Raw genomic sequence first — 52,314 nt, 5'->3', positions numbered from 1 at the left:
GTCAGGGCAGTGGTGTTGCCGATGTCGATAAAGCCCGAGCCTTTTTGATTGAGGTTGCGTACTTTGACGTCGCCCTCAAAGATTAAGCCGTGGTCGTTTTGTTTTGCCATGTGGCAGCTCCTTTAGTTTGCCGCCTGCACGGTGTCGCAGGCGAATGAAATGGGGTAAAAAGCAAAGCCGTCGTTGTATTCGATGGATGGCGAGGCGATGCGGCGGAAAGGGGTAACGGCATATTCGTCGCCCGCATCCCAGCCTGAAAACGCCCGTTGGATTGCCGTCAGAGTCTCGCCGACCTCGTACAGCGTGGATTTGCCGTTGGCGGTATAGCTTCGTGCGAGGACGAAGGTAAAGTGCAGCGTCGATTTGAGGAATTTGCCGTTTTTCGCTTCGTCGGCAAAGGTCGAGCCGCCGTAAACGACATAGACCGCGCCGTCCAGCGGGGCGGCTTTGCGCTTCGCCATGCCTTGGGCGAGCAGCTCGGCAAGTTCGCCGATCTCCTTGACCGCCTTAATGCCTTTGACGGTTTTCAGACGACCTAGGATTTCGGGATAGACCGCCAATAAGTTTTCATGCTGTTTTAAAGCCATATCAGACAATCAATCCTTCCAGCCAATCGGACATTAAATCGTCAATGTCCTGATAATCTTGCGAAGACAAGCCCAAAAACGGACGCGCCGGCATGGTTTTCGTGCCTTCCTGCACATAAACCGAGTAGCCCATTACCGAGCCGGTAATCACGCTGTTTGCCGATGCCTCGTGCGTAATGCTTGCCAATAGGTTGCCGTGGTCCACCAAAATCCCGCCGCGTCCGTTTTTGGCTTCTGCCGTAGCGGGGCTGACATCCTGCCAGCGTTTGCCGTCAGGCGCAGTTTTGGTTTCGGCGATACGGCGGCGGGTCGAAGATTCGAGGATGCCGCCGATAGCGCGCAAAGGCTCTTCAAGACTGCCGTTCAACCTGCCAGACAGGCGGTTCAGGCTTTGGGCGATACGCGACAAGTCGTGCGATACCGTAATCCGCATTGCCTACTCCTTCAGCCATTCCCGCAAATCGGGTTCGGCATTCACATAAACGGCACACGTTGACGGTCTGCGGTCATCCGATACGCGGCTTTCGTCCAGCATATTCGGATTTTTGACGACCATCTTCAGCCAAGCGATTGCCGACTGATAACGCTCTTCGACAATACCTGTTACCGCATCGTCGTAGAGGTAGTAGCGGGCGATGTCGCAGACTTTAATTTTCAAAACCTGCGGCGCGGTGTCGTTGGTAAAAAACAGTTTCGCCGCCCGAAGGTAGCTTGCCGCTTCTTCTTCCGCGTCAGCGATTGCCGCTGCCATTACTGCTTCGTCTATGGTTTCGTAGTTCTCATGATTCGACCGTTCCGCCATTTCCTGCTCGCCGAAACGCGTAATCATGTCTTGGATGGTAATCATGCCGTCCTCCGTTTTCAGACGACCTTTAAAACTGCCTTAAAGGCCGTCTGAAATCCGTTTAAGACATGGTCAGCGTTGCCAACAACTCGGGGCGCAGCGCAATCGGCAATGGATTGGATTGCATATGCAGGCTCCAGCCTTTGTCGTGCTGCAACTTCTCGCGGCTTGCGTAATACGGCAGGGCGCGGGTGTTGACGGTCGCATTCATGTCGGCAGGCGCGAAATACTCTTTGTAGAGATTGCGGCCAACCGGCAGCAGAATGGCTTTGTCCGCATCGATGTCGGCGTCGCTGCCGAAATGGTTGGCATACTCGATAAAGCGGATGCCTTTGTGGACGAACTCGGTCGGATTGAGCGTATCGCCTTCACGGTAGGCGCGTGCTTCGTCAAAACGTTTGTACACTTCGAAGATGGACTTATGCTCTTTGAGCGCACTCAAAAACTCCATGCCGCAATAGACAACCCAGCCGCGCACTTGCGCACCGTTGAATTTTTGGCGTTGTTCGGACAAGAGTTTGTCCAATACCGCGCCGACTTTGGTCGTGTCTTTCGAAAATTCGATGTCTTGTGTTTTGCGCTGCACTTTGAAATCGGTATTGATGTCCAAAATCACGCTGCCGTCCGCATCCAAAATCTTGCCTTGCAACGCGCCGAGCATCAGGTGCTCACGGGTGTATTCAAGGTCGGATTTGCCGCCGGCCAGCTTTTCGTTGACCTTGTCCATGACGGTCGCGGCTTGGGTTGTGCCGAAAGCACGCAGGTTCTGCACGTCGTCCGCGCGGATGACGTCATGAATCGGCAGGTGTGGGATTTTGACGGTACGCACGGTGCGTTTCGGACTTTCGACCGCCTGGCCGGCCGTACCGCGCTCTTTGCTGGCTACCAAGTGGACTTTGCCGTCTTGGAACTCAATGTCGGCGTAGGTGGTGGTCAGATATTCGGGTTCGAAAATACCCAGTTCGCGGATTTGGCTTGCGCCCGGGTCGATTTTGTTGACGGCGGTGGTCAAAGCCTGCACGCCAAATTTGCTGTTGTCAGATAAAGGCATATTTTTTCCTTATTTCAAATAATTAAGCATCAGATGCACCGAATTTCTGCAGGTTTACGTAAACAATTCCATACGCGTCACCTTCTTTTTTCATAACCGCGTCGGACTGAAATGCAGCTTTAGCCTGGATAAAAATATCCTTACACTCAATGATGCAATTGAGAGGCTGAACAATAACTTTCCCATCAGCTTCATCTGTTAAAGCAACAAGTTTTTTATTACGTAGCGGATACGTCACAAAACTACCCGCTTTAGTACCGGCATCGGCAGCAACAGCCACACGTGTTAACGGCGTCGCTTCATATTTCAAAAAGTCGGAAATGGCAGGGCCTAAGATTTCGGTTTTGGCTTTAGACATAAGAGCCTCCCAATAAGCCTTTGCGGCTGGCTACGGAGAACTTGCCCTCCGCCTCGCCGGTGTGTTCGGATTCGTCTTTGCCTGCGCCTTCACTCAACAGTGCGGGTGGTACGGCAGACTGGGGGGCTTTCGGCGTCAAATCGGCAATCATGGCTTCTGCCGCTTCGATGTCGGCAGACAAAAGCACGGTCATGGTAGCGTCGGACAAGCCTTCAAACTTGCCGTCTTCGCCTTCCTTAAAGCCGGCGGCGGACAATTTCGCCTTGACTTGGTTTTTCTTGGCAGCCGCTTCGGCTTCTTTCAGCTTTTTCTCGGCTTCGGCTTTTTCAGCCTTGAGCGTATCGACTTCCGCTTTCAGGTTGTCAAACGCTTGCTTTTCTTCGGGTGTCATAGATAACTCCAAAGGTTGTTTAAAAATATCCGGCAAGGGGCTGCCGTCCGACAACACCACCGCCTCCGTCTCGCCATCTACGCCGACGGCGGTAAACGATACTTCGCGTATCGCACAACGGCGCAGAATGACGGCCGGCCCGGTTACCTCGTTGCCGTTGACGGACAATACTGCACCCGCCGCCAGCTCCTCGTAGGATTCCGCCTGCGCATAAACAGACATCTCCCACGGGAAGCCTTGGTCGGCGGCTTCGGCGATCTGCGTGCCAAACTCGTTGGATAACAGGCTGCCTTCCGCAATAAGGCCGTCCGCCGTTACCGACAGGCTGCACACGCCCGCCATTTTTAGCGGCGAATGCTCCAGCAGGACGGGGACGGACGCTTTGTGCGATAGCTGGGCCAAATCGACGACCGTCTGACAACCGCCGTAGCCGAACGGCTTGCCCGAATTGGCAACGCCTTTAAAAGTACGCACCTTGTCGGCACCGGTCGCCAAGGCAACCGGCAGCGCGGCGGACAATTTGATTTTGAGGGGGGTGTTGTTCGTATCCATTGCTCCATTTTGCCTTGCCAAGTTCAAAAAGACGGACGGCAGGATTTCACTTCCCAATCCAAATGCAAAAGCCGCCTAAAACCCGAATATCAGGTTTCAGACGGCCTTGCGCAGTTCATCTATTTAAAATTCGATTCAGGGGCGTTTTAGAAGCCTCTAGGATTGATTTTAAAATGCTGGATATATCTTTGCTTGCCCCAAGTATTTAAACGCGCTAAAACGCGAAATTTGAGCGGTTATGAAAAAAGGCCGTCTGAATCGGTTTCAGACGGCCTTTGGATTATATAGACTTGAATCTTGGATCGGCTTCCAGGGCGGCTTTTAAATCGGACTTGTACGGCTTAATCCACTCGGACTTTTCAGCCGCCTCAAGTATCCATCCGCATACACGGGCAAATGCCGCAGCGGACAAATCCGCAATCGAAAATACGCAGCCCGAAAACTCGCCCTGCATTTGCTCGGCGGCCTCCTTGTCGATTTCGGCAAGACGCGGGTACAGATAGTCCAACAATTCGGACGGGGCGGTTTTCCCGCCTAAAAATACTTTTACTTCGCAGCTGACATACAGTTCAGACGGCATGACTTACTCCGATATTTTTACCAATAAGCGGACTTTATCCCGCTGTTCTTTTGGCAATGATAACACATACTGCAACAATTTATGCCGGTTTGCCGCATTCAGATGGCGTAAATCAAGCGGGACGACATCGGCTTTGTTGAAATGCTCTTGAATATTGTCAACCTTCCCTTTCCATGCGTCGGCGGTGTGTGCAAAATAACGGTTCATCAATTCCGCACGTTCGGGATTTTCGGTAAACATAAAATCCAGTTTTACCCATTTCTCACGGGGCAGGTCGTCTGAAACAATCAGATAATCGGCTTGTCCTTTGCCTTTTTCTACCGCCAAATCGAACACTTCCAGCCTGTCGCCCGTTTCAGCCTGCCACGCTGCCGCAGCTCTCGCTTCGTGATCTTTGGTATTGTTGGCAGACTGCTCTTTTGTCAGCCTACGCACTTCTTTTTCCGACACCTTGTCTGACAAAGCCAACACCGCCACTTTATCAGACGGCACGCTATACCGCTTGTCCAGCCACGCCTCACGCTCGGCAATCATGGCGGCTAGTGCCTCTTCGCCGTTTTCCTCGCCAAACAGCGCGTCCATTGCGCCCAATCGGTCGCCGTGATTGTGCGCAAAGCTTGGCGTGATGTCGTCGGGTATCAATACCGTTTGACCTGTGCGCGGATTGGTAAACTCGACCATATCCACATCAGGCTCGCCGCTGATGCCCTCGCGCTCCGCCTGCCGACGGGTCAGGGCGGACACCGAACATTTACAACCGTAGCCGTTGGGTGGGAAGATGACTTTCCAAATGTCGTGATCGACCGGCAGGACTAGGCCGTAGTAGCGTTTATGGCTGTCGCGCGGATGCCCGGCGGCGGAATGGTTGTAGCGCAAATACGGCAAGGCTTTTTTGTTTGCCTGTATCCGCTGCCACTGCCCCGCCGCAAAGGCGGTTTGCATATTGGTGTTGAAGATGGTTTTCAGACGGCGCGTACTGCCGAGCTGTACCAATTTCGGTTCGCCATCCAGCGGGTCGGTCATCACTTGCTCGCCCCACCAGCCTTTAGCCATCAAATACGGTTTTAAACGCTTTTTAAAATCGGCAAACGCCGTGCCGTTTTGTTGCGCGGATTCAATGGCGTCTTTGACTTCGGCAAGCATATCCGCGTCCATCATCTTGGCGACGGTAAAGGCAAGGCTGTGTTGATACAGCCAAACATCGTAATGACTGAATCCGGGCAGGATTTTCTTAGCCTTGAAATGCTCGAAAGCAGCTTTATCGACTAAGCCGGCGAAGTTGTATTCAATCCCGTCCATCGCCCGCTCCGTCGGCCCAAGCCGAAAGGCCGTCTGAAACCAAACGCTGGATCAAGAGATTATCGCCCTGGCTCAAATCAAGTTTGGACAGCTTCACCTCAAATTCGGCGTAGTCTTTGCAGCTTTCCAGTAAACCCAACACCGCCTCCATCTTCGGTCGGGCGATTGCCTGCTCCGCCGTATCAGGCGCATTGCGGGCAAGGCCGTCAGACAGGCGCAGGCTGAATTTGGCGGGCGCAGGGTTTTCAGACGACGCTTTCGGGTCGCGCAGCTCGAAATGTTCCGGCTCAAAGCCCAAGATGTCGCGATAGTAGGTTTCGGTCAACACGAGCTGCCCCGTATCCATATACATCTTGTCGCGTTCGGCTCGGGTTTTATCAACCTTGATTTCGTCTTCAAACTCAAACCATACGCCTTTGGGCGCATTAATCGGCTTGCCGTAGGCGTTGTTGACCATCACAAGCGCGTCGATAAAGTGCTGTGCAGCGCGGGAGAGCAGAGCGAGATACGCGCCGATACGCTCGTCGCGGTTGTTTTCTTCGGTTTCCTGACTGGCGCGGCTGGCGGTCTCAAGGTCGCTGGTTTTGACCTTGCCCAACAGCGTTTTTTGGATGCGCGCATTGGCGAGGTTTTCCAATCGGCGGAATGCCTGACCGTCCGCGCTGTTTTGCAGCATCATCACATCGTCTTCGCGTTCGATGCTCAATGCGCCGCCGCTCACAAAACGGTAAAAACGGCTCATGAAACTGTCGTGGTCGTCGTTGCTGTTGGCTTGGATTTTGGCAATCAAATACGGCTGGGCGTAGCGCGTGATGAATTGTGCCGCATAAATAAAGCCTTTTTTACGCAACGCAACCGGCGCATACAGCCGCGCCGCCGCCATTTCGCCCGCAGGATTGGTTGAAGTGGCGCGGTGGGTAATAAAGAGATACAGCACGTCCGTATTGCAGGCTTCCTCACCGCCGCTGCCGCGATACACCAGCGAACCGTCGCGGTAGGGAACGTATTTCGCCAATTCGCCGCTTTTGTTGCTGATATGCTTAATCGTCAAAAAGCCGTCGGGTTCGGGCTGATAAACGTACCGACCGACACCATAGCCGCCCAGACGCGCCGTCAGGACGATTTCGGCAAGCGCGGGCAGGTGGCGTTTAAGCGTTTTCCATAGACGGTCTTTGTCTTCGTCGCTCAAGTCCTCGCCATAAATGCGCCACGCCTTGTTCTGCATGGCGGAATGCAAATCCTCCAAACAGGCGGCGACCTCATCGTCGCCCGACACCGCATCCAACGCCTGCTGTCTGTCCACGCCGAGACGCGAAAGCAGCGCGTCCGTGCCCTCCATATTGGAAAACAGGCTTTCCAGCGCATCTTCGGTCGCGCTCGTCAATGTCTTGATGGCGGTTTTCCGCGTTGCGCTTTTAATCAATCCGAACATATTTCTTACTCCGAAAGGCCGTCTGAAAACGGTTTCAGACGACCTTAAAATCACATTTCCAACATCGGCGCAGGTAAATCAATCGCACGTGCTCTGTTTGACACATTGCCCGTTGTTGCCGCCATCCACAGCATATGAAGCGCATCGGGTCCATCGTCGTGGTCGGCTTTTGGGAAGTGGCGCAACTGGCTGATTAAGGTCTTTTGGTCGGGTTTGAGCAAAATCAACCCGTTTGCCATGTGTGGCTGCAAAGTCTCAATCCGCAACATCTTGTCCGATGACGGCTTGATACCGCGCACGGGGATATGCACACCCGACCGCGCCCCGCGCTTAATCAGCTCATCCTTGAGAAACTCTTGGAATTGCACCGTCTCCACCACCCACAAAACAGGCTTGACCCGCGCCTCTTTTTGGATGCGGATCACGTCCTCAATAATCAAATCGGGCAGGCGTTTTTTTACTTGGGCAACGGTTACGAACAGACGGCCTGTTGATTTCTGATAACCGCCGACCAAAATCGCCGACGGATCGCGCCCCGCGCCCGCCTTACCCAATGACGGGTCGAGTGCGCCGTAGTACACCAAATCGTCGGGCAACTCCGACCAGTATTTGATGTTTTCCGCAAACGGCGCATCTTCGCCACTGACCGGGTCGTTTTGGTATTCCGAATCAAATGTTGCATGACCGTCGCGGGCACGGATTTTCATCAGTGCCAACACGCCACGAGCCGCCCAGCTTGTTTGCGCGCCGCGCTCCATCTCGTCTTTGTTTGCCTGATAAAACGCCTCGGCCACCGTCTCGCCGTCGTTTCGGAAAAGTTCCTCCCAGCGGTCCCACAAATCCATGCGGTCGGGCCAGCGTTTCATCGCCTTAAACTTAATACCGTGCCAAAACGGGTTATTCAAAGTGCGGTTAAGTACGCTGTCGTAATGCAAAATCGTGCCGATATAAATCACATCGTATTTCTGACCGACACCGCCCAAAGGCAATACAGTCTTAGTCAGCCACGCATTGAGCTTGTCGCGCTGTTCGGGGTTGCGGACTTGCTCGTCATTCTCAATATCGTCCAATATGGTCAGGTCAGGACGGTAAGGGCCGTGACGCAAACCGCGCAGCTTTTTACCGCTACCGGCCACTTGGACTTTAACGTCATTGGCCGTCACAATCGTACCGGCCTGCCATACACGGCCTTGCCCGCATACTTCCGGAAAGTCGGTTTTCAGGCGCGGGTTAAACTCCAATTCCGCCTTGATGGCTTCGAGCATTGGATACGCCTGGTCGATACTGTCCATCACGATGACCGCATAATGTTTTTGGCCGGTCACAATACACCACAGCGTAAACAACTGAGTAACCTGCGTCGACTTACCCTCGCCACGCGGCGCACCCACCGCCTCATTTTCCCCTTTAGGGGAGCGGATAATCTCCGGTAGACGGCTGAATAAAAACTCATGCAGTTCGGATTTTTCAGGGGAGCGGATATAATGCGGAAAGTAGGTGTTGACGAAATACTCGTAACCGCCTACCGGGTCAAATACCTTGGCACGGCGTGCAGTAATAGCCTTTGGCGACGCATCAAAGCCGTCCACTTCCGCTTCGATGACTTGGCGCAAACTGGCGGCCAGTTCGGCAAGGGATTTGAGGAATTCTTTAGTTTTCATAAGGAAAAAATGAATGAGTAATTGGTTGAAACGAGATATTCAAAAAGCGATTTTAGAAGATTTATATCAGGTATATCCCAGTGCAAAAAGGATTGAAGACATTGCTAAGTCGATAGCGCAATCCGAAGGTATAGTGACCACAAACATCCAGTACCTAATCGAGCATGGGTTAATCAATATGTGGTATGGCACTTTGAATACTGACCGACACTCAAGTTCAACAGGATCATTCCCGAAGCTTAATGCAAAAGGTATAGACTTTCTTGCCGATGATGGTGGTCTATCCGCCATTCTTGGTGTCATCACGGTCAAGTTGCACAGCGAATCTATTCAGGCTTTAATTGCGGCAAAAATAGACCAAGCGGATATTTCTGATCCAGAAAAAAGCTGGTTGAAAAAAGAATTAGGGAAAATCAAAGACACTGCATTAAGTACGCTTACGGAAAATGCAATTAATGCCATCCCTGCCACCACCCTCATTACTCTTTTAAAAAAATTTGTCGGCCTCTAACCAAACTTCTTCTCCACTTCCGCCCCAAACGGCTCCAATACCTCGACAAAGGCAGGTAAATGTTTGGGGTGTTTTTCTTGCACAAACGCCATCAAGAACTCAATCAATTCCAAAGCCGTCGCCAGTTTTGACGTTTCCGGCATCACACGGGCATTGGCGGATACTGTTTTGGTAAACGCATCGGCAAGGCTGGCCAACAGCTTGGCACGGTCGGACGGCGGCAAATCTTCGGTACTCGAATCCTGCAGCATCGTCATCGTGCTGTTGTACTGCACCATAAAACCGGCCAACATCGCACGGCTCAAATCCTCAATACCGCCGCCGGCCAAAGTGTAGGCGGCGCGCATCTTATCCCAGTCGTCGCCTTTTTCCTTATCCGCACGTTTCCACGCACGCGCAGTGGCCTGCGGGATTTCGCACATCAAGGCCGCCGTTTCCAAAGTTTGCTCGCCGCTCACATAGAGCCGGCGTAACTTTTCACGGATTTCTTGCGGGTGAGCCATAATTACAGTCCCATTTTCGCTTTAAGCAATTCCCAGCCGACCGTAATCACGCCGCCGCCCAGTGCGCCGAATGTAATGGCCGTGCGTTTCGTGTCTTGGCGGATTTGTGCAATTTCCGCCTGCATTTCCTTCTGATTTTTCAGAGTTTGATCAGTCTTGTTTTCAATACGCGCCAAGGCTTCCAAAATCGGGTCGCTCATGATTTGTCCGCTTTCCTGTCCAGTTTTTCGTTTACTTTTTCCAACTTGTTTTCGATGCGTCCCAACGAAGCCGCAATATTGTCGCGGTCTGCCTTGGCATCTTGCTTGGTGTGATAAGAGAGCTTGACCGCGTGCAGCTCCTCTTTAAGGTCGTCGATACGCTTGTCAGCCTCTTTCAGACGGCCTGAAATGCCGTTGACCCAAAACCAAAACGCCGCCGTTGCAATCGGCCACAGGGTTTTAAACCCAAATTCAAAGTCCATTTAAAACCCCTAAACCGGCACGTCGCCAAATACGATACGGACCGCGTAGCCTTCGGGATGACGACTCGCCGCCTCGACCTTTTGGCCGTCAAAAAAGACTGAGTAATATTTCCGCAAAATACCAATCACATCAGCAGGAGCGGTCGCGGAAAACTCCACACAAAAGGTCGTCTGAAAATCCTTATCCATGCGTACCGCGTAATCGATACCGGCCTTATCCAACAGTTCGGAAACATGAATGACAAACGGCTCTTGTTCGCGTGCACGGCTTAAGCCCAATTCCAAGTCCGCATGGCGGCAGGCGACCGTGCGTTGTACCAACTCACGATAAGTCGTCATCGCGCGCCCTCCGAACCGTCAACTTCCGCTTGACTGTTGACCCAGTCGCGCCAAGCCTGATTTTGATTTTCCAGTTCGGCAACATAGCCGCCAAACTCAGCGGCGTGTTCCAACAGCGTGGCCGTCTTGCCGTCTTTCGGCGGATTCGGGCGTACCGGCGCGACCATCAGCGCGGCAGGCGGTGTCGGCATGACCGCCTTTTCGACAACCTTAATTTCCGTAGCCAAGGGCGCGGTTGTAGAGCTGCAGGCCGTGAGAGCCAAAGCCGTCAATACAACTGCCGCCTGCTTTTTGGCGGTCTTGAGTAAGCGCATTTTCGATTTCCTTTTTATTTTCCGTTTTCAGACGGCTGACTTCCGCCTGTTTTTTCGCCAAAGCCATGCCGACGGCGTGCGCCTTAACTTCATATTTTTTAGCTTCCGCGCGTGCCTGTTCCAGCTCGCGCGCATAGTTTTGAGCCGACAACAGCAGGGCTTGCGCCTTGTCGCGCTCCATTTTCTCAATGACCGCTTGCTGCTTCGCAAATGCCGACTTGTAGCCTTGATGGTGCGACACCGCCAAGCCCGTGCCGACAAGCGCGATGATGGCAATCGGTTGCCAGTTATTCGCCAGCAGTTTCACGAGATTCATTCTCGACCTCCTGACGTTTCACGCTGACAAACGAGCGCGCCACCGCATAGCCGCCCACAATGCCCAAATACACCGCCCAAATCTCCGCCGAAGGGTCGGGCAACATTACAAATTTAAACGTCCCCGCCGCGCAGGCAACGTTTGCCCACAGTTTCGAGTGCGACACATTGCCTGTCGCCGGGTTTTTAAAAATATCCAAAATACGCATTGCTATTCCACACTTTTGGTTTGCAGGTACCGTTTCAGCATTTCCTGATAATTGGCCAGTTCGCCCTCCGCAAATTCGAACGCAGCCAAGTTTGCCTGTTCGCTTGCCTCGCGGCTTTTGGCCGACCACAGCTCAATCATCTTTTCGTAAAACTCAACCTGTCCCATGATTAACGACGATTCTTGCGTTTACGCGCCGCACGTTTCGCAGCCGCCACACCCGACTTACCCAAGCGCATAGACGGATGTTGTTTCAAATAGCCAATACTGGCAGGCTTAATCTCAAATTCAGGCAGCTGCGGTTTCAAGACAGACAGAGCCAAAGCAATCAAAGACTTTTTCATACCTTCGCCGCTCCCAATTCCATCGCAATCGCGTCCGCAATCGCGCGGCAGATGCCCCATTTAGTAGTCTTAAACAAGGCCAAATCAGTGTCGTTACTGATAAAAAACGGCTCAAACACAATGCCGCCGGCTTGTGCATAAGCCAGGCGCGAATGCTGGCCCGCATTGTCGGGTTTAAAGCCGTCTTCGCCGCGCAGTTTCCAGCCGGTTTTCTTGGCAACAGCTTTGCTCAACACCTGACACCAGCGTTTGTTTTTGACGGTACTCAACGCCTCAATGCCCGTAGCTGCTTTACTGGCCGCCGCGTTGGTATGGAACTCAATCGCCACATCCGAGCCGCGAATCAGCTTTACAGCTTCGCGCAGCGGCATATTGCCTTTGCCCGTGCCGTCGGTTTTAACGGTCAAGCCGTAGTCATCGCGCAATATAGACGCCACGATGTTGCGCATATCCTGCGCCAAGTCCGCCTCACGGTCGCTTCCGTTGACCGCGCCCGGGTCGGTGTTGCTGTGTCCGGCGGTTAAAGTTACAGTTTTGCCCATAAACATCTCCGAAAATCAAATCACAATTTATTTTCAAAACCTTATTTAACCTTTTCAGACGGCATAAGACGGTCGGCACAAATGCACTTACTGTTCCGCAGACAAAAAAAAGCCCTGCAAAAAGCAGGGCAAAGGTCCACTCACAAGAAACACACAACACAATCAAGCTACAAATAAATCCGGCTGCGCTCTTGCCGCCGCCTCGCGGTCGGCCTCTTTCAAAATGTATCGTATATTGCGCGTAGACAGCCGATGAGCCAGCACCAGCTCGCGCACAATAACCAAATCGCTCAAACCCTCCGCGCTCATCGCATCATACTGCCGGCGTATAAATCGGTTGCGCAGCTCGCGCATCGCGTCCCAGCAGCGCGGAATGGCCAAGAAAGGTTGTCCGGCATAAGCTCGCTCCAATCGTCCCGCAGCCTCCTCACCAATGTCCTCGACCAGTTGTGCGTGTAAGATTCGGCTCTGGCGCGTATTGCGCCGGCGGTTGGAAATCGGGTAATTCGTCCCGCCCCAAACCTTGACCATGTGAAACGCCGCTTCAAGCCCGATGACTGTAATCATCGCCACCACGCTCTGCGGCAGAAGATGTTTCACATCCTCAAAGTCCTGCTCTGTCATCTCCCAACTTACACTCATTCCTATTCCTCCTTCTTCTTCCGGTTCGCCGCAATCTGCAACGCCGCCACCAACTTGTGCATATTACCGTCGGACAACCATTCCACGCGGTCAACCTTAAACATTTTTTTCGCCGTACCGTGCGCATAATTCCAGCTCCAGCCGTTATCCAGCAGCAGGGCTTCGATTTTCCGCATCATCGGGTCGGCAGAAGAGCGGCGGTTTGGCCGTCGGCCTGCCGTTTTTTTTGGCTGAAACCCATGCTGGCGCAAATCCTCGACCACGCGCTCCAGCTCAGGGATACTGCACTCAGTACACGACCGCTTGCCCGTTACCCGCTCCAACACCGCGCGATACGTCGCATCATCCAAACCAAGCTCCTTTTGAGCGATTTTAATTTTTGCAATCAATGCACGGCGCATCTTGAACCCCTAAAACACAATATATTGATTAATTGATGCATATTATACAGATAAAATACTATATGTTGTAGTAAGCTGCTGTTTTTTTTTGCGAAACAGACAGACATAAAAAAGGCCGTCTGAAACAGGTTTTAAACCCCATTTCAGACGGCCTTTAAATGCCTTTTAAAAAATTTGCCTAACCATCATTACCGTTTTCAAGCACTTCTATTTTCCCCATCTCTATAAGGGTATGAATTAACTCTTGCACAGTAATAAAAGTTAATTGTGCAGGCGTACCGTCGCCTTCAAGCTTGGTATCCCCTCGATAGGCATATCTGATATTTCCATCAGGCAAATCTTCAATTTCAATAACAATTTTCGCCATCACACCAACTCCTGATTATGCGGCTCAACGCTGAAAAACTCCTTGCCCTGAACAATCTTAATGCCCGGCACAGGGTTGTCGGCGAAAAACTCGGGCTCATTCAATACCGCATCTTTATTAACCTCTTTTTTCACACGGATAAAGCGTTCCAAGTCCGGATTAGCTTCCAATAAGGCCAGCACCGCATCGACACCGCTTACACTGCATTTTGGCGGGTTGTTTCGCCAACGGATAATGCCGGTGGTCAGGTCGGCAAATTTGACCTTGCCGCCATCTGTCAGCGCATCACGGTTCGCTTCGCTCCATGCCTGCACCCCGGCATGGATGGCATTGATTTCTGCCATCAGGGGTGCAACACGCTCGTCTGCCTGTTTTTGCAGCTCTGCCACATTGTCGTTATGGTCGGCTTGGATGCGCTCGATTTCGCGCTGCAAATCGCCCATGCGTTTGATTTGAACCGACGCGTCCGCGCGGTCTTGGATGCCCACGGTCAGGGCTTCGGTTTTGGTTTTCTTTGGTTTAGCCATTTTCTCTTTCCTTTCGGTTTGGGTTTAACATTTCGGCTTGCTCAAGCCTTGTTCGCGTTCGCGCTTGGCAAGTGCCTCAACTTTCGCGCGGTGTCTCAAAATCTGCTCGGTGGCGGTTTCAGCCGGAGGCGGTACCAGTGACTTGCCTCTTAACACCTCTTTAATCACGCCCTGTATGCGGTTTAAAGCCGATTTTCCCTTTGCTTTTTCATCCGCCGTGGGGTGGTAGTGGTGTTCCAGCTTTAACGGCTCCGGCGGTGGCGGCAGCTTGTCTAAAAAGTCTTTGGGCGACGGCCAGCGGTTGGTCTCATTCGCCAGCACCATAAAGGCCGTCTGAAAGCGCGGTACATCTCGCGCTTCGTCCCACGCCCGGCCGTGCGCCAACACACGGCTCCAAGTTTGCGCAGTGGCGGCCACAGTATCGGCAGCCGGCGAACCGCTCAGACGCAGGGTCAAAAGCATGGTCAGGCCGTCGATCATGGCGTTATGCAGTTGGGTAGGCAGTTCTTTCATTTCTTCAATCCTTGCAGCGACGCGGCTGCGGTGAGGGTTTGGCTGGGTTTGTCCGGCAGTGCGGCTCGGCGGTTTGGTTGGTTTACTGTTTGATTCCCTGCGCTTGGCTGGCCAACCCAGCCCGAAAGGATTTCATACAGGTATCCGTGCGACTTCAGCGGCGTTTTCAGACGGCCTTGGTCGCGTGCATTAACGGTTTCATTAAATCCGTGAATCCAAGCCTCGGTAGGGGCAGGGAAACAAACCCCGTCACGCGCCGCCTCCTGCGCCTTAATCATCGGCAGCAACTCATTCAGCAGTTTCGCGGTACGCGCCCAAGAGAGCTGGGACTTGGCGGGGCGGAAGAGACCGATGTAGCGGATAGCCGCCTTGCCCATTTCCGCATCCATCTCCAACACAGCCCGCAATACAGACGATGCGTCGGCATCGTTGATTAAGCTGTCCAGACTATGCACCGCCCCGCAGTTCGGACATTTGATGTTCATGACTCGCTCTCCCATAATGTTCGCCGTTCAACCGTCTTAACGGTTTTGACGACTTTACGTTCCCATATTCCGCAGTGGCGGCATTTGCGTGATTGCTTATTGGCATAGACCCATTTGTGATGCCATTTAGTTAATGCACACCCTCCGACACGTTCGTATTCATTCCATTTGACTTCGGCGACAACCTCCGCTTCAGTGGTTTTAACAAAACAAAAAGTCTCAACTTTTTCGGAGCCGTAACAAATCCTGCTGCCAATAAAGTCTCCAATACCGTCATCAATAAACCAGCCGATATACCAGCCAAATCCATCTTTAAACTTAACAATTCGTGGATAAGCTCCTAAAGTTTCAATCAGTTTGGATTTTTTCTTCAAGAATCGGAAAATATAGCCAATGTATTTAGGGTCTTTTTTCGGGTTAAATTTTTCGATGTTCATTGTTTATCCTTCCAAACATCGCCACCAGCCTGTACATTTCCATTGCCTTTTACGATCTGAACATTACCTGCCAAGTGATTTTCAAGTTCAGCTTGTTTATCGATCCATGCCTTAAACTCTGACCAAGTTTCAAACTTAGTTCGCTTGTCACGAATCAACCTGCCCAACCTAATGCCTAGATAAGACAAGAACATTAAACCGCTGATAAATGTCCAAAACACTGATGCTGACCAATGGCTGATATACACACAAAAACTCAACATCAACCCCGTGAAAACATCCTTGATGATGCTTTCCAAAACACTTTCACTTGCGTTGTACGCGATAAAGTTTTTACTTCTGATTTCAATCATTTAATCACCCCAATAATTGCTAAAAACACTATAAAAACAACAACCAACCCCAAAAACATACCGCAGGCATCCAAAACAACCGCTTTAGTCTGCTGCTTAAACCAGTTTTCAATCAGGCTCATCAGTGCCAAAACCACCAGTGCCAAACCAATCAGCCCGCAGATCAAGAGATAAATCATCATTCCAATGCTCATGACGCTTCTTCCTTCAAAAACGTTATCCAATGGGTCTGTGTTTGATTTTGCTTATGCTTCATGCTAACGTGTCCAATAAGTGGTTCTACGTTAGTCAGAGCAAGAATCTCTTTCACTGGGATTTGGTTTTCATTCCACTTAAAAATCAATACGCCCTCAGGACGCAATACCCGGAAACACTCAGCAAACCCTTTACGCAAATCTTCTCTCCACTCATTGCCCAACACCCCGTATTTTTTTGCAAGCCAAGATTTTTCTCCCGCTCTTTGTAAATGAGGCGGATCGAAAACCACTACTGCGAATGTGTTGTCAGGGAAAGGGATATTTGTAAAATCCATAACCACATTAGGAGTAATTTCCAGTTTGCGCAGATATTTTCGGTCTTTCAGTAGATGGGTTTCTTTGCGTTTATCGCCGAAAACAGCTTTAGGGTTATTTTTATCGAACCACATCATCCGGCTGCCGCAACACGGATCTAATACCTTCATCACATCTCCTTCCATTCTTTCATCACATCATCCAATGCTTCGCGGGAATCGCTTCCATAGCCTCTAATGCCGTATTCGGTTAAGTAGCAACAGGTTTTCTGGCCATTTTGTTTTGAAAATTCGGCTGACCCGACTTCAATCAAAAAATCCAGTCTTTCCGTATCCTTTACAGCCTGTTTAAATCTCGGGGAAAAATCCAAAACACTAGATTCTTGGTCAACAATGTCGTTATTCGAAGACAGCAAGGTATCCAATACGGTCATAATCCAAGGCAAATTGGCGTTGGCAGACTTGTATTCCAAAGCTTCAAACACTTCATCCGCAGGCGCATTGCTCAGATATTCGAAATCATCTTCATCCTCTGGGTCGGCAGGTTGATAAATCGGATTCAAACCCTGCGCAATTTTGTTTACAAACGCGACCAGTTCCCATACTGCGTCAAGGTCTTCTTTATTTGGTTTAGTAATATTCATCACACTTCCTCCCATAAAGTTATCGCCCGCGCCAAAGTATCCGCCTCGGCAGTCTTCCACATCCCGTCCGGCGACCGCGCAGCGATTACAAAGCCTTCGCCGTCCTTCTTCATGACCATCAGCTCGCCACGGTCTTCGAGCCATTCGGTGATTTCTTTTGCATTCATTTTTAAATTCCTTTTGAATCAATACCTTACATTTCCAATAAGGCAAAAAAATATAGAGCAACATCAACGGCTTACCGTTTTAATTGTCGTCATACCCGTCATGGCATTTGCCTATCATGTGCAACACGACGATTCGGGCCAGCATTTCAAGCCAAATCCCCAGCAACACCAACACCGCCAATCCGACAACAAACCAAATCATTTTTTCTCCTCCTTCTTCTCGGCAGGCTGTTTAAAACGCGCCTGATATTCTTCGATTTCACGCTCTCTGTTTTTTTGCGCCATTCGCGCCGTCGCACGCCTGCGGTGCTGTCCCCAAGCCTGCCAATCCGTATTACGTCGTCCGAAACTCATTTCACACATCCTTTCACAATCGCCTTATCGCCATATTTCGCGCGGATTTCCTTTACCGCCCGTGCCAAAGCCTCTTTTTTCGCCGCAGGGCTCAATAAAATTGGCTTATCGCTCATAAACAATCCCTTTCATTTTTTCTTCCGTACTCATCGACTCGTATTGCTCTTCCAATACCTTGACCTCCAAATCTGCCATACGCTCGCGGCGTGACATTTCTGCCTTCGCTTCCGATGACTCCGGAACACAACCGCGCAACATCGATACGAAAAACACAGCCCAAACCAACATAGCCGCTCCCAACAACATCCGCTTCAAAAATACAGTAGACATTTTCCTATTTCCTTATAAATCAATTACTTAATATTTTCTTAAGGCAAAAAAATTATTGCGCACCCAATCCGCCTTAACCTGCGCCGCCCATTCCTTGGCTTCCTCTTTGGTCTCGAAGCGTTTCCGCAGTCGGCGGATTTGCAACCATGCAAAGCCTTCTTTCCGCTTGCCGCGTACATCCGCCCGCCAAATTTTCCGCCGTTTATGGGTTTCATAATCGTGCCAAGTGTCCTCATAAACCCCCGCGTGTACCGCATATTCGTGTCTCATTTCAGACGGCCTTTCTTATCGGATAATCAGGGAGCTGTATTTTTTAACGATACCGGCCTGCATCTTGATACCGTTTTTATTTGCCGTGCGTACCGCGCCGCGCATCAATTTGCTCATCCGGCGCGTATTGCCGTTGCTATGTTTAACCAGTTCAAAGATCGTTTCCTCGTCCGCATCAGGCAAAGCCGCTTTCGCAATCTCAAAGAGTTCCTCGTCCGGCAAAGATTCGCCTAAATTCAGCGCAACCGACACGCGGCTGTAAAGCTGTACCAGCTCGCCATGCTTACCGCGCAGGTTGGCCACCAGTCGGGGCATACCGCTCAAAACCAAACCGCATCCAGTCTCGTCGTGCAGTCGGCGGATAATCTCAAGGGCGCGCAAAGGCAGGTTTTCCGCTTCATCGACCACAATCAGACGGCCCGAATCGCGCAGGCGGTCAGATACAGACTCAAACAAATCATTCAAACTGCCCATCGCCGATACCTTCGCCGCTGTCGCCAACTTGCGCATCAGGACAAGTGCCGTGAAGCTCGGATTAGCCTCAATCAAGATGGCCGCAGGGTTTTTCTCGCAGTAATTTTTTACCGCCTGAGTCTTGCCCAAACCCGCCTGACCGTAGATCACCACCGTTTCGCCGCCTTCGTGCGCATCGCGCATCACTTCTGCAATACGGCGTGTCGTCTTAGTCGATACAAAACCCAACACCAGCTCTTCACGCTGCGCTTTACTATCCTGCATCTCCAAAAACGCCTCGATTTTCGGCTCGATGGTTTCATAATTGCCGCCTTTTTCCGCATAAGTACCATTGAGATACATACTGATGGATGCCGGCGAAGTACCGATACCGCGTGCCAGTTGGGTTTGGTTCATGCCTGATTTTGCTTTAAATTCAGCCAGTTTTTGTTGCAATGTATGATTGATCTGTTTCATTTTTTTAGTCCTTTTAAAAGAGGTTTAAAACCGTTTTAACTTCTATCCGCCTCAAATAGCACAAAATCGTCCGTGCCCGTTTTCGGCAATACCGCATACTCCGCATCGATGACGTTTCCGCCCAAATGTCCCAGCTCGTCCCAAACCGCAGCCTGTTCCAAAGCCGGATTGACTTCCGCATTTGCGAGCTTGATTGCATTTTCCGCCCGCTTGATTTTGCCTTTTCGGCGTTTTTCCGCCAGTTGGTCGATACGAGCCGTCGGGAAAGCCTCGCGGGTATTGCCGTTGGCCTGCGCCTTAGTGATAAACTTGCCGTCCATATCAAACACATTGACCGCCGACGCATCGCTCAAATCGTAGCTGACCCGTACCTCGTCCTTGTGATACTCCGCCAGCTCGGTTGAGAAATAAGAGTTGTTGAACAAATCTAGCCAACCGCGCTGTACTTTTCGCACCTCTTGCGGCATAAACATCGTCGCCAGCTCTTCTGCCGACAACATATCCGGCGCGATACCGTCCTGTTCCAGCCTCATTTCCCGATATTCCTTCGGCGAATAATGCCCGCCGTCAGGATGTCGGGGCAGCTCGCCGTGCGGGCGGTTGTTGTATTCGTCGATACACTTGACCACATCCGCGATAAAACGCGACCAGCTCGGCAGTTTTTTCAAATATTTCTGTTGTTCCTCCGTCAAATCCTTGCCTTTTTCCAAAGCGTTAAAAGCACTTTCCATCTTGCGGTACATCAGGTTCTTCGTACTGCTGTCCATCCCCGCGCCCGCAAACGTCTCATACTGCCGCGCCATCTCAATCAGATTGTCTTTCCACCATCGCTCGATGATGCCGCGCCCTTGCGGGTTGCCCGCGATACCCGTTTCATGCCGGATACCCAATCGGGACGTAATACCCGTGATTTCATGGTCTATCGTCTTGCCGGTTTGGCCGCCGCCGTTATCCGAGTAATAAATAATCGGCAAACCATAGTGCTTGACCCCGATACGCAGAGCGTCCGACACTGCTACGCAACTTTCAGCCAACGACACCGAAAAACCGACCACAAACCGCGTACAACCATCAATAATCACCGTAACTTCAGGCTTAAACGGCCTGCCGTGTACCGGATGCGCCACCTTCGCCTTAAAGCTGTGGCCGTCACCGATCCAAACATCGTTCGGCTTCAAAGCCCCCCAATCACGTTTCACATAAGGCAGCAGCGATTTATAAGCCGCCCCCGTTTTCCTGCCGCGCTCCTGCATAATCATCGGCAGCTTGTCCCAAACGCGCCGCACCATACTCAAGTTAGGCACATCATTGACCGGCATATTTTCCGCTTCCGCCCACTGCACAAACCGGCGGTAGCTGTGCGCTAGCTTCGGAGCTGAAGGGATGTTGTGAAACTGCATAAACATCGGCAACCACCCGTAGCTCTCAATCGGCTTGACCGCCTTCGTCGTCTTCGGAGCCAAAGCCACCAGCCGCTCCGTCGCGTTTTCCGCCTTAAGGTAGGCAGATATCCAGCCGTCTAAAGTACGTTCGCCAACCTTCGCCGACCGGCTGCGGTCATTAGCCTTTTCCAAATTCCCAAGCGTAACCGCGTCCAATTTGCCTTCTGCCAGCAAGCCCAAAAACTGAGCCACCGCAGCCTTGGCAGAGCAACCGTATTGATATTTGATACCCAACACCGCCGCCACCACCGCACATCGCGCATCCGCCACCGACCGTTGTTTCTCGTTCAACAGCTTGGCCGCTTCAGCCAGTACCTGAGCCGACATCGCCGTCCCCGGTCTGACTTGGGGCAGGGTTTTCGGCATCTTCTCCGCCAGCTCGTCCGACTGCCGTTTCATGATGGCTGCTCGGATTTCGGCGGGGAGCGAAGCGATTTCATACAGTTTTTTAGGACGGCCTCTTCCTATTTGCTCAAAACAGTGTTGCCAATTATTTTTCTTGGCATGGTATTCAATCCCTTGTCTATCAGTTGGTAGGCTCGGAATTCCTAATTTCGCAATATCAGATGCAGATATTTTCATTTTTTCCGCTTTCTATTTTTGCTTAAATGCGTTACTCTTTTGGAACTATTTAGCAAAACAGTTATCTATTTATAGATCTTGGGAAGGTTGGCTTATGGTTTCGTTTCTCAAAACGAGATGGCCAGATTTCTTCTGCGGGTACTCCAATCGCTGCTGCAATGATTCTTTCGCCTTTCAGATAAGGAGCATCTAAAGCTTTCCCTAATGTATTTGGTGCTAAATTAGCCTCGATAGATAACGCTCTTACAGACCAGCCTGCCTTTTTAAGACGAGCCACAATGTCAGCACGATGCCAATCAGTCATGGTTTCTTGCTTTTTTTTCATTCTCGCAATTCCTTAATTAAGTAGGTTTATTAACCGCTGTTATTTAGTAAGTGAGTGAATTATATTTAGCAAAACAGTTTCCTTCAACTCTTTTGCTAAAATATTTTCTCAAAAACGTGATTATTTTTACAACATGTTGATTATTTGAGTAATCTTATTTAAGCAAAAGAGTTTGTTTTTTGCTTAATGTTTTGCTTAAATGAGTTATATCAGGAATGCTATGGATACTTTTTTAGATAGGCTCAAATTTCTTTGGCCTCATGGGGCTAAGCCATCTGACATCTATAACAAAATAGAAATGTCGGCTTCTGGATTTAATAGAGTTTGGAAAGAGGGAGCTATCCCAACAGCCGATTACCTAGTAAAAATTCAAGAAGTTACCGGTTGTGATTTAAACTGGCTTTTGACCGGCAAAGGCTTACCGTATCTCGATAAAGCCAGGCCGGAAAACGCCGGAGCCTTCCCGGTATCCAATACCGGCTCGGGCGCGGTAGATACCTTGGGCAATCCGGTTGATCTGCGTGAGTTTGTCTTTATCCCGCGATACAGCGTGGAAGCGGCGGCAGGGCATGGACAAACAGTGAATGATGAAAAACCATTATTCTGCATGGCTTTCCGGAGATACTGGATAGAAAACTACGTTACCCGGCAGACAGACAAGCTCTCCGTAATCGCCGTCAAAGGCGACAGCATGGAAGGCATCCTGAATCACGGCGACAACATCCTAATCAACCACGCCGAAACCGAGCCGCGCGACGGCCTGTACGTCCTACGCATAGGAAACGACCTGTTTGTCAAAAACATCCAACGCCTGCCCGGCCGGCTCTTGGTCAAATCCGCCAATCCCCTTTATGAGCCTTTTGAAATCGACCTCACAGCCGACAACACCGATACAGCCATCATCGGCCGGGTAGAATGGTTTGGCCGTACCGTAAACTGATTTTAAAACCCTCTTAAAATAGTTTTAAAAAATTCCCAATCCCGTCAACTTCAAACAAAAAACCGCGCATTCCGGCGCGGTTTTGTGAAAAAGCTGGCGTAACTTTTCCGGATACAAAAAAACGCTGAAATCCACGTCTTTCCGAGATTTCAGCGTTTTTTTACTCTATTTGTTCCTTGTGCAAAAACTAACAGTCCCCCACAAAGGCCGTCTGAAAATGTTTTCAGACGGCCTTGAATTTATTTAGATATATTGTACGGCAATAATGTCATATTCACGCACGCCGCCGGGTGCTTGAACTTCTGCAACGTCGCCTTCTTCTTTGCCGATCAGGGCGCGGGCAATGGGGGAGCCAACGTAGATTTTGCGTTCTTTGATATCTGCTTCATCTTCACCGACGATTTGGTAGGTAACTTGTTCTTCAGTTTCCAAATCTTCCAGTGTCACAGTTGTGCCGAACACGATTTTACCTTCAGCATGGATTTCAGCAGGGTTGATGATGTGCGCCATAGAGAGTTTGTGTTCCAACTCGGCGATACGGCCTTCGATAAAGCCTTGACGTTCTTTGGCAGCTTCGTATTCTGCGTTTTCAGACAAGTCGCCGTGTGAGCGTGCTTCGGCGATGGCTTCAATGACTTCTGGGCGTGCTACGCTTTTGAGGTGTTGAAGTTCTTGTTTCAACAATTCTGCACCACGGACGGTCAAAGGGATTTTTTGCATAGAGTTCTCCATGAAAGCATGATGATGCTTTTAAAATTTTATCCGGCCACGCGCGGTAGCCGGATTGAAAATAAAAATACAAGCCGCCAAAGCTTGGCGGCTTGATAAATAAATAAGTAATGCTCGTATTCTACCAAATTCTGCCGAAACCGCAATGATTAAAACGGATTTTCAGTAAAGTGTTGTTTTCTTTCTATTTTGTTTTTTTCAGACGGCCTGAAAACTAAATATTGAAGTATTTCAAAGCTGCATGGGAAAAACGGTTTCTTAAATGAATGTTTTTGATTAAAATACCTGATGCTAATTCGTAGTAATTAGTCTGCTTTAACTATACGAAGAGATTATATGGAAACAAAACCAACTCCCCAAAATGAACAACAGGCTAACCGCCGTTATTTGACTGTTTGGCGATGGCATTTTTATGCCGGACTTTTGGTTGCGCCGTTTTTAACCCTGTTGGCTGTTACAGGGTTGGGAATGCTGCTATTTGCCAATATCACCGGTAAAGAAGGCGAACTCATACATGTTGCGCCGCAGGCAGTGGTTCAGCCTTTATCGGCTCAGGCTGAAGCCGCCAGACAGTTTGTAAATCCGGAAACTGCTTCGGTAGTGCAGTATATTGCGCCGCGCGCAGATGATATGGTTGCCGTATTCCGCGTGAACAATGACGATAAGGCTGCTATGGTTGCCGTTGATCCCTATACGGCGAAGGTCGTCAATTCAACGCCGCGCAATGACGGCTGGTATCACATCATGGACGAAATCCATGGCGATATGATGATCGGCACGGTGGGCGACTATATACTGGAAACAGCCGCTTCACTGACTATTTTGATGATCATTACCGGGATTTACCTGTGGTGGGCAAAACAGCGCGGTGTGAAATCCATGCTTGTACCGAAAGCAGGTAAAGGACGTACATGGTGGCGTAGCATGCACGGCGCATTCGGCACTTGGGTTTCTTTGCTTCTGTTGCTGTTCTGTCTCTCGGGCGTTGCTTGGGCGGGAATTTGGGGCGGTAAGTTGGTTCAGTCTTGGAGCCAATTCCCTGCCGGTAAATGGGGCGTCGAACCGAACCCTGTATCTACCGTGCCGACCCACGGCGATGTGTTAAACGACGGTAAAATCAAAGAAGTGCCATGGGTTCTGGAGCTTACGCCTATGCCTGTTTCCGGTACGACGAAGGGCGAAAACGGCATCAATCCGAGCGAACCGATGACTTTGGAAACAGTTGACCGCTTTGCCCGCGAAATTGGTTTTGAAGGCCGTTACAAGCTTAATTTGCCTAAAGGCGAAACGGGCGTGTGGACGCTGTCTCAGGACTCGATGAGCTACGATATGCCCAGTCCGACCGCCGACCGCACGGTACACATCGATCAATACAGCGGCAAAGTCCTTGCCGACATCCATTACGATGATTACAACTGGTTTGGTAAATTCATGGCGGTCAGCATTGCGCTGCATATCGGTACGATGGGCTGGTGGAGTGTGCTGGCGAACGTTTTGTTCTGCTTGGCAGTCATTTTCGTCTGCATCAGCGGCTGTGTGATGTGGTGGAAACGCCGTCCTTCGGAAGCACGTGGTTTGGTTCCTCCTGCACAGAAAATCAAATTGCCGGTATGGTGGGCAATGGCTGTGCCACTTCTGATTTTGGCTGTGATTTTCCCAACAGCTATTGCCGCAATTGCTGTTATTTGGATTTTGGATACACTGTTGTTGTCGCGTATCCCTGCATTGGCAAGATGGTTTAAATAACCGCCCGATGTGATTAAAGGCCGTCTGAATCTTTTGTTTCAGACGGCCTTTTGTATAAAGGTTAAAAGAAGCAAGGGAATTATGATTCTGTTTAAGTTTATGCGCGAGAAGTGTATTGTGATTGGCTTGCAGGATTGTGTAAGAAAGATGAGGAGATCTTGTATAAAAACAAAAAACCCACTTCATTGAAGTGGGTTTTTGATGAAAGCGATTAACCTTTGCGAGCAGGCAATTTTTCTTTAATGCGAGCTGCTTTACCGGTCAGGCCGCGCAAGTAGTACAGTTTGGCGCGACGTACGTCACCACGGCGTTTAACTTCGATTTTTTCTACGGTAGGAGAGTAAAGTTGGAAAGTGCGTTCTACACCTTCGCCGCTAGAGATTTTGCGAACGATGAAGTTGCTGTTCAGGCCACGGTTGCGGCGAGCGATAACAACACCTTCGTATGCTTGCAGACGGCTGCGAGAACCTTCAACTACGCGTACAGATACGACAACGGTGTCGCCTGGAGCGAATTCAGGGATTTCTTTGTTCAAGCGAGCGATTTCTTCTTGCTCTAATTGTTGAATCAAGTTCATTTGTTTTTCCTAAGTTATGATTGGATTTCCTGTTGCTCTTGCAAGATTTCTTTTAAGAGGCGGGATTCCTTTGGGATTAAACTGCGCTTTTCCAATAAATCAGGTCGGCGCTCTAAAGTGCGTCGCAGCGATTGTTTCAATCGCCACTCGGCAATCAAGCCATGATTTCCTGAGCGTAAGACCTCGGGAACCATCATGCCTTGGAATTCTACGGGTTTGGTGTAATGAGGACAGTCTAAAAGGCCGTCTGAAAACGAGTCTTGTTCGGCTGACTGTATATCGCCCAATACACCCGGGACCAATCTTAAGACGGCATCCATCAACATCATGGCGGGTAATTCACCGCCCGAGACGACAAAGTCGCCAATGCTGATTTCTTCGTCCACACTGCTTTGCAACAGTCTTTCATCTATGCCTTCATAGCGTCCGCATAGAAGAACAAGATGGGGCAGTTCGGCAAGTTCTGCAGCTTTTTTATGCGTCAGCGGCTGACCTTGCGGACTGAGATAAATTACTTTGGCAGGTTTTTGCGAGTTTGCTTTGGCTTCTTCGATTGCCGCTTGAAGCGGCGGCGCCATCATAATCATTCCCGGACCACCTCCGAAGGGGCGATCATCAATATAGCCAAGTTTATTGTCGGCAAATTTACGGGGATTGATGGCTTGAAACTGCCAAAGATTTTGTTTTCTTGCTCTGCCTGTAACGCCATATTCGACAATGCTGTCGAACATCTCTGGGAAAATGGTGATGGCTTGAATCAGCATCAGTAGTCCAAACCCCAGTCGGCGATAATGGTTTTGCTGTCGGTATCGACAGATTCGATATAGTTGGAGACAAAGGGAATCAGGATTTGTCCGTGTTCGCCTTTAATCATCAAAACATCATTTGCACCGGTTTCCATCAGGTTGCTGACTTTGCCGAGGACGATGTTTTCTTTGTTGATGACGGTCATGCCGACTAAATCTGCCCAGTAGTATTCATCTTCCTCAGTAGGGGCGAATGACTCTCTGGGGATTTCGATGGTATAGCCGCGCAAGGCAAATGCTTGGTCGCGATCGTCTATACCTTCAAATTTGACCTGAAGTTCGCCATTGACAATTTTACCTGCCTCAAGCATAACATCCAGGGTTTTGCCATCCTTGCACAACTGCCACTCGGGGTAGTCCAGCAGGCTGTCGGTATATTCGGTATTGGCGGCAATTTTAAGCCAGCCTTTAATGCCGAATACGCCTTTGATGTAGCCCATGGCTACCCGTTTTTGAGTGTCTGTCATGGTCGTTTCGGCTGATTAAGCAGCGATTTTTTGCTCTTTAATCAGTTTGGCAACTGCGTCGCTAACTTTCGCGCCTTGAGCAACCCAGTGGTTGATGCGGTCTGCGTCGAAACGTACGCGTTCTTGTTTTTCGTTGGCAACGGGGTTGTAGAAACCTACGCGCTCGATGAAGCGGCCGTCACGACGGTTGCGAGAGTCAGTTACGACTACGTTGTAGAAAGGGCGGTGTTTTGAGCCGCCGCGAGCCAAACGGATAACTACCATTTTGAGTCCTTTTGAAAAATGCGGATATATAGAAACCGCTAATTTTAGGATATTTCACACGGGTTATGCAAGTTTTTATTTGTTTTTGTTGCTGTTTTGCCATTCGTTCAAATCGAGGCTTGCTTGATACAGGCCGCGATCGGTCTCCGATGGGGTAACGGTAAATCCTGATTTTTCAGCGAGTTTGAGCATCGGTGTGTTTTCTTTGAGGATTTCCGCATTCATGGTTTGGTAACCTTGCTGTGTGGCAGTTTGGATAATGAAGCTCATCATTTTGCCGGCCAAGCCGGTTTTGCGTACTTCAGGCGCTAAAGTAATGCCGAACTCGCACTCATTGCGATTGATGCGGCTGTAGCGGCTGACTGCGACGATACGGCCGTCTGAAGCGAAGGCTGCCCACGCGCATTCGGTATGGAAATCGGGACGGGTCAGCCGTGCGAGTGTGGGCAGCGGTAACTCGTTGGTATGGGTCATGAAGCGAGTATAGCGGTCGGCCGCGGGTAATTGGCGGACAAATTTTTGTTTGGCTTCGGCATCTTCAGGTTCTAGTGCGCGGATGTGCAGTGTGTTGCCGTCGGGCAGGGTAAAGGTATCGGTTTGGCTCGGATAGGGTGCGAGTACGTTTTGTATCTCGGGCGTTTCGGTTTTAGGGTGCAGCAGTTCGGAAGCGGCTTCGCCGGTGTTGCGTAGGAATTCGGCTGCGACCGGATTTTTTTGTTGGAGGTAGGCGGCGGCACTTTGCATTTTAGCGGCGGCCTGTTCTAAGGTTTGGACGGCTTTTTTGGGGATTTTGGTTGTCGGCGCGGCTGGTTTTTCCACAATTTCGGGAATGATGGTGCTGCTGTATTGGCTGCCGTTGTAGTTGAGGATGATGTCGCCGATATGCTGGTTGTTGTGGATAAGCGTGTTTAGGGAATACAGGAATTGATTGAGAACGGAAGTGTTGTCGAGTTCTGCAAATTGGCTTAAACGCTGGATATCGAGTGTGGTAAATGGAGGTAATGCGGCTTCGGTTTTGCCGTTGTAATGGGCGGAAAGGATGTTGCCGTAAATGGCATGGCGGCTGAACCGGAACTGGACGGCATTGTGTTTTTGGGTTTGGCACGGAGGCAGGTATAGGGCTTCCGCCATCAGTTCGGTTTGGCCGGAAGCAATGGCTTTATCGATATTTTTGCTTTTAGGTGTTTTCAGACGGCCTGTTTTGGCTGGCGCAGGGGTATTTTGCACCTGTTGCAAATAGGCGGTTTGATTGCGGAAATAAAGTGTCAGTAAGGCTTCTTCCGGCGTGTTAAACCGAGTCAGGCCGTCTGAAAAACGATAGCTGACGAGAATGGGCTTGCTGGTTTTTTGTGTCAAATTATCCAGAGTTTGATGAATGCTGTACGCATCCGGCGTATCTGGCGAAATAATGCCGAGCAGGGCTTGAGTATGCGGATTTTGTAATTGTTCGAGCGCCAGACGGTGGATGCGTGCAGGCGTGGGGTTGCTGCCGATGCAGCCTTGTCGGATGGATGGTACATCGGTTGGGAGGTCGAGGGTCAATTCACAGGCATTGGCGGTAGTGTGCAGCCATTCTATCGGCGTGTCGGACAGAATGGTGGGGTTGGTAATGACGGGAATGCCGGAAAGGTGGGCTTTTAGGGCTGCTTCCAGCTCGGCGGTATTGAATACCGGTTGGAAATTGCAATGGCGGCTGAGGCTGCGCAGGATGGCTTTGTCTGTGTCGTTGGTATGGTGTGTGGACAACAGGATAAGCGGGGTGTGACGTGTGAAGTGGCGGATGGCGCTGAACAGCTCGCGTTGGTTTTCGGTCGGATTGTAGTGGATGACGGCAACTTTGGTATGGCGGTTGTGGCCGAAGCGGTTGAGCCAGTCGGCGGATGTGGTGGGACTTAGGTTGTAGTTGAGGCTGATGTGGCGCGATATGCCTTGATGCATTGTGTTCAGCAGATGGTTGATGTTGCGGCTGACAGTGCTGTGGCCGGTGAGTAATGCGATATGGCCGGCCGGATAGTCGGCTTGGGTGCCGATATTGAGATTGAGTGAGGGAAGTTGGACGCCTGCGCTGTTACAAACGCTGATGTTTAATTCGTCGCCGTGATATTTTTGAATGATGGAACGGGCGTTTTTGCAGGATTCGGGCGGCAGGTTCTCCCAATCTTGGATCAGGATAATGTGGCGCAGGCCTTTTTTGCGGCAGGCTTTGAACAGTGTGTCGTAATGGTCGTGCGGGATGACGGCAACAACTAGGTCGGCCTGGCCTGGAATTTTGCTGAGGCTGGAGTAGGAGGGGAGGCCGGCAACGCTGCTGTGGCGGAGATTGACGGGCGTGATTTTGCCTTGATATGAGGAACCGAGCAGGTGGCTGAAAATGCGTTCGCCAAGGCTGTGGGGGCGTTCGCTGGCGCCGACAAGGATGATGTGTTCGGGCATGAAGAAGTAGCCGGTTTGGACGGTTGCATTCATGATGGTTCCTTATTTGTGTTTTGGGCCGTCTGAAGAGTTTCAGACGGCCTTATTTTTAGGCTTCTTTTTTGTCTCCGGCTTTCTTTTTGGGAAGGATGAAACGCATCCTCAGGCCGTTGGGTTTGATGTTTTCAGCAATGATTTTGCCGCAGTGCTGCTCCATGATGTGTTGCGTCAAGGCAAGCCCCAAGCCGGTGCCGGGTTTGTGTGCGCTGGAGTCGGCACGATAAAAGGCGGTAAAAATATGCGGAAGCTGCATTTCATCGACACCCGGGCCGTTGTCGGTAACATCGATAATCCAGTGTTTGCCGTCTTGTCCGATATGAGCCTGAATGGTACTGCCTTCCGGACTGTAGTTGATGGCATTGCGGATAACGTTGTCGAAGGCACGGTATAGATAGCCTTCGTTGGCACTGATTACGGCATTTTCAGGGATTTTAGGGTCAATGCTCAGGGTAACGCTTTGATTGTTTTGGTGGGCAATGCTTTGGTTGTCCTCAATCAAGTTGGTCAGGAATGAAACGAGTTTGAGGTTTTCTTTTTCCAAAGGGATATTGGAAGTCTCTAGGCGGGAGAGGGTCAACAATTCGCCGACCAAAGTATCCATGCGCACCAGTTCGCCTTCGAGTCGCTTGAGATATTGCTCTTGTTTTTGCGGCTGAGATTGAATCAGGCCGACAATCGCTTGCATACGTGCCAGCGGCGAACGCATTTCATGAGAAACGTGGTGCAGCAGGTGGCGCTCTTTGGCAACAAGTTTTTCAAGTTTCTCGGCCATTTTGTCGAACTGCACGGCAAGGTGGGACAATTCGTCGTCACGGTCGTCAACTTGTTGGGAAATACGGGTTTCGAGTTCGCCGTTGGCTACTCTGTCCATGCCGCCACCAAGAATTTTGATGGGCTTGGTAATGTTGTTGGCAAGGATGTATGCCATCAGCAGGCCGACGATGATGATGAAAGACAGAATGATAAATTCGTGCCAAATAGGCGAAAGCGGCAAGCCGGGAATGAAGAGCGGACTAGGGAGACGTTGGGCCTGATGGTTGTCCCAGCCTTTAATGAAGAAGAGGTATTCTTCGCCAAAACGGTCGTATTCGATGTGTGCCAAATCAGATTCAGGATTGTTGATGGCAAAGATACGGGCGCGTTCGATGGAGAGGCTATCGATGTCGCGGCCTAAAATATCTTTTTTATCATCGCCGGTAATCACATAAACGGCATTGGAAACCGGATTGTTTTTCCATTCCGAAAGAATTTCACGCGCACCGCTGTCTCCGCGCGAGTTAAACGCGGAGATGATGCTGCTCATTAATGTGGTTTCGATGGTGCGGCGTTGGTTGAATTGGTTTTCGGCGAGGGTATTTTGTACCAGCCAAAATGAAAAACTCGCCACAAAGATTGCGCAGACGATAACTGCGCAAAATGTGGCGAAGATGCGTTGAAACAGTTTCATTGATCTGTTTAATCTTTAGTTTTTAACAAACAGGTAGCCTAAGCCGCGTACGGTTTGAATCAAGGAGGCATCGCCCAATTTGTGGCGGATGCTGGAGATGTGTACGTCGATGCTGCGGTCAAATTTAGCCAGTTTGCGGTCGAGTGCCTCGATAGACAGGGTCTCTTTGCTGACGACTTGTCCAGCGTGGCGCATCAAAACTTCGAGCAGGTTGAATTCGGTGCTGGTCAATTCGAGCGGAGTGTCTTTGATGCTGGCTTGGCGTTTGGCCGGGTACAAAACGACGTCGCTGACGGAAATGCTGTTAGGCGCGTTGTTTTGTTCGTTGCTGTGTTGCGCACGGCGCAGGATGGCGTTGATGCGGGCCAAGAGTTCGCGCGGTGTGCATGGTTTCGGAACATAATCGTCCGCACCCATTTCCAGACCGATGATGCGGTCGATGTCGTCGCCTTTCGCGGTCAGCATGATGATGGGTACGGTGCTTTGGGTGCGTACGTTTTTCAGCACGTCCAAACCGTTCATTTTAGGCATCATGGAGTCTAATACGACGACATCGTATTGTCCGGTCAGAATTTCTTGAACGCCGGCTTCGCCGTCGGGAACACTATGAACGTTGAGGCCTTCGGCAGTCAGGTATTCGGTCAGCAATTCGGTCAAGAGGGCATCGTCATCTACGAGTAATACGCGACTCATGGAATTTCCTTTTCGTGATTGTATGCGCCGCGGTACTAAATGGCAGTATGGCGCTTAAAATAGAGTTGTGTTCAATCTTAACATGCAATCTGCTTTTGTTGATAGCGTAATTTTCTGTGCTTTTGCGCTTTTTTGCATAGAAACTCGCTGCTCTTTACATTTTCAGACGGCCTGTAAGGACAAACTGACAATTGGGTGTGTTTTGTTCAGGGTTTGTCGCATGATTGGGCGGTTTGGTGTTTCGGTGCGTTGATGAAATCTTTGCAATCGGACAAAAGTTTGGGCAGCAAGGGGGCGAATGCCGGGTGGCTGCGTATTTTGTCGGCGTAGAAATACATCATATAAGGATAATAATATTGCATTGCCTGCATCCATTGCGCACCTTCTTCTTTTTTGCCTTGTCGGTAGAGGTAAAGGCCGACTTGGTAGGCGCTGGAGTAGGGGCGGTAGGTCAGGGCTTTGAGTGCGGCTTCTTCCGCCCACGGACGGATGTAGGCATCGGTCGGGTCGGCACGTTTGCTCAAGCTCAAATCGGCGTAATAGGCAAGCATGGGGCTTTCTTTGGAAAGTCGTTGCAAGCCGTCGATTTTGTTTTGAACTGTTTGCGGATCGTCGGTTTTCCCTACACGGCTATATTGGGTCAGATTTTGATATTCCCAGCTGAGGTTTGCCATGCCGATTAAAATCGATAAAGCAGCTATACCGCCTGCCCATTGTCTGATTCGGGTAGATAAAGGGCCGTCTGAAACATCTTTCGGATAAGAAGGTGTCAGAGACAGAATCAGGCTGAATACGGTAAGGAAGTAGATATACCAAAGCGGATATTCGAGCATGCTGTGGCAGAGGCTGACGGAGGCGGCAGTCAGTAAAAACAGCGAGGCCGGTGTTTGGTTGAGTCCCAACAGTCGCCATACGGCTGCAAGCAGGGTTAAGGTTGCGAGCAAGGTGCCGGCAATGCCCATTTCGGACAATAACTGCATGACGATATTGTGCGAATGGGTAAACAGTACGCCGAGGATATTATTGGGGAAATATTGTTGCTGGGCATTGATCAGAAAGGTTTGCTGGGCAAAGCTGTTCCAGCCATGGCCGAACCAAGGTGCGGATTTAAAGGCAATCCATGCTTTGCTCCATTCGATTTGGCGCATGGAGCCTTCAAAGCCGCTGGTGCCTGCGCGTTCGACAGCAGTTTCGTATTTGATGTTGCCAAACAAATCCAACAGGCTGCCCATACCGAATTGGAAAGCGGCGGCCAGGATGGCAGTCAGGAGAAAAATGCACAGTGCGCGTTTGTGTTGGAAACGGGTACGCCAAAACCATAACGGCGTAATCAGGAATAGGGCGGCGATGTAGCCTAAGATGGTGCGCGAGTTGACAAGGCCGAGGGTTGCGGTCAAAGCCAATACGAACAGAAAACCTGCTGTATTGGACATTTTGCGTGCCGTCCATAAATAGGATGCCGCCAAAATGCCCCACATTAAATAATGTCCCAAATGATTGCGCTGGCCGAGTTGACCGTTTACGGTGCCGTTGCTTCGGGCAATGATACCGTTCAACCACTCTACGTTGGACCAGCCTTTAAATTGCAGCCAGATGATGGTGGCTTGTATGGTTGCCCCTATCAATAAAGACCAAGCAAAGATGCTGACGACGCGCTCCTGTCCGTAAGCTGCTACCCAGCCCCGCACCGACCATGCGCCCAGTGCCAAAATGACAAAGGTCCAGGCAGTAATATCGCTCATGCCGGGGTAGGTAGAGTGCATGAGGCGCGCTTGGAGCGACCAAAATGCAGCCATGGCAAACAAACCGATACTGAGTGCGGGAAGGCGGATATTCAGCAGGCCTTTGTGTGCGCTAATCAATGTCAGTACCAATGAGCCGCTCAGTGAAATGGCTTCCAGATAAAAGCTGGGTAATGGGCCGACTCGGTAGAGTGAAAGAAAAGGGATGGCACAAATCCAAAGAAAACTGAGCCATAAAGGCCAAAAGGTTTTCACTGAAGATTCAGTCAGGCCGTCTGAAAGTGTGTGGTAGGTCATTTTGATGTGTGTTTTTGTTGTTTGATAAATGCAAGGCAGCCGAGGAAAAAGGCAATGCACAATAATACGGAAACGGCGGCGCAAATCCGGCTGGCGAGAGCCGTGTCTGCCAGGCGCATACAGGCTTCGGCAAAGTAAATCAGAATCAGCATGGAGCTGTATTGGTAAGTGTAGATGCGTTTTTTCAAAATGCCGGTCAACGGCAAGCACAAAGGCAGGGCTTTCAGTGCCAACCATGAGCCGCCTTCGCGCAATGGCGCGATCCATAATTCCCATGATAAGGAAAGCAGGATCAGCAGGATAAGGCTTATGGAAGTTGCAAGATAAGGTAATGGGGAGCGTGTATTGTTCACAATATTGAGGGCGTAAAGCCGTACTGGAAAACTTAAAATTATACCGCTAAAAAGGCAGGGTAAGCCAAGAATATTGCTTAAAGATGTTGAAGAAAGGATTTATTGTTTTTTCTTCAAACGAATGAAACTTTATCTTGTTTTATAGTCTTATTAATATATATATTTAATAAAGATTGTGCTATTATTCTAAATACTTTATCTCAGGAGGATAGAAAACCATGAATCGCGTTGCTGATGTTATCCGTGATGATATTAAAGTAATGACAGCCTATCAGGTTGCCGATTTGCCGGAAGGTTTTATTAAGTTGGACGCCATGGAGTGTCCGCATCATCCTTTCGCCGGGTATGAATCTTTATTATCGGAATGGGCGGACTTGGCAAAGCAGGCGCCGATTCATTTGTATCCCCATACTGCCAAGAGCGGCATTTATGAAGAATTGAGGGAGGTTTTCGGTATTCCCGATAAAGCGGAAATCGCGTTGGGTAACGGCTCCGACGAGCTTATCCAATTTTTGACTATGCTGATTGCCAAACCAAATGCGCGTGTATTGGGTATTGAGCCAAGTTTTGTTATGTATCGTCATAATGCCGCGCTTTATGGCATGGAATATGTCGGCGTTCCCTTAAATCCGGATTTTTCTTTAAATCTCCCTGCCGTTTTGACCGCTATCGAGCAACATCGGCCGTCATTAATTTTTATTGCCTATCCCAATAACCCTACCGGCGTGTGCTTTAAGCGAGAAGAAGTAGAGGCGGTCATTCGTGCGGCAACCGGCATTGTGGTTGTCGATGAGGCATATGGTGCGTTTCATCATGACAGTTTCCTTCCGTGGGCGGGCGAAGTCGAAAACCTGGTCGTAATGCGCACCATCAGTAAAATCGGCTTTGCCGGCTTGCGGATGGGATATGCAGCGGCAAGTCCAAGCATTATAGGTGAACTGGCCAAAATCCTTCCGCCTTACAATATGAATCAATTAAGCTTGGCGGCGGCAAAATTCTCATTGAAACATCATCAAATTATTCAGCAAAACATTGATACATTAAAAAACGATCGTTCGCGCGTGATGAATGAATTGTTGAAATTAAACCGTTTGGAAGTTTTTCCGAGCGAAGCCAACTTTATTACCGTTCGCGTTCCTGATGCGAACGAGCTGTTTGAAACATTGAAGCAAAACCGCATACTGATTAAAAAACTGCATGGCAGCCATCCGCTTTTGGATCAGTGTGTCCGCATAACCATAGGCTCGGCAGCGCAAAATGATGCCGTCTTGGCGGTTATTAGAAACCTTTACCCCAATCTTTGATTTCAAGGAAACTACCATTATGAACAAAGCTCAACTGCATTTGACCAATTTTCTGTTACTGGTTGAAGAAGCCGGCTCATTGACCAAGCTTGCACGCGCGTGCGGTTATGAAAACTCCGCCTCTTTGTCTCAGCTCAAACGCCGTTTGGAACAACAAGCAGGCGATGAGTCTGCACGCGGCATTCGTCCGAGCCTGGCTGCGAAGTTGGAATCCGGTATGCACAAACGCAAAGGCTGGCTGAACCGTGGTCACAGCAAAGATCAAGAAAAAGCAGCAGCGGTTGAAGCGGCGCGTTTGGAAAAACAAACTGTCGAAGCAGCAGAAACTGGTGTTTCAACCGAAGGCCGTTTTGTTACCGTTACTCGTAATACCTGCGAAACCCAAATTACCGTCAGCCTCAATCTTGATGGTACCGGCAAATATCGCTTGGATACCGGCGTTCCTTTCCTTGAACACATGCTTGCCCAAGTGGCGCGTCATGGTTTGATTGACTTGGATATTACCTGCAAAGGCGATTTGCACATTGACGACCATCATACGGTTGAAGACATCGGTATCGTGGTGGGTCAGGCCCTGAAACAAGCGCTTGGCAATAAAGCCGGCATTACCCGTTATGGCCATGCCTATGTTCCGCTGGATGAAGCGTTGAGCCGTGTAGTCATCGACCTTTCCGGCCGCCCTGGCTTGGTGTACAACATTGACTTTACCCGCGCCCTGATCGGCCGTTTTGATGTCGATTTGTTTGAAGAATTTTTCCACGGCCTTGTAAATCACAGCATGATGACCTTGCACATCGATAACTTGAGCGGCCGTAATGCACATCATCAAGCCGAGACCGTTTTCAAAGCCTTCGGCCGTGCATTGCGCATGGCGGTCGAATACGATCCGCACATGATGGGTCAAACGCCTTCTACCAAAGGCACGTTGAGTGAAGAGTCTGTTCAAGAAGAAGCAGAAGCCGCGTCTGAAGAATAAGGCATCGTGTGAATGAATAAAGGCCGTCTGAAACCGATCGGGATTTCAGACGGCCTTTATTATTCATCTTGTATGGTGGCAATATTTTGTTTTAAACCATCTTTTGCTACAATCATTCTTATTATTATATTAATCATTAAATGTTTTCAGACGGCCTGAGGAGAAACAATGAAAGTAGCGATTGTCGATTATGGAATGGGAAACCTGCACTCAGTATTCAAATCTGTTCAGGCGGCGCAGGTCTTGTCCAATCAAAATGCCGAGGTTTATCTGACTTCGCGGCCAGAAGAGGTGATGGCGGCAGATAAGGTTATCTTTCCGGGGCAGGGTGCCATGCCGGATTGTATGTCGGCGCTGAAGGCAAGCGATTTGGGCGAGGCGGTTTCAGACGGCCTGAAAAACAAGCCGTTTTTTGGAATTTGCGTAGGTGCGCAATTATTGTTTGAACACAGCGAAGAAGGCGATACAGATGGTTTGGGCTGGTTTGAAGGTCAAGTAAAACGGTTTTTGCCCAATCAAACCGATGCACAGGGAGGCCGTCTGAAAGTGCCGCATATGGGTTGGAATACAGTGCGCCAAACCCGTCCGCATCCTTTATTTCAAGACATTGGGCAGAACGAGTATTTCTATTTTGTCCATAGCTATTATTTTGCACCGAAAAATGAAGAGATTGTTTTAGGCGTCAGTGAATATCCGAATGAATTTGCCTGCATTGTCGGTAAGGACAATGTATTTGCCACACAATTCCACACGGAAAAAAGCCATCAGGCAGGATTGTTGCTGCTGCGTAATTTTTTAAATTGGCAGATTTGAGGCTTTTAACATAAATCTGCTAAAAATCGCTAATTTGTGTAAAATATACTGAAGTTGAGTAGAGGAGAAGAAAATGCTGTTGATACCTGCCATTGATTTGAAGGAAGGACGCTGTGTTCGCTTAAAACAAGGCTTGATGGAGCAGGCGACGGTGTTTTCCGACTCGCCGGCAGAGATGGCTTTGCATTGGCGCAATCAAGGTGCATGCCGTTTGCATTTGGTTGATTTGAACGGTGCATTTGCAGGAGTTCCTCAAAATTTTCCGGCGATTAAAGAAATTTTGGCCGCCGTAGCCAAAGATATTCCGGTACAGCTTGGTGGCGGTATCCGTGATTTGGGCACCATTGAAAAGTATTTGGATTTGGGGCTGACCGATGTGATTATCGGTACGGCCGCGGTAAAAAATCCTGAATTTGTGCGCGAAGCATGTAAGGCATTTCCGGGTCAGATTATCGTCGGCTTGGATGCCAAAGACGGTATGGTGGCGATAGACGGTTGGGCAACGGTAACGGAGCATCATGTCGTCGATTTGGCCAAGCGTTTTGAAGATGATGGCGTCAACAGCATTATTTATACCGATATCGGTCGCGACGGCATGATGAGCGGCGTGAATATCGAGGCTACCGTCAAATTGGCTCAATCTGTGAATATCCCGATTATCGCGTCCGGCGGCTTGACGAATTTGGACGATATCCACGCATTGTGTGCCGTTGAAAAAGAGGGGGTGAGCGGTGCGATTACCGGCCGTGCAATTTATGAGGGAAGTATTGATTTCGCACAGGCACAAAAACTGGCCGATTCTTTGGCTTAAGTGTGTCGGATTATGCGGATAAGACCTTTCAGGCCATTAAAACGCAGCGGCTGACGCAGCACACAAAAATGCACTCAAAGGGATTGCCTGTATAGGTTATGGGTTTATATCTTTTTGAAATAATTATAAAAATAACCTAATCGATATTTTATTAAGGGATTAATATGCTTGAAGCGTTTGTTTTGGGTTTTTGGATTATCTGGTCATCCGATCGTGAAGTGTATCCGCTAAGCGAAAGTTTGTGGTTTACACTGATTGCTGTGATATTGCGGCAGCTGACGGCGTTTGATTTGCCGATTATCGATACCTATTGGATGATTTTCAATGGGATAGTGTGGGCATTTGCCGGTTTGATTTTTTCCATCGTCGGCCGTATCGACAGCAATTTCATTATTTCCTGTGTTTTGGCGATGATAGCCGGCATTGGTTATTTTCAGCTGTTGCAACATTTGCCGGATTGGTTGGGCAAATTTTTGGCCTGACAGTTTCAGACGGCCTGATAACGGATAAGAGGTGTTGAGTATGGCATTGGCAAAACGAATTATTCCTTGTCTGGATGTAAAAGACGGTCGCGTGGTAAAAGGTGTCAACTTTTTGGGTTTGCGCGATGCAGGAAATCCGGTTGACGTTGCCAAACGCTACAACGATGAAGGCGCGGATGAGTTGACCTTTTTGGACATTACTGCCTCCAGCGACAATCGCGACACTATTTTGCACGTTATTGAGGCAGTCGCATCACAAGTTTTTATTCCATTGACTGTCGGCGGCGGTGTGCGCACGGTTGCCGATATCCGTCGCCTGCTTAATGCCGGTGCCGATAAGGCCAGCATCAATACGGCCGCTGTAACCAATCCTGATTTGGTCAACGAAGCGGCCGGTTTTTTTGGTTCGCAAGCGATTGTTGTTGCCGTGGATGCCAAAGCGGTCAACCCTGAAAACACCCGTTGGGAAATCTTTACCCACGGCGGACGTAATCCGACCGGTTTGGATGCGGTGGAATGGGCTGTCGAAATGCAACGACGCGGTGCGGGCGAGATTTTGCTGACCAGTATGGATCGGGACGGCACCAAGCAAGGTTTTAACCTGCCTTTGACGCGCGCGGTCAGCGAGGCGGTGGATATTCCGGTCATTGCTTCCGGCGGCGTCGGTTCGGTTCAGCATTTGGTGGACGGTATTAAAGAAGGAAAAGCAGATGCGGTATTGGCCGCCAGTATTTTCCACTTTGGCGAAGCGAGTATCCGCGAAGCGAAACTGGCCATGCGTGAAGCAGGAATCGAAGTGCGTTTGTAATTGCTATCCAAAGGCCGTCTGAAAATATGGGAGAAAAACGCGAATGTCGAATATAAACGAAACGCTGCTGAATGCCGTAAAATTTGATGAAAAAGGTTTGGTTTGCGCGATTGCCCAAGATTGGCAGACACACCGTGTGCTGATGGTTGCCTGGATGAACGCTGAGGCCCTGCAAAAAACCGTAGAAACCGGTCTTGCCCACTATTACAGCCGTTCCCGCCAGAAACAATGGATGAAGGGCGAAGAGTCCGGACATACGCAAAAAGTACACGAATTACGCCTGGATTGCGATGGCGACGCAGTGGTTATGCTGATTGAACAAAACGGCGGCATTGCCTGCCATACAGGGCGCGAAAGCTGTTTTTACAAAGTTTGGCAAGACGGCGCATGGCAGACAGTCGATGCCGTGTTGAAAGATGAAGAAGCAATCTACGGACATAAATATCCTTAAGGCCGTCTGAAAGAAAATAAGAGAAACCGACCATGACCGATACTATCCTTACCCAAATTCAAAACGTCATCGATTCGCGCAAAGGCGGCGATCCCGATGCGTCTTATGTCGCCCAACTGCTGCACAAAGGCGAAGACAAGATTCTGAAAAAAGTCATCGAGGAAGCGGGTGAAACCTTGATGGCCTCTAAAGATGGCGGTGGCGAACATTTGGTTTACGAAGTGGCGGATTTGTGGTTTCATACCATGGTTTTATTGGCGCATCACGGATTGCGCGCTGAAGATGTGGTCAACGAGCTTGCGCGCCGTCAAGGTTTGTCGGGATTAGTGGAAAAAGCTTCTCGCAAAGAATCTTGAATTTATATTACAATCCCGTATTTGACCTGTTTCAGAATCCGTCTCTTGGGGCAAAAACGATTTCCCTTTTTTGGTTGAAACCCGTTACGCCCGTTTTCAGACGGCCATTGGAGCCATTATGGATAATTGTATTTTCTGCAAAATCGCAACTAAAGATATTCCGGCACAAACCGTTTACGAAGACGACGAGATGCTTTGTTTCAAAGACATCCGTCCTGCCGCGCCGGTGCATCTGCTGCTGATTCCGAAAGTACACTTCGATTCACTGGCACACGCAACCGCCGAACATCAAACCCTGTTGGGTAAAATGATGTTGAAAGTTCCTCAAATCGCTCATGAGACAGGTTTGACCGACGGTTTCAAAACCCTGATCAACACAGGCAAAGGCGGCGGACAAGAAGTCTTCCACCTGCATATCCATATCATGGGTACGCCCGCATAATTATTATCTCTTTTTAAATTAAACAAATTCAAGGATTTATCATGGGTAGCTTCTCTCTTTGGCACTGGATTATTGTACTGATTATCGTCGTTTTGGTATTCGGTACCAAAAAATTGCGCAACGTCGGCAAAGACCTCGGCGGTGCAGTGCATGACTTCAAACAAGGCCTGAACGAAGGTACAGACGGCAAAGATGCCAAAAAAGACGAAGTCATCGAACACAAAAAAGACGAAGACAAAGCATAATCCATGTTTGATTTCGGTTTGGGCGAGCTGCTGCTGGTCGGCGTTGTCGCCCTGATAGTGCTTGGCCCCGAACGTCTGCCACAAGCTGCGCGCATGGCTGGGCGTTTGGTCGGCAAATTGCAAGGATTCGTCAACAACGTCAAGCAGGAACTCAACACTCAGGCTGAGTTGGACGAATTGCGCAAAGTGAAGCAGGAATTTGAAACCGCTGCATCTGAGTTTCGCGACGGTATCAAAGACTTGGGCAATGATGCACAAAAAAATCTGAGCGATATTTCAGACGGCCTCAAACCGTGGGAACGTCTGCCTGAACAGAAAACGCCTGCCGATTTTGGTGTGGATGAGTTTGGCAATCCTTTGCCTGATCTGGCTTCAAACAGCACTGAGCATGAAAGTGCAATCCAAACTTCTGAGCAGGATGGGGAAGTACAAAACCAAGAGCTTGTCGAGGCTGAAAATGCCGAGTCCGAGCAAGACCGTGCTTGGCGTGAGTATTTGACGGCTTCGGTTTCACCTGCTCCTGTGGTAGAAGTCAGCTATATCGAATCCCCTGTTGCCGATGCTCCTCCGCTGCATACGACTTCTTTACGTAAGCAGGCGATGAGCCGCAAACGCGATATGCGCCCGAAATTCCACGCTAAGCCCAAACTGCGTGTCCGTAAGTAAAAAGTGAGTCAACCGGTGTCCGAAACTCAACACGAACAACCCGTCCAACCGCTTATCGAGCATCTTCTCGAGCTGCGCCGCCGCATGATGTGGATCGTCATCGGTATCGTCGTCTGCTTTTTGGGTATGATGCCGTTTGCTCAGCAGCTCTATACCTTTGTTGCCGAACCATTGATGGCCAATCTGCCTAAAGATACCAGCATGATTGCGACCGATGTGATTGCGCCGTTTTTTGTGCCGGTCAAGGTTACTCTGATGGCGGCGTTTCTGCTGTCGTTGCCGCACACGCTGTATCAAGTTTGGGCGTTTGTTGCCCCTGCCTTATACCAAAACGAAAAACGCTTGATTACGCCGCTGGTGTTGTCCAGCGTGACGCTTTTCTTCGTTGGTATGGCGTTTGCTTATTTTTTGGTGTTTCCCGTGATTTTCAAATTCTTGGCCGGTGTAACCCCTGTCGGTGTCAATATGGCGACCGATATCGATAAATACCTGTCCTTTATTTTGGGCATGTTTGTCGCATTCGGTACGACATTTGAAGTTCCCGTCGTTGTGGTGTTGCTTGCCAAAATGGGCATTGTCTCGACTGCACAGCTTAAGAACGCCCGTCCGTATGTTATCGTGGGTGCGTTTGTCGTGGCCGCAATCATCACGCCGCCTGACGTAATTTCCCAAACCCTGCTTGCCGTTCCGCTGATTCTGCTCTACGAAGCTGGTATTTGGTTCAGCCGTTTTGCCAAAGCGAAAACGCAGCAGGAAGATGAGGATACACCGCAACCACCGGCAGAAGTTTAAGAATCAAGGCCGTCTGAAGAATTTTTCAGACGGCCTTTGTATTATGGCACTTTCAGTTTTTAAGAAAAAGCATGATGAATGTTCGGGGAATCGTAAAACATTACTGTCCAGATTCTTTTGATTCGGCTAAAATTTTTGACCGAGGATTTTGCCGAAATCGAAGCAGTAATGCGTAACAGTCCCTTATGCGTTAATGGGCTGGTATTCTGAAGATGATTTTAAAACCAAACTGCTGGAATTACGTTTGGAAAATGGGGTGATTTTTACCAAGGCATAAGCCGAAAATACTTGATTTTAGGTAATTGAAAAAATATTCGTTTCTATTTTATTAAAAAGCATGATGTCAGGCCGTCTGAAAATTAACTACGTTTCAGACGGCCTTTTTATTGCCCTTATTTTTTCTTTGCTATCCTTAGTTATCAAGCATCTGGCAAAAGGATTTTGAAAAAGAGAAGTTTATATTTTGACTAAATCCAGTCGTATGATTCTGTGTAAAAATGTGTTATCGTATCCATATATGTTAAGAAACATTAATAAGTTTGTATTTTTCTTACAGAGAAAGGCTTCAAAATGGATGGATGGACTCAAACGCTAAGTGCCGGTACCTTGCTTGGTATCGCTGCGGCAGCAATTTTGCTGATCTTGATTTTGATTGTAAAACTGCGCGTTCATGCCTTGCTGACGTTGGTATTGGTCAGCCTGCTGACTGCCATCGTAACAGGTCTGCCTATGGGCAGCATTGTTAATGATGTATTGGTCAAAAACTTCGGCGGCACGCTCGGCAGCGTGGCGTTGCTGGTCGGTTTGGGCGCAATGCTCGGCCGTTTGGTGGAAACTTCCGGCGGTGCTCAGTCTTTGGCAGATGCGCTGATTCGGATTTTTGGTGAGAATCGTGCGCCATTTGCTTTAGGCGTGGCTTCTTTGATTTTTGGTTTCCCGATTTTCTTTGATGCCGGCTTGGTGGTGATGTTGCCGATTGTGTTTGCAACGGCACGCCGTATGAAGCAGACTGTTCTGCCATACGCGCTGGCGTCTATTGGCGCATTTTCGGTCATGCACGTCTTCCTGCCGCCTCATCCCGGCCCGATTGCTGCTTCCGAATTTTATGGCGCAAACATTGGTCAACTGCTGATTTTGGGTTTGCCTGTTACCTTGATTACTTGGTATTTCAGCGGCTATTTATTGGGTAAAGTTTTGGGTCGCAGCATTCATGTACCCGTTCCTGATCTGATCAGTGGCGGTACACAAGATAACGACCAACCGAAAGCGCCTGCAAAAGCATCTACTGTTGTCGGTATTATGCTGATTCCTATGCTGTTGATTTTCTTGAATACCGGTTTGTCTACTTTAATTAGTGAGAAAGTCGTCAGCGCAGACGAAGGTTGGGTGCAATTTGGACGAATGATCGGTTCGACACCGATTGCTTTGCTGATTTCCGTTTTGGTGGCCCTGTATGTATTGGGTGGCAAACGTGGTGAAAAAGCCAGCGCATTGGAGAAAACCATTGATGGCGCATTGGGTCCGGTTTGCTCGGTCATTTTGATTACCGGTGCGGGCGGTATGTTCGGCGGCGTGTTGCGTGCCTCTGATATCGGTAAGGCTTTGGCTGACAGCATGGCTGACTTGGGTATTCCTGTTTTACTGGGCTGTTTCTTGGTGGCTTTGGCTTTGCGTATTGCGCAAGGTTCTGCGACCGTTGCATTGACTACCGCTGCCGCGTTGATGGCCCCGGCCGTTGCAGCGGCAGGTTTCAGCGATTGGCAGATTACTTGCGTGGTATTGGCGACGGCGGCGGGTTCTGTCGGTTGTAGCCACTTTAACGACTCTGGTTTCTGGCTTGTCGGCCGTCTGTTGAATATGGATGTGCCGACGACCTTGAAGACATGGACGGTCAACCAAACACTTATCGCACTCATCGGTTTTGCTTTATCGTCAGTGTTGTTTGTTTTGGTTTAATCGGAAGAACGGGCGGATAGTGTTTTTGAGATAACACAATCCGCCCGTTTTTAAATACCGTTAAAATCTAGATAAACAAGGAGTAGAAAAATGACGACACATTTTGTCATGATGGGCGTGTGTGGTTGCGGTAAAACCACTACCGCGCTGTCTTTGCAAAAACATCTCAACCAATGTCCGTATGCTGAAGGAGACGATTTTCATACCCAAGCCAACCGCGACAAGATGGGTGCCGGTATTCCGTTGACGGATGAAGACCGTTACCCATGGCTGGGCAATTTGCGTGACTGGATGACGGAGCAGGCAAAAAATGGGGAAAAATATTCCATCGTTACTTGTTCTGCACTTAAACGCCAATACCGCGATATTCTGCGTGGCGCAGCAGGGAAGGTGGCTTTTATCCATCTGACTCCGCCTCAAGCAATCAATCTTGAGCGTATGCTGTCACGTCAGGGGCACTATATGAAAGCCGGAATGCTGGATTCGCAGCTGGAGATTTTGGAAGAGCTGGGTGCAGATGAATACGGTGTCAAAATCGACAATCCGGGTTCGCCTGAGGCCGTTGAGGCAGATATTGTGAACTGGGTGAAAGCGCAAGGCTTGATTTAGTAATGATCAGAAATGGAAAGGCCGTCTGAAAGATTTCAGACGGCCTTTTTCGATGGGATTTAGAATGTTTTTTGTGAATCGAGCAGTAAGGTAACCGGCCCGTCATTGCAAAGGGAGACCTGCATATGGGTTTGGAATCTGCCGGTTTCGACGGTCAATCCATGTTCGCGCAAAAGTTGCGCGGTGTATTGATAAAGCTTGTCTGCTTGTTCGGCAGGGGCAGCATTGGAGAAGGACGGACGGCGGCCGCTGCGCGCATCGGCGTAAAGGGTAAACTGAGAAACCAGTAATATCGAGCCACCGACATCTTTGAGCGATAAATTTAATTTGCCGTTTTCGTCTTCAAAGATACGTAGGTTGGCGGTTTTATCCGCAATGTATTTGGCGTCCGCTTCTGTATCGGTGTGGGTAACGCCGAGCAATATCATAAATCCGTTGTTGATTTCGCCACAGGTTTCGCAGGAGTTTTCGGACAAAACGTCAACTTTAGCTTGGGTAACTTTTTGGATAACAGTGCGCATAATGTTTTGTGAATACAAGGATTTGTAAAAAAGGGCGTAAGATACGCCCTCTGGGTTCAAATATAGTTTCAGACGGCCTGAAACCATTGAATTAATTTACGGATTAATGCCGTTTTCTTTCAAGATACGTTCGATCTGATTCTCGACTTTTTGTCGTTTAACAGCTTGGGCAATCTGATTGCGTACCAGTTCGAAAGGTTCGGCATTGGGATCGCGTTCTACTGCACTGAGTTTAAACAGATAAAAACGGCTTTCCATCTGAATCGGCTCATGCGTTACATCGCCTCGGTTCATGTCGGCAAAAGCGGTAGCCAGTTGAGGAGAGAGCTGTTGTGGAGAGATGAAGCCGTCGAACTCTTGTTCGGGGTTGGGATAGCGTTTCATCAGTTCTTCAAATGACAAGCCTTTGAGCAGCAGTTCTTGCGCGGCGCGTACTTCGTCGGCTGAAGCAAAGCTGACTTGTTGCAGCTTGATAATACGTGTTTGATGGTCGTAGAAACGGCGCAACTCAGCATCGTCAACCGCGGTTTGACGTTCTAGATAAGCAGCGTATTGGTTGGCATAAAACTCAGCTTCAACGTTTTTAAGCTGATTCTGCACTTCTGCATCTTTGTCCAAACCAGCCTTGATGGCTTCATTTTTCAAAATTTCCAAAGTCTGCAAACGTGTAACCACATCTTTGCGGATTGCCTGGCCATCGGGTTTGGCAGTCTGGTTGGGATGTTGATCGGCCTGTCTCAATACTTCGGCGACCATGCTGTCGATACGGGCGGGATCGATTTCAGGCACTTTGGCGGTTGCTAAGCTCACGGTTGACAAGGCGAGGATAGCCAAAACGGCAGTTTTGGGCTTGATGTTCATGTGAGTTCCTTATTGCCCGCCGCTATCACGGCGGGCACCTTATATTATTTGTTGACTTTGATGCTGGCTTTTTTCAGTAATGATTGAATGGCCGCATCAACACGGGCTGCCTGTAAGTCGCTGCCAATCTCGTTTTTAGCGACTTCGTAAGAAGGTACGGTAACGTTACGGCGGTCATTGACGTAGAAAACGGCGTACAGATTACCGTTTTGCAGTGGAGTTTTAGTGTACGCACCTTTTTTCAGGTCTTTGACTGCAGCGTAAAGCGGAGGCGCTGATTCTTGCAAATCTTTAAGCGGAACATAAGCTTTAGGGATGCCGCCGGCTTTTTTGGCCGCTTCGTCAATTGAGTATTGGTTCAATACCGAAACAAAGCTTTTTTTCGCATCCAAATCGGCAATGGCTTTTTGGGCATTGCTGTTGCTGTCGGTTAAGATTTCGCCCAGTTGGACTTCCTGAGTACCTTTATAGAAGTTGCTGAAATCGTTGTAAGCGGCTTTGACATCTTTTTCTTGAACAGGATTTTGACGGACGATATGTGCTGCAAAAGCTTGGCCCAATAAATCTTTTTCGAAAACTGCCCATTCGGTTTTGAATGTGGCTTTTTTATCTGCGCCTTGTTTGGCGGCATCAGCACGCGCTTGTTCCAATGCTGTTTTGAATTCAGCGCTTTGATCCAGTTTTAATTTTTTGGCTTCTTGGGTAACAACAGTGCTGATAACTTGGCGTTCAGTCAGCATTTGACGCAATTCAGGAGTGTCTTGAACGTTCGGGTTGCTGGCGCGTACGGAAGCAACTTGGTCATCGATAACGCTGCTGTCGATGGCTTGACCGTTGACGGTAACCAAAGTTTGGGCAAACAGGGTGCCGGAAGTCAGAGCAAGCATCAAGGCTGAAGCAAAGTAGGTTTTTTTCATTGTATTTCTCTTTTAAATTAATGATTGGAAATAAATTAATGATTAGAAATCAAAGTTTAAGTAGTAATCTTAATGGAAGTATTCGTTCGGCGTGGCCGCTTTGATACTGAGTGCATGAATCAGGCCGTCTGAAAACAAGTCTTGTAAAAGCTGCTTAATCATACGTTGCCGCTGAAGGCGGCCAATGTTTTCAAATGCGTTGCTGACCACCACTATAGCGTAATGCCCACCGCCTTTATTGCCGGCATGGCCGGCGTGCAGATGGCTTTCATCTTTAAAATCGAAGAACTCAGGCTCAAGCGCCTGCAGGCGTTCCTCAATAATTTGACGCATATTGCTCATTTGAACACGGCTTTAAAGGGTTTGATCAAGACTTCGGCGTATACGCCGGCATCGACGTAAGGGTCTTGTTCGGCCCATTCTTGTGCGGCGTCTAAAGACTCAAATTGAGCCACAATCAGGCTTCCGGAAACGCGTTCCGGATTATCTGGTAGAGGATTGGGGCCGGCAGTCAGCAGACGGCCTTGCGCTTTCAATTCTTCTAAGCGTGCTAAATGAGCAGGGCGTGCTGCCATGCGTGCTTCGTGGACATCTTCGGCATCAGTAGCCAAAAGCATGAAATATTCCATTATTGATCCTCCTTAGGCTGAAAACGCATCAGATACATACCCTGTGCGATGGAAAAAATGATTGTGAAACCCAATGTGCCGAACAGTTTGTAATTGACCCATTGGTCTGGAAAATATGTAAAGACAAAGAGGTTGGCCGCACCCATAAAAATCAGGAAGCCAATCCATGCATAAGTCAGGCGCGTCCATACAAAATCAGGTAGCTGCATTTCTTTGCCCATGACGGCTTTAAGCCCGTTTTTACCGGCAAGGTGGCTGAACAGCATGACGATGGCGCCGATCCAAAACAGAACGGTCGGTTTCCACATGATAAAGCGGTTGTCTTTCAGCAGAATCGTTGCGCCGCCAAAAAAGACAATCAAAATCAGGCTGACCCATTGCATGGTATCCAGTTTACGGTGTTTCCAAAAGGTCAGCGCAGCTTGGGCAATGCCGACTATAACCGCAACAGCCGTTGCGGCAATCATGTCTTTGGTGATGATGTATGTAATGAAAAATAAGAATACGGCGAATAAGTCGCTCAAAATCTTCATATGTTAATGATGAAACTAATTGAGTAAATGCTAATCATACAGGGAGATGTGTTTTTTTGCACCTTCCCCCATAACTTCAATACCACATATATTTATATAAAATATTTATTTTGGGTTGGCGAAATTTGTAAAAAAGAAACACAAGCATGCAAAAGTAATAGATTTGCTAAGGAATTTTAGGCTGAATAGCCTCTATTGCTTGGCAGGGATGGGTTAAAAATATATCATGACGTAATATCTAGTAAATATATGGTTAAATGCGCGCACATTGGTTAGTACCATAATTTTCGAATAGGGGATCCGTTTTGAAAAAACATCACAATATTAAATTAATTACAGCTTCTATCGCTTTAATGACATCGCTCAGTGCCTCTGCGGGTTTGGGGGGCTTGAATGTTCAATCTCATTTGGGTGAGCCTTTTACAGGCAGTATCACTGTGACTGGTGAGGAAGCTCAGGCTCTGCTCAATGGCGGTAAGGCCACTATTTCAAATGGCAATTTGCGCGCGGCGGTACGCAAATCAGGCGATAAGGCAGTCGTTACTATCCGCTCTTCTCAAGCCATCAAAGATCCTGTTTTGGTTTTCCAAGTAGGTGTCGGCGCGCAATCGCGTGAATACACCGCCATTATCGATCCGGCCGGATATGATTCTAAAGATGCTGCATCTGTTCGTACCCGCCCGGCCACTGAATCTCAATCCTCCGAGCCGACACGCAATGCCCAACAGCCTGTAACTAAAAACAATAAAGCAGCAGGTAATCAGGCAGCTCAAGCGCGTAAGGATGTGCAGCGTAAGGCTGAGAAAAAACAAGTTCAGACGGCCCCTACTAAAAACGACACAGCTGCACGTTCAGGCAGGCAGCATTTGGTACGTACGGGTGAAACCCTGATTGCCATCGCGTCCAGCATCCGTCCTCAGGGTATGACCTTGGATCAAACCATCCAGGCTTTGGTAAATGCCAATCCGGATGTATTTATCGATAATAATGCCAACCGTATGTTGGCAGGTAAAGTACTGAATATTCCAAACCGTAGCGAATTGCAACGCTTGGCTGCTTCTGCTCCTGTTAAAACCAATACGGCGACAGAGAAAGGCAATGAAACCGTCAATGCAACAGAAGCTAAAACAGAAAAACCTGTTGTTCAGCCTGAGACTCAAACTGAAGCCCAGGTTAAAGATGCTGGCGTAAATACACAGCAACAGGAAGAAGTGAAACAAGCTTCAGCTGAACAAACAGAACAAGCGGCATCTACAGCTGTTAATGAAAATGCCGCATCGACTGTTCCTGCGTCCGATGTTCAAGAAGCTATGGCTTCTGATGCCCAAGAGAATGTAGTGGCTTCTGAGCCTGTTACAACCACGGATTCTGTCGCGGAGCAAACAGAAAGCGAATCAGACGGCAATTTATGGAAATGGTTGTTGGCAGGTGGTGCAGCCCTTATTGCTGCTTGGTTGTTGCTGAAAGCTGCCGGTAAACGTAAAGATGAGCCGGAAGAAGCACCTGTAAGCCGTAAGGATGAAGAGAAGGCCGTACGGAAAAATGTTGCTGCTTCAGCTGCTGCGGTTGCTGCAACTAAAGTAACGCCGTCTGAAAAAATTCAAGACGGTCTGTTTATCGAAGATGATTTCGAAGATGATGTGGTTATCAATGAAGTAGAAGAATCTTCCACTATTAATGATGTCAAACTTGATTTGGGTAAGATTGACAATAGTCAGACAGGTATTCTTTCAGGTGCAGTAACGCATGATGCAGAGACAGAGCAACGTCGCTATGCTGATTGGGATAGTATCGAATCAACAGAAAGCGTGTACGAGCCTGAACCGGAAAATCCATATCAGCCGGTATCCGTTGTTATGCCTGAACGTAAAGAAGAGCAGGCAAATACATTTGCTGAGTTTGATTTTGCGACAGAGACAAAAGTCTTCGAGTCGCGAAATGAAGAGCCACTCGAGTTTACGGTAGATACCCCTGAAGATTCAGACGGCCATGTGCTGCCATTCGATATCAAGCAAGATCAAGACTTGCAAATTCAAGAAACCAAAGAAGAAGTAGAGAAAGAAGAAGCTGCTTCTGAGTTTGTGATTGAAGAAGGTGCATTGGAATGGGGAGCTGAAGATGTTTCAGTGGCTGCCGATAAAAGCAATAGTGAAAGAGGCTTTGTTTCAGAATCAGTCGGTATGACTGCACCGCTTGAAGCCAAATATGATTTGGCTAAGATGTATATCGAAATCGGTGATCCTGAAGCGGCTCGAGAAACATTGCAAGCGCTGATTGAAGAGGCTGAAGGCGATATTCTGCATAAAGCCCAAAAACTGATGAAAGAACTTGGCGCATAAGTGCCAGTAAAATGAAGATGCCGTTTCAGACGGCATCTTTTTTATGGTAAATTAAAAAGCAAGATTTTGGCTGAGTCTATTATCAGTTGGGTAAGATTTCAGCTTTATGTGATGGTTGAAGATGAAGGCCGTCTGAAATACATAATGGAGGCGTGTGTTGATCACGCCTTTTTAATATTTGTTGCTTAAGCGTAGGCAACAATATCAATTTACAAGAAGTATAAGAAATGACTGAACAAGCAAATACAACAGGGCATCTGATGCAGCGTTGGGCTTTGACCCTTTCTTATGACGGTAGCCGTTTTTATGGTTGGCAAAAACAGGCTGGAAATTTGCCGACTGTTCAGACGGCCTTAGAGCAGGCGTTATCTTCAATAGCAGGGGAGCGAATTAATACCATTGTTGCGGGAAGGACGGATACGGGTGTGCATGCAACTGCCCAGGTAGTGCATTTTGATACATCAGTAAGTCGTCCGGAGCAAGCATGGGTGCGTGGTGTCAATGCACATTTGCCTGATGGTGTTGCTGTGTTGGTGGCGCAAAAAGTTGCACCTCATTTTCATGCCCGATTTGATGCTTATGGCCGCCATTATCGCTATTTATTGGAATCCTCACCGGTTCGTTCCCCATTATTGGTTGGTAGAGTAGGGTGGACGCATTTGAAATTAGATTTAAATCTGATGAGGCAGGCTGCTGTCTTGTTGGAGGGTGAACATGACTTTTCCAGTTTTCGAGCGGCCGAATGTCAGGCGAAGTCCCCTATAAAGACACTATATAGTACAAAGATTAGTGGAACTTCTCGCTATCTGTGCCTTGATTTGCATGGAAATGCATTCTTGCATCATATGGTACGCAATATTATGGGGGCATTGGTGTACGTAGGTAGTGGCAGAATCAGTGTGGATGAGTTTGAGTCGGTCTTTCATGCAAAAAGCAGATTGAAGGCTCCGCCAACTTTTATGTCTGATGGTCTGTATTTAACAGGCGTTGACTATCCTGATGAGTTTGGGGTAACACAACTATCTTTGCCCGAGTGGATGAGCGTTCTAGGTAATGATTTTCAGACGGCCTAACTGTGGATTGTTGGTATAAAAGCAACAAAATAGCGTGATTGATGTGTAAACTGATAAAGTGTTGTAAAAATGCAAATTTGGGTTTTGAAGAAATTTATCATTGATTTTAAATAATAAATTTCCATTTTTTGGGTTGTCTCTACCTTTGTTTGGTTCCTGCGGTAGTGGGGGGGAATTGAATAAAGTTTGTTTTTTTAGAAAGGAACAATTATAGTGACAGTCATGGAATCGCTGATTCCAGCGATAAAGTAAGCCTAAGCGGATTGTCCGGTCTGCTTAAGTTATTTCTTCACAATAGAAAAGGAATACAGCAATGAAAAAATCTCTGATTGCTCTGACTTTGGCAGCTCTGCCTGTTGCAGCTATGGCTGATGTGACTCTGTACGGTCAAATCAAAGCTGGCGTAGATATTTCTAAAGTAAAAGAGGGTAAGACTTCTTCTAAAACTGCTACTGAGATTGCTGACTACGGCTCTCGCATCGGTTTCAAAGGCCATGAACACTTGGGTAGCAACCTGAATGCTATCTGGCAAGTTGAACAAAAAACTTCTATCGCCGGTGGTGACTCTGGTTTCGCTAACCGTGAATCTTTCTTGGGCTTGGAAGGCGGTTTCGGTAAAATTC

At 49.0% G+C, this 52,314-nt stretch carries 76 protein-coding genes (1 of these 76 only partly in view); 20 read left to right on the top strand and 56 right to left on the bottom strand.

Going from position 1 to position 52,314, the window contains the following annotated elements; all coding sequences use genetic code 11:
- From ACTHTJ_RS06385 to terL, 11 genes are all read right to left on the bottom strand, one after another.
- Positions 1-110: the 5' portion of a hypothetical protein gene (locus ACTHTJ_RS06385; RefSeq protein WP_070584928.1), read on the bottom strand. The gene continues 649 nt to the left of window position 1, outside the view; only the first 110 of its 759 coding nucleotides appear in the window; it begins with the start codon at positions 108-110; its stop codon lies beyond the left edge, outside the window.
- 12 nt (positions 111-122) lie between these two features.
- Positions 123-587, bottom strand: a complete 465-nt coding sequence (locus ACTHTJ_RS06380) for a phage tail terminator protein (RefSeq protein WP_070584929.1) — start codon at positions 585-587, stop codon at positions 123-125.
- Position 588: 1 nt separating this feature from the next.
- Complete coding sequence (locus ACTHTJ_RS06375; protein ID WP_070713235.1) at positions 589-1,020, bottom strand: phage virion morphogenesis protein; 432 nt, start codon at positions 1,018-1,020, stop codon at positions 589-591.
- A gap of 3 nt (positions 1,021-1,023) precedes the next feature.
- Entirely contained in the window at positions 1,024-1,434 is a 411-nt protein-coding gene (locus tag ACTHTJ_RS06370; protein ID WP_049323787.1) for a phage protein Gp36 family protein, read from the bottom strand.
- A gap of 58 nt (positions 1,435-1,492) precedes the next feature.
- Positions 1,493-2,482, bottom strand: coding sequence for a major capsid protein (locus tag ACTHTJ_RS06365; protein WP_070584930.1), 990 nt, complete (start codon positions 2,480-2,482; stop codon positions 1,493-1,495).
- Between the two features lie 22 nt (positions 2,483-2,504).
- On the bottom strand, positions 2,505-2,840 hold the full coding sequence (locus ACTHTJ_RS06360) for an oxaloacetate decarboxylase alpha chain (protein ID WP_070584931.1): 336 nt from the start codon (positions 2,838-2,840) through the stop codon (positions 2,505-2,507).
- On the bottom strand, positions 2,833-3,783 hold the full coding sequence (locus tag ACTHTJ_RS06355; RefSeq protein WP_070584932.1) for a hypothetical protein: 951 nt from the start codon (positions 3,781-3,783) through the stop codon (positions 2,833-2,835). The genes ACTHTJ_RS06360 and ACTHTJ_RS06355 overlap by 8 nt, the downstream gene beginning before the upstream one ends.
- Before the next feature lie 280 nt (positions 3,784-4,063).
- Entirely contained in the window at positions 4,064-4,363 is a 300-nt protein-coding gene (locus tag ACTHTJ_RS06350) for a glycine cleavage system H protein (protein WP_440360884.1), read from the bottom strand.
- A gap of 3 nt (positions 4,364-4,366) precedes the next feature.
- The gene (locus ACTHTJ_RS06345; protein ID WP_440360885.1) at positions 4,367-5,662 is read right to left on the bottom strand and encodes a phage minor head protein; all 1,296 of its coding nucleotides are present in this window, start codon (positions 5,660-5,662) and stop codon (positions 4,367-4,369) included.
- Positions 5,649-7,094, bottom strand: a complete 1,446-nt coding sequence (locus ACTHTJ_RS06340) for a phage portal protein family protein (protein WP_440360886.1) — start codon at positions 7,092-7,094, stop codon at positions 5,649-5,651. Before ACTHTJ_RS06340 ends, ACTHTJ_RS06345 begins: the two co-directional genes overlap by 14 nt.
- 50 nt (positions 7,095-7,144) lie before the next feature.
- Positions 7,145-8,755 (bottom strand): phage terminase large subunit, encoded by a 1,611-nt coding sequence (gene terL, locus ACTHTJ_RS06335; RefSeq protein ID WP_440360887.1) that lies wholly within the window; start codon positions 8,753-8,755, stop codon positions 7,145-7,147.
- Positions 8,756-8,768: 13 nt separating this feature from the next.
- On the opposite strand from terL, the gene ACTHTJ_RS06330 reads away from it, so the two are divergent.
- Positions 8,769-9,266: a hypothetical protein gene (locus ACTHTJ_RS06330; RefSeq protein ID WP_070584936.1), complete on the top strand. Its 498-nt coding sequence runs from the start codon at positions 8,769-8,771 to the stop codon at positions 9,264-9,266.
- On the opposite strand, the gene ACTHTJ_RS06325 is transcribed toward ACTHTJ_RS06330, so the two are convergent.
- The 29 genes from ACTHTJ_RS06325 to ACTHTJ_RS06185 all read right to left on the bottom strand — a co-directional run bounded on the left by ACTHTJ_RS06325 (position 9,263) and on the right by ACTHTJ_RS06185 (position 21,574).
- The gene (locus tag ACTHTJ_RS06325; RefSeq protein ID WP_004520456.1) at positions 9,263-9,769 is read right to left on the bottom strand and encodes a DUF1804 family protein; all 507 of its coding nucleotides are present in this window, start codon (positions 9,767-9,769) and stop codon (positions 9,263-9,265) included. The genes ACTHTJ_RS06330 and ACTHTJ_RS06325 overlap by 4 nt on opposite strands.
- Positions 9,770-9,771: 2 nt before the next feature.
- Positions 9,772-9,969: a hypothetical protein gene (locus ACTHTJ_RS06320; RefSeq protein WP_002219313.1), complete on the bottom strand. Its 198-nt coding sequence runs from the start codon at positions 9,967-9,969 to the stop codon at positions 9,772-9,774.
- On the bottom strand, positions 9,966-10,232 hold the full coding sequence (locus ACTHTJ_RS06315) for a hypothetical protein (RefSeq protein ID WP_002253472.1): 267 nt from the start codon (positions 10,230-10,232) through the stop codon (positions 9,966-9,968). Before ACTHTJ_RS06315 ends, ACTHTJ_RS06320 begins: the two co-directional genes overlap by 4 nt.
- A 9-nt stretch (positions 10,233-10,241) precedes the next feature.
- Entirely contained in the window at positions 10,242-10,571 is a 330-nt protein-coding gene (locus ACTHTJ_RS06310; RefSeq protein WP_070584937.1) for a hypothetical protein, read from the bottom strand.
- Positions 10,568-10,885, bottom strand: coding sequence for a hypothetical protein (locus ACTHTJ_RS06305; protein WP_349267076.1), 318 nt, complete (start codon positions 10,883-10,885; stop codon positions 10,568-10,570). The genes ACTHTJ_RS06310 and ACTHTJ_RS06305 overlap by 4 nt, the downstream gene beginning before the upstream one ends.
- Positions 10,782-11,201 carry a hypothetical protein gene (locus ACTHTJ_RS06300; RefSeq protein WP_070584938.1) on the bottom strand — a complete coding sequence of 140 codons (420 nt, stop codon included), beginning with the start codon at positions 11,199-11,201 and terminating at the stop codon, positions 10,782-10,784. Before ACTHTJ_RS06300 ends, ACTHTJ_RS06305 begins: the two co-directional genes overlap by 104 nt.
- A complete protein-coding gene (locus ACTHTJ_RS06295) occupies positions 11,173-11,409 on the bottom strand; it encodes a hypothetical protein (protein WP_002219316.1) in 237 nt (78 codons plus the stop codon). Before ACTHTJ_RS06295 ends, ACTHTJ_RS06300 begins: the two co-directional genes overlap by 29 nt.
- 2 nt (positions 11,410-11,411) lie before the next feature.
- Entirely contained in the window at positions 11,412-11,576 is a 165-nt protein-coding gene (locus ACTHTJ_RS06290) for a hypothetical protein (RefSeq protein ID WP_049336995.1), read from the bottom strand.
- Between the two features lie 2 nt (positions 11,577-11,578).
- A complete protein-coding gene (locus ACTHTJ_RS06285) occupies positions 11,579-11,752 on the bottom strand; it encodes a hypothetical protein (protein ID WP_049323773.1) in 174 nt (57 codons plus the stop codon).
- Positions 11,749-12,294, bottom strand: coding sequence for an N-acetylmuramoyl-L-alanine amidase (locus ACTHTJ_RS06280; protein WP_049336174.1), 546 nt, complete (start codon positions 12,292-12,294; stop codon positions 11,749-11,751). The genes ACTHTJ_RS06285 and ACTHTJ_RS06280 overlap by 4 nt, the downstream gene beginning before the upstream one ends.
- A gap of 162 nt (positions 12,295-12,456) precedes the next feature.
- On the bottom strand, positions 12,457-12,936 hold the full coding sequence (locus tag ACTHTJ_RS06275; RefSeq protein ID WP_070584940.1) for a Mor transcription activator family protein: 480 nt from the start codon (positions 12,934-12,936) through the stop codon (positions 12,457-12,459).
- Between the two features lie 2 nt (positions 12,937-12,938).
- On the bottom strand, positions 12,939-13,337 hold the full coding sequence (locus tag ACTHTJ_RS06270; protein ID WP_070584942.1) for a gp16 family protein: 399 nt from the start codon (positions 13,335-13,337) through the stop codon (positions 12,939-12,941).
- 178 nt (positions 13,338-13,515) lie between these two features.
- The gene (locus ACTHTJ_RS06265) at positions 13,516-13,704 is read right to left on the bottom strand and encodes a hypothetical protein (RefSeq protein WP_070584944.1); all 189 of its coding nucleotides are present in this window, start codon (positions 13,702-13,704) and stop codon (positions 13,516-13,518) included.
- Positions 13,704-14,231, bottom strand: a complete 528-nt coding sequence (locus ACTHTJ_RS06260) for a host-nuclease inhibitor Gam family protein (protein ID WP_070584945.1) — start codon at positions 14,229-14,231, stop codon at positions 13,704-13,706. Before ACTHTJ_RS06260 ends, ACTHTJ_RS06265 begins: the two co-directional genes overlap by 1 nt.
- A 24-nt stretch (positions 14,232-14,255) precedes the next feature.
- Entirely contained in the window at positions 14,256-14,744 is a 489-nt protein-coding gene (locus tag ACTHTJ_RS06255) for a hypothetical protein (protein ID WP_070584947.1), read from the bottom strand.
- Positions 14,741-15,244, bottom strand: coding sequence for a hypothetical protein (locus ACTHTJ_RS06250; RefSeq protein WP_283120583.1), 504 nt, complete (start codon positions 15,242-15,244; stop codon positions 14,741-14,743). The genes ACTHTJ_RS06255 and ACTHTJ_RS06250 overlap by 4 nt, the downstream gene beginning before the upstream one ends.
- Complete coding sequence (locus ACTHTJ_RS06245; RefSeq protein ID WP_070584950.1) at positions 15,226-15,666, bottom strand: hypothetical protein; 441 nt, start codon at positions 15,664-15,666, stop codon at positions 15,226-15,228. The genes ACTHTJ_RS06250 and ACTHTJ_RS06245 overlap by 19 nt, the downstream gene beginning before the upstream one ends.
- Complete coding sequence (locus tag ACTHTJ_RS06240) at positions 15,663-16,019, bottom strand: hypothetical protein (RefSeq protein WP_070584952.1); 357 nt, start codon at positions 16,017-16,019, stop codon at positions 15,663-15,665. The genes ACTHTJ_RS06245 and ACTHTJ_RS06240 overlap by 4 nt, the downstream gene beginning before the upstream one ends.
- A complete protein-coding gene (locus tag ACTHTJ_RS06235) occupies positions 16,016-16,213 on the bottom strand; it encodes a pyrophosphate-energized proton pump (protein WP_070584954.1) in 198 nt (65 codons plus the stop codon). Before ACTHTJ_RS06235 ends, ACTHTJ_RS06240 begins: the two co-directional genes overlap by 4 nt.
- Positions 16,210-16,701 (bottom strand): methyltransferase domain-containing protein, encoded by a 492-nt coding sequence (locus tag ACTHTJ_RS06230; RefSeq protein WP_283120584.1) that lies wholly within the window; start codon positions 16,699-16,701, stop codon positions 16,210-16,212. Before ACTHTJ_RS06230 ends, ACTHTJ_RS06235 begins: the two co-directional genes overlap by 4 nt.
- Positions 16,701-17,174 (bottom strand): hypothetical protein, encoded by a 474-nt coding sequence (locus ACTHTJ_RS06225; protein WP_070584959.1) that lies wholly within the window; start codon positions 17,172-17,174, stop codon positions 16,701-16,703. Before ACTHTJ_RS06225 ends, ACTHTJ_RS06230 begins: the two co-directional genes overlap by 1 nt.
- Positions 17,174-17,341, bottom strand: coding sequence for a hypothetical protein (locus ACTHTJ_RS06220; RefSeq protein WP_168162032.1), 168 nt, complete (start codon positions 17,339-17,341; stop codon positions 17,174-17,176). The genes ACTHTJ_RS06225 and ACTHTJ_RS06220 overlap by 1 nt, the downstream gene beginning before the upstream one ends.
- A gap of 79 nt (positions 17,342-17,420) precedes the next feature.
- The gene (locus ACTHTJ_RS06215; RefSeq protein ID WP_256388732.1) at positions 17,421-17,543 is read right to left on the bottom strand and encodes a hypothetical protein; all 123 of its coding nucleotides are present in this window, start codon (positions 17,541-17,543) and stop codon (positions 17,421-17,423) included.
- Positions 17,540-17,695, bottom strand: a complete 156-nt coding sequence (locus tag ACTHTJ_RS06210) for a hypothetical protein (protein ID WP_168162033.1) — start codon at positions 17,693-17,695, stop codon at positions 17,540-17,542. The genes ACTHTJ_RS06215 and ACTHTJ_RS06210 overlap by 4 nt, the downstream gene beginning before the upstream one ends.
- Positions 17,696-17,800: 105 nt before the next feature.
- Positions 17,801-18,025 (bottom strand): hypothetical protein, encoded by a 225-nt coding sequence (locus ACTHTJ_RS06205; RefSeq protein WP_070584961.1) that lies wholly within the window; start codon positions 18,023-18,025, stop codon positions 17,801-17,803.
- 27 nt (positions 18,026-18,052) lie between these two features.
- Positions 18,053-18,295: an Arm DNA-binding domain-containing protein gene (locus ACTHTJ_RS06200; RefSeq protein WP_070584963.1), complete on the bottom strand. Its 243-nt coding sequence runs from the start codon at positions 18,293-18,295 to the stop codon at positions 18,053-18,055.
- Positions 18,296-18,310: 15 nt separating this feature from the next.
- On the bottom strand, positions 18,311-19,225 hold the full coding sequence (locus tag ACTHTJ_RS06195; protein ID WP_070584965.1) for an AAA family ATPase: 915 nt from the start codon (positions 19,223-19,225) through the stop codon (positions 18,311-18,313).
- Positions 19,226-19,260: 35 nt separating this feature from the next.
- Positions 19,261-21,249 carry a Mu transposase C-terminal domain-containing protein gene (locus ACTHTJ_RS06190; RefSeq protein WP_070584967.1) on the bottom strand — a complete coding sequence of 663 codons (1,989 nt, stop codon included), beginning with the start codon at positions 21,247-21,249 and terminating at the stop codon, positions 19,261-19,263.
- A gap of 61 nt (positions 21,250-21,310) precedes the next feature.
- Positions 21,311-21,574, bottom strand: coding sequence for a helix-turn-helix domain-containing protein (locus ACTHTJ_RS06185; protein WP_082815528.1), 264 nt, complete (start codon positions 21,572-21,574; stop codon positions 21,311-21,313).
- 220 nt (positions 21,575-21,794) lie between these two features.
- Between ACTHTJ_RS06185 and ACTHTJ_RS06180 the strand changes: the two genes are divergently transcribed.
- Positions 21,795-22,514 (top strand): LexA family transcriptional regulator, encoded by a 720-nt coding sequence (locus ACTHTJ_RS06180; protein ID WP_070585014.1) that lies wholly within the window; start codon positions 21,795-21,797, stop codon positions 22,512-22,514.
- A gap of 243 nt (positions 22,515-22,757) precedes the next feature.
- On the opposite strand, the gene greA is transcribed toward ACTHTJ_RS06180, so the two are convergent.
- Positions 22,758-23,234, bottom strand: a complete 477-nt coding sequence (greA, locus tag ACTHTJ_RS06175) for a transcription elongation factor GreA (protein WP_003684304.1) — start codon at positions 23,232-23,234, stop codon at positions 22,758-22,760.
- 345 nt (positions 23,235-23,579) lie between these two features.
- On the opposite strand from greA, the gene ACTHTJ_RS06170 reads away from it, so the two are divergent.
- Positions 23,580-24,989 carry a PepSY-associated TM helix domain-containing protein gene (locus ACTHTJ_RS06170; RefSeq protein ID WP_070584969.1) on the top strand — a complete coding sequence of 470 codons (1,410 nt, stop codon included), beginning with the start codon at positions 23,580-23,582 and terminating at the stop codon, positions 24,987-24,989.
- A gap of 211 nt (positions 24,990-25,200) precedes the next feature.
- Here the strand turns inward: ACTHTJ_RS06170 and rplS are convergent, their stop codons facing one another.
- The 9 genes from rplS to ACTHTJ_RS06125 all read right to left on the bottom strand — a co-directional run bounded on the left by rplS (position 25,201) and on the right by ACTHTJ_RS06125 (position 34,107).
- The gene (gene rplS, locus ACTHTJ_RS06165) at positions 25,201-25,566 is read right to left on the bottom strand and encodes a 50S ribosomal protein L19 (protein ID WP_003679470.1); all 366 of its coding nucleotides are present in this window, start codon (positions 25,564-25,566) and stop codon (positions 25,201-25,203) included.
- A 14-nt stretch (positions 25,567-25,580) separates the two neighbouring features.
- Positions 25,581-26,330 carry a tRNA (guanosine(37)-N1)-methyltransferase TrmD gene (trmD, locus tag ACTHTJ_RS06160; RefSeq protein ID WP_003679468.1) on the bottom strand — a complete coding sequence of 250 codons (750 nt, stop codon included), beginning with the start codon at positions 26,328-26,330 and terminating at the stop codon, positions 25,581-25,583.
- Positions 26,330-26,839, bottom strand: coding sequence for a ribosome maturation factor RimM (rimM, locus tag ACTHTJ_RS06155; protein ID WP_070460175.1), 510 nt, complete (start codon positions 26,837-26,839; stop codon positions 26,330-26,332). Before rimM ends, trmD begins: the two co-directional genes overlap by 1 nt.
- 15 nt (positions 26,840-26,854) lie before the next feature.
- Positions 26,855-27,103, bottom strand: coding sequence for a 30S ribosomal protein S16 (gene rpsP / locus ACTHTJ_RS06150; protein WP_003679465.1), 249 nt, complete (start codon positions 27,101-27,103; stop codon positions 26,855-26,857).
- 75 nt (positions 27,104-27,178) lie between these two features.
- Complete coding sequence (locus ACTHTJ_RS06145; protein ID WP_070584971.1) at positions 27,179-29,569, bottom strand: bifunctional acetate--CoA ligase family protein/GNAT family N-acetyltransferase; 2,391 nt, start codon at positions 29,567-29,569, stop codon at positions 27,179-27,181.
- A 55-nt stretch (positions 29,570-29,624) separates the two neighbouring features.
- Positions 29,625-31,022 carry a HAMP domain-containing sensor histidine kinase gene (locus ACTHTJ_RS06140; protein WP_070584973.1) on the bottom strand — a complete coding sequence of 466 codons (1,398 nt, stop codon included), beginning with the start codon at positions 31,020-31,022 and terminating at the stop codon, positions 29,625-29,627.
- Between the two features lie 15 nt (positions 31,023-31,037).
- Positions 31,038-31,715: a two-component system response regulator MisR gene (gene misR / locus ACTHTJ_RS06135; RefSeq protein ID WP_003748666.1), complete on the bottom strand. Its 678-nt coding sequence runs from the start codon at positions 31,713-31,715 to the stop codon at positions 31,038-31,040.
- 206 nt (positions 31,716-31,921) lie between these two features.
- Complete coding sequence (locus ACTHTJ_RS06130) at positions 31,922-33,754, bottom strand: PglL family O-oligosaccharyltransferase (protein ID WP_070584975.1); 1,833 nt, start codon at positions 33,752-33,754, stop codon at positions 31,922-31,924.
- The gene (locus ACTHTJ_RS06125) at positions 33,751-34,107 is read right to left on the bottom strand and encodes a DUF2069 domain-containing protein (protein ID WP_039862096.1); all 357 of its coding nucleotides are present in this window, start codon (positions 34,105-34,107) and stop codon (positions 33,751-33,753) included. The genes ACTHTJ_RS06130 and ACTHTJ_RS06125 overlap by 4 nt, the downstream gene beginning before the upstream one ends.
- Before the next feature lie 218 nt (positions 34,108-34,325).
- On the opposite strand from ACTHTJ_RS06125, the gene hisC reads away from it, so the two are divergent.
- The 14 genes from hisC to ACTHTJ_RS06055 all read left to right on the top strand — a co-directional run bounded on the left by hisC (position 34,326) and on the right by ACTHTJ_RS06055 (position 44,818).
- The gene (hisC, locus tag ACTHTJ_RS06120; RefSeq protein WP_070584977.1) at positions 34,326-35,411 is read left to right on the top strand and encodes a histidinol-phosphate transaminase; all 1,086 of its coding nucleotides are present in this window, start codon (positions 34,326-34,328) and stop codon (positions 35,409-35,411) included.
- Positions 35,412-35,430: 19 nt separating this feature from the next.
- The gene (gene hisB / locus ACTHTJ_RS06115; protein ID WP_070584979.1) at positions 35,431-36,387 is read left to right on the top strand and encodes an imidazoleglycerol-phosphate dehydratase HisB; all 957 of its coding nucleotides are present in this window, start codon (positions 35,431-35,433) and stop codon (positions 36,385-36,387) included.
- Between the two features lie 168 nt (positions 36,388-36,555).
- Entirely contained in the window at positions 36,556-37,200 is a 645-nt protein-coding gene (hisH, locus tag ACTHTJ_RS06110) for an imidazole glycerol phosphate synthase subunit HisH (RefSeq protein WP_070584981.1), read from the top strand.
- Between the two features lie 73 nt (positions 37,201-37,273).
- Entirely contained in the window at positions 37,274-38,011 is a 738-nt protein-coding gene (hisA, locus tag ACTHTJ_RS06105; protein WP_440360888.1) for a 1-(5-phosphoribosyl)-5-[(5-phosphoribosylamino)methylideneamino]imidazole-4-carboxamide isomerase, read from the top strand.
- Positions 38,012-38,175: 164 nt separating this feature from the next.
- A complete protein-coding gene (locus ACTHTJ_RS06100; protein WP_003748653.1) occupies positions 38,176-38,493 on the top strand; it encodes a hypothetical protein in 318 nt (105 codons plus the stop codon).
- A gap of 40 nt (positions 38,494-38,533) precedes the next feature.
- A complete protein-coding gene (gene hisF / locus ACTHTJ_RS06095; protein WP_003748652.1) occupies positions 38,534-39,301 on the top strand; it encodes an imidazole glycerol phosphate synthase subunit HisF in 768 nt (255 codons plus the stop codon).
- A gap of 43 nt (positions 39,302-39,344) precedes the next feature.
- Positions 39,345-39,752 carry a phosphoribosyl-AMP cyclohydrolase gene (gene hisI, locus ACTHTJ_RS06090; protein ID WP_070584986.1) on the top strand — a complete coding sequence of 136 codons (408 nt, stop codon included), beginning with the start codon at positions 39,345-39,347 and terminating at the stop codon, positions 39,750-39,752.
- 32 nt (positions 39,753-39,784) lie between these two features.
- Positions 39,785-40,108 (top strand): phosphoribosyl-ATP diphosphatase, encoded by a 324-nt coding sequence (locus ACTHTJ_RS06085; protein WP_003679440.1) that lies wholly within the window; start codon positions 39,785-39,787, stop codon positions 40,106-40,108.
- Between the two features lie 118 nt (positions 40,109-40,226).
- Positions 40,227-40,550 (top strand): histidine triad nucleotide-binding protein, encoded by a 324-nt coding sequence (locus ACTHTJ_RS06080; protein ID WP_070585015.1) that lies wholly within the window; start codon positions 40,227-40,229, stop codon positions 40,548-40,550.
- Between the two features lie 41 nt (positions 40,551-40,591).
- Positions 40,592-40,795, top strand: a complete 204-nt coding sequence (gene tatA / locus ACTHTJ_RS06075) for a Sec-independent protein translocase subunit TatA (protein WP_003679438.1) — start codon at positions 40,592-40,594, stop codon at positions 40,793-40,795.
- Between the two features lie 3 nt (positions 40,796-40,798).
- Positions 40,799-41,461, top strand: coding sequence for a Sec-independent protein translocase protein TatB (gene tatB / locus ACTHTJ_RS06070; protein ID WP_070584987.1), 663 nt, complete (start codon positions 40,799-40,801; stop codon positions 41,459-41,461).
- 15 nt (positions 41,462-41,476) lie between these two features.
- A complete protein-coding gene (tatC, locus tag ACTHTJ_RS06065; protein WP_070584989.1) occupies positions 41,477-42,253 on the top strand; it encodes a twin-arginine translocase subunit TatC in 777 nt (258 codons plus the stop codon).
- A 570-nt stretch (positions 42,254-42,823) separates the two neighbouring features.
- A complete protein-coding gene (locus tag ACTHTJ_RS06060; RefSeq protein ID WP_070584991.1) occupies positions 42,824-44,209 on the top strand; it encodes a GntP family permease in 1,386 nt (461 codons plus the stop codon).
- Positions 44,210-44,299: 90 nt separating this feature from the next.
- Positions 44,300-44,818 carry a gluconokinase, GntK/IdnK-type gene (locus tag ACTHTJ_RS06055; protein ID WP_070584993.1) on the top strand — a complete coding sequence of 173 codons (519 nt, stop codon included), beginning with the start codon at positions 44,300-44,302 and terminating at the stop codon, positions 44,816-44,818.
- A gap of 59 nt (positions 44,819-44,877) precedes the next feature.
- On the opposite strand, the gene dtd is transcribed toward ACTHTJ_RS06055, so the two are convergent.
- From dtd to ACTHTJ_RS06025, 6 genes are all read right to left on the bottom strand, one after another.
- Complete coding sequence (gene dtd / locus ACTHTJ_RS06050; RefSeq protein WP_070585017.1) at positions 44,878-45,339, bottom strand: D-aminoacyl-tRNA deacylase; 462 nt, start codon at positions 45,337-45,339, stop codon at positions 44,878-44,880.
- A gap of 96 nt (positions 45,340-45,435) precedes the next feature.
- Positions 45,436-46,200, bottom strand: a complete 765-nt coding sequence (locus ACTHTJ_RS06045; protein ID WP_070584994.1) for a peptidyl-prolyl cis-trans isomerase — start codon at positions 46,198-46,200, stop codon at positions 45,436-45,438.
- Positions 46,201-46,244: 44 nt separating this feature from the next.
- Positions 46,245-47,117 (bottom strand): peptidylprolyl isomerase, encoded by an 873-nt coding sequence (locus ACTHTJ_RS06040; RefSeq protein ID WP_070584997.1) that lies wholly within the window; start codon positions 47,115-47,117, stop codon positions 46,245-46,247.
- A gap of 69 nt (positions 47,118-47,186) precedes the next feature.
- Positions 47,187-47,459, bottom strand: coding sequence for a BolA family protein (locus tag ACTHTJ_RS06035; RefSeq protein WP_070584999.1), 273 nt, complete (start codon positions 47,457-47,459; stop codon positions 47,187-47,189).
- Complete coding sequence (locus tag ACTHTJ_RS06030) at positions 47,456-47,746, bottom strand: YciI family protein (RefSeq protein WP_004519663.1); 291 nt, start codon at positions 47,744-47,746, stop codon at positions 47,456-47,458. Before ACTHTJ_RS06030 ends, ACTHTJ_RS06035 begins: the two co-directional genes overlap by 4 nt.
- Positions 47,746-48,279 (bottom strand): septation protein A, encoded by a 534-nt coding sequence (locus tag ACTHTJ_RS06025; protein ID WP_070585001.1) that lies wholly within the window; start codon positions 48,277-48,279, stop codon positions 47,746-47,748. Before ACTHTJ_RS06025 ends, ACTHTJ_RS06030 begins: the two co-directional genes overlap by 1 nt.
- Before the next feature lie 353 nt (positions 48,280-48,632).
- Between ACTHTJ_RS06025 and ACTHTJ_RS06020 the strand changes: the two genes are divergently transcribed.
- The 3 genes from ACTHTJ_RS06020 to ACTHTJ_RS06010 form a co-directional block, all read left to right on the top strand.
- Positions 48,633-50,618, top strand: coding sequence for a FimV/HubP family polar landmark protein (locus tag ACTHTJ_RS06020; RefSeq protein ID WP_083297202.1), 1,986 nt, complete (start codon positions 48,633-48,635; stop codon positions 50,616-50,618).
- A gap of 227 nt (positions 50,619-50,845) precedes the next feature.
- Positions 50,846-51,691: a tRNA pseudouridine(38-40) synthase TruA gene (gene truA / locus ACTHTJ_RS06015; protein WP_070585005.1), complete on the top strand. Its 846-nt coding sequence runs from the start codon at positions 50,846-50,848 to the stop codon at positions 51,689-51,691.
- 313 nt (positions 51,692-52,004) lie between these two features.
- A partial coding sequence (locus ACTHTJ_RS06010; protein WP_440360889.1) for a porin occupies positions 52,005-52,314 on the top strand: 310 nt, incomplete at its 3' end.

Source organism: Neisseria sp. P0018.S001, assembly GCF_051957355.1.
Classification (GTDB): domain Bacteria; phylum Pseudomonadota; class Gammaproteobacteria; order Burkholderiales; family Neisseriaceae; genus Neisseria; species Neisseria subflava_A.
Note: the sequence above shows the minus strand (reverse complement) of the source record. Positions and strands in the feature narration are given on the sequence as shown.

Coding starts and splice junctions, on each gene's coding strand:
- ACTHTJ_RS06380 (WP_070584929.1), bottom strand. CDS start 587: ATGGCTTTAAAACAGCATGAAAACTTATTGGCGGTCTATCCCGAAATC.
- ACTHTJ_RS06375 (WP_070713235.1), bottom strand. CDS start 1,020: ATGCGGATTACGGTATCGCACGACTTGTCGCGTATCGCCCAAAGCCTG.
- ACTHTJ_RS06370 (WP_049323787.1), bottom strand. CDS start 1,434: ATGATTACCATCCAAGACATGATTACGCGTTTCGGCGAGCAGGAAATG.
- ACTHTJ_RS06365 (WP_070584930.1), bottom strand. CDS start 2,482: ATGCCTTTATCTGACAACAGCAAATTTGGCGTGCAGGCTTTGACCACC.
- ACTHTJ_RS06360 (WP_070584931.1), bottom strand. CDS start 2,840: ATGTCTAAAGCCAAAACCGAAATCTTAGGCCCTGCCATTTCCGACTTT.
- ACTHTJ_RS06355 (WP_070584932.1), bottom strand. CDS start 3,783: ATGGATACGAACAACACCCCCCTCAAAATCAAATTGTCCGCCGCGCTG.
- ACTHTJ_RS06350 (WP_440360884.1), bottom strand. CDS start 4,363: ATGCCGTCTGAACTGTATGTCAGCTGCGAAGTAAAAGTATTTTTAGGC.
- ACTHTJ_RS06345 (WP_440360885.1), bottom strand. CDS start 5,662: ATGGACGGGATTGAATACAACTTCGCCGGCTTAGTCGATAAAGCTGCT.
- ACTHTJ_RS06340 (WP_440360886.1), bottom strand. CDS start 7,094: ATGTTCGGATTGATTAAAAGCGCAACGCGGAAAACCGCCATCAAGACA.
- terL (WP_440360887.1), bottom strand. CDS start 8,755: ATGAAAACTAAAGAATTCCTCAAATCCCTTGCCGAACTGGCCGCCAGT.
- ACTHTJ_RS06330 (WP_070584936.1), top strand. CDS start 8,769: ATGAGTAATTGGTTGAAACGAGATATTCAAAAAGCGATTTTAGAAGAT.
- ACTHTJ_RS06325 (WP_004520456.1), bottom strand. CDS start 9,769: ATGGCTCACCCGCAAGAAATCCGTGAAAAGTTACGCCGGCTCTATGTG.
- ACTHTJ_RS06320 (WP_002219313.1), bottom strand. CDS start 9,969: ATGAGCGACCCGATTTTGGAAGCCTTGGCGCGTATTGAAAACAAGACT.
- ACTHTJ_RS06315 (WP_002253472.1), bottom strand. CDS start 10,232: ATGGACTTTGAATTTGGGTTTAAAACCCTGTGGCCGATTGCAACGGCG.
- ACTHTJ_RS06310 (WP_070584937.1), bottom strand. CDS start 10,571: ATGACGACTTATCGTGAGTTGGTACAACGCACGGTCGCCTGCCGCCAT.
- ACTHTJ_RS06305 (WP_349267076.1), bottom strand. CDS start 10,885: ATGCGCTTACTCAAGACCGCCAAAAAGCAGGCGGCAGTTGTATTGACG.
- ACTHTJ_RS06300 (WP_070584938.1), bottom strand. CDS start 11,201: ATGAATCTCGTGAAACTGCTGGCGAATAACTGGCAACCGATTGCCATC.
- ACTHTJ_RS06295 (WP_002219316.1), bottom strand. CDS start 11,409: ATGCGTATTTTGGATATTTTTAAAAACCCGGCGACAGGCAATGTGTCG.
- ACTHTJ_RS06290 (WP_049336995.1), bottom strand. CDS start 11,576: ATGGGACAGGTTGAGTTTTACGAAAAGATGATTGAGCTGTGGTCGGCC.
- ACTHTJ_RS06285 (WP_049323773.1), bottom strand. CDS start 11,752: ATGAAAAAGTCTTTGATTGCTTTGGCTCTGTCTGTCTTGAAACCGCAG.
- ACTHTJ_RS06280 (WP_049336174.1), bottom strand. CDS start 12,294: ATGGGCAAAACTGTAACTTTAACCGCCGGACACAGCAACACCGACCCG.
- ACTHTJ_RS06275 (WP_070584940.1), bottom strand. CDS start 12,936: ATGAGTGTAAGTTGGGAGATGACAGAGCAGGACTTTGAGGATGTGAAA.
- ACTHTJ_RS06270 (WP_070584942.1), bottom strand. CDS start 13,337: ATGCGCCGTGCATTGATTGCAAAAATTAAAATCGCTCAAAAGGAGCTT.
- ACTHTJ_RS06265 (WP_070584944.1), bottom strand. CDS start 13,704: ATGGCGAAAATTGTTATTGAAATTGAAGATTTGCCTGATGGAAATATC.
- ACTHTJ_RS06260 (WP_070584945.1), bottom strand. CDS start 14,231: ATGGCTAAACCAAAGAAAACCAAAACCGAAGCCCTGACCGTGGGCATC.
- ACTHTJ_RS06255 (WP_070584947.1), bottom strand. CDS start 14,744: ATGAAAGAACTGCCTACCCAACTGCATAACGCCATGATCGACGGCCTG.
- ACTHTJ_RS06250 (WP_283120583.1), bottom strand. CDS start 15,244: ATGGGAGAGCGAGTCATGAACATCAAATGTCCGAACTGCGGGGCGGTG.
- ACTHTJ_RS06245 (WP_070584950.1), bottom strand. CDS start 15,666: ATGAACATCGAAAAATTTAACCCGAAAAAAGACCCTAAATACATTGGC.
- ACTHTJ_RS06240 (WP_070584952.1), bottom strand. CDS start 16,019: ATGATTGAAATCAGAAGTAAAAACTTTATCGCGTACAACGCAAGTGAA.
- ACTHTJ_RS06235 (WP_070584954.1), bottom strand. CDS start 16,213: ATGAGCATTGGAATGATGATTTATCTCTTGATCTGCGGGCTGATTGGT.
- ACTHTJ_RS06230 (WP_283120584.1), bottom strand. CDS start 16,701: ATGAAGGTATTAGATCCGTGTTGCGGCAGCCGGATGATGTGGTTCGAT.
- ACTHTJ_RS06225 (WP_070584959.1), bottom strand. CDS start 17,174: ATGAATATTACTAAACCAAATAAAGAAGACCTTGACGCAGTATGGGAA.
- ACTHTJ_RS06220 (WP_168162032.1), bottom strand. CDS start 17,341: ATGAATGCAAAAGAAATCACCGAATGGCTCGAAGACCGTGGCGAGCTG.
- ACTHTJ_RS06215 (WP_256388732.1), bottom strand. CDS start 17,543: ATGATTTGGTTTGTTGTCGGATTGGCGGTGTTGGTGTTGCTGGGGATT.
- ACTHTJ_RS06210 (WP_168162033.1), bottom strand. CDS start 17,695: ATGAGTTTCGGACGACGTAATACGGATTGGCAGGCTTGGGGACAGCAC.
- ACTHTJ_RS06205 (WP_070584961.1), bottom strand. CDS start 18,025: ATGTCTACTGTATTTTTGAAGCGGATGTTGTTGGGAGCGGCTATGTTG.
- ACTHTJ_RS06200 (WP_070584963.1), bottom strand. CDS start 18,295: ATGAGACACGAATATGCGGTACACGCGGGGGTTTATGAGGACACTTGG.
- ACTHTJ_RS06195 (WP_070584965.1), bottom strand. CDS start 19,225: ATGAAACAGATCAATCATACATTGCAACAAAAACTGGCTGAATTTAAA.
- ACTHTJ_RS06190 (WP_070584967.1), bottom strand. CDS start 21,249: ATGAAAATATCTGCATCTGATATTGCGAAATTAGGAATTCCGAGCCTA.
- ACTHTJ_RS06185 (WP_082815528.1), bottom strand. CDS start 21,574: ATGAAAAAAAAGCAAGAAACCATGACTGATTGGCATCGTGCTGACATT.
- ACTHTJ_RS06180 (WP_070585014.1), top strand. CDS start 21,795: ATGGATACTTTTTTAGATAGGCTCAAATTTCTTTGGCCTCATGGGGCT.
- greA (WP_003684304.1), bottom strand. CDS start 23,234: ATGCAAAAAATCCCTTTGACCGTCCGTGGTGCAGAATTGTTGAAACAA.
- ACTHTJ_RS06170 (WP_070584969.1), top strand. CDS start 23,580: ATGGAAACAAAACCAACTCCCCAAAATGAACAACAGGCTAACCGCCGT.
- rplS (WP_003679470.1), bottom strand. CDS start 25,566: ATGAACTTGATTCAACAATTAGAGCAAGAAGAAATCGCTCGCTTGAAC.
- trmD (WP_003679468.1), bottom strand. CDS start 26,330: ATGCTGATTCAAGCCATCACCATTTTCCCAGAGATGTTCGACAGCATT.
- rimM (WP_070460175.1), bottom strand. CDS start 26,839: ATGACAGACACTCAAAAACGGGTAGCCATGGGCTACATCAAAGGCGTA.
- rpsP (WP_003679465.1), bottom strand. CDS start 27,103: ATGGTAGTTATCCGTTTGGCTCGCGGCGGCTCAAAACACCGCCCTTTC.
- ACTHTJ_RS06145 (WP_070584971.1), bottom strand. CDS start 29,569: ATGAATGCAACCGTCCAAACCGGCTACTTCTTCATGCCCGAACACATC.
- ACTHTJ_RS06140 (WP_070584973.1), bottom strand. CDS start 31,022: ATGAAACTGTTTCAACGCATCTTCGCCACATTTTGCGCAGTTATCGTC.
- misR (WP_003748666.1), bottom strand. CDS start 31,715: ATGAGTCGCGTATTACTCGTAGATGACGATGCCCTCTTGACCGAATTG.
- ACTHTJ_RS06130 (WP_070584975.1), bottom strand. CDS start 33,754: ATGACCTACCACACACTTTCAGACGGCCTGACTGAATCTTCAGTGAAA.
- hisC (WP_070584977.1), top strand. CDS start 34,326: ATGAATCGCGTTGCTGATGTTATCCGTGATGATATTAAAGTAATGACA.
- hisB (WP_070584979.1), top strand. CDS start 35,431: ATGAACAAAGCTCAACTGCATTTGACCAATTTTCTGTTACTGGTTGAA.
- hisH (WP_070584981.1), top strand. CDS start 36,556: ATGAAAGTAGCGATTGTCGATTATGGAATGGGAAACCTGCACTCAGTA.
- hisA (WP_440360888.1), top strand. CDS start 37,274: ATGCTGTTGATACCTGCCATTGATTTGAAGGAAGGACGCTGTGTTCGC.
- ACTHTJ_RS06100 (WP_003748653.1), top strand. CDS start 38,176: ATGCTTGAAGCGTTTGTTTTGGGTTTTTGGATTATCTGGTCATCCGAT.
- hisF (WP_003748652.1), top strand. CDS start 38,534: ATGGCATTGGCAAAACGAATTATTCCTTGTCTGGATGTAAAAGACGGT.
- hisI (WP_070584986.1), top strand. CDS start 39,345: ATGTCGAATATAAACGAAACGCTGCTGAATGCCGTAAAATTTGATGAA.
- ACTHTJ_RS06085 (WP_003679440.1), top strand. CDS start 39,785: ATGACCGATACTATCCTTACCCAAATTCAAAACGTCATCGATTCGCGC.
- ACTHTJ_RS06080 (WP_070585015.1), top strand. CDS start 40,227: ATGGATAATTGTATTTTCTGCAAAATCGCAACTAAAGATATTCCGGCA.
- tatA (WP_003679438.1), top strand. CDS start 40,592: ATGGGTAGCTTCTCTCTTTGGCACTGGATTATTGTACTGATTATCGTC.
- tatB (WP_070584987.1), top strand. CDS start 40,799: ATGTTTGATTTCGGTTTGGGCGAGCTGCTGCTGGTCGGCGTTGTCGCC.
- ACTHTJ_RS06060 (WP_070584991.1), top strand. CDS start 42,824: ATGGATGGATGGACTCAAACGCTAAGTGCCGGTACCTTGCTTGGTATC.
- ACTHTJ_RS06055 (WP_070584993.1), top strand. CDS start 44,300: ATGACGACACATTTTGTCATGATGGGCGTGTGTGGTTGCGGTAAAACC.
- dtd (WP_070585017.1), bottom strand. CDS start 45,339: ATGCGCACTGTTATCCAAAAAGTTACCCAAGCTAAAGTTGACGTTTTG.
- ACTHTJ_RS06045 (WP_070584994.1), bottom strand. CDS start 46,200: ATGAACATCAAGCCCAAAACTGCCGTTTTGGCTATCCTCGCCTTGTCA.
- ACTHTJ_RS06040 (WP_070584997.1), bottom strand. CDS start 47,117: ATGAAAAAAACCTACTTTGCTTCAGCCTTGATGCTTGCTCTGACTTCC.
- ACTHTJ_RS06035 (WP_070584999.1), bottom strand. CDS start 47,459: ATGAGCAATATGCGTCAAATTATTGAGGAACGCCTGCAGGCGCTTGAG.
- ACTHTJ_RS06030 (WP_004519663.1), bottom strand. CDS start 47,746: ATGGAATATTTCATGCTTTTGGCTACTGATGCCGAAGATGTCCACGAA.
- ACTHTJ_RS06025 (WP_070585001.1), bottom strand. CDS start 48,279: ATGAAGATTTTGAGCGACTTATTCGCCGTATTCTTATTTTTCATTACA.
- ACTHTJ_RS06020 (WP_083297202.1), top strand. CDS start 48,633: ATGACATCGCTCAGTGCCTCTGCGGGTTTGGGGGGCTTGAATGTTCAA.
- truA (WP_070585005.1), top strand. CDS start 50,846: ATGACTGAACAAGCAAATACAACAGGGCATCTGATGCAGCGTTGGGCT.